65 protein-coding genes, 1 other RNA gene and 3 pseudogenes (1 of these 69 only partly in view) are annotated in these 54,516 nt (G+C 43.0%); 13 read left to right on the top strand and 56 right to left on the bottom strand.

The annotated features are described in order from the left end of the window. Positions 1 to 1,278: the 3' portion of an aspartate kinase gene (locus tag ACMZ6Z_RS01490; protein ID WP_416130890.1), read on the top strand. 69 nt of this gene lie to the left of the window's left edge; 1,278 of the gene's 1,347 nt are visible here — the last part of the coding sequence; its start codon lies off the left edge, out of view; the stop codon is at positions 1,276 to 1,278. Positions 1,279 to 1,496: 218 nt separating this feature from the next. On the opposite strand, the gene ACMZ6Z_RS01485 is transcribed toward ACMZ6Z_RS01490, so the two are convergent. The 14 genes and pseudogenes from ACMZ6Z_RS01485 to ACMZ6Z_RS01420 form a co-directional block, all read right to left on the bottom strand. Beyond that, positions 1,497 to 1,787 (bottom strand): ATP-binding cassette domain-containing protein, encoded by a 291-nt coding sequence (locus tag ACMZ6Z_RS01485; RefSeq protein ID WP_416130889.1) that lies wholly within the window; start codon positions 1,785 to 1,787, stop codon positions 1,497 to 1,499. 213 nt (positions 1,788 to 2,000) lie between these two features. Next, positions 2,001 to 2,207 (bottom strand): annotated as a pseudogene (gene yidD / locus ACMZ6Z_RS01480) (membrane protein insertion efficiency factor YidD); the annotation flags it as partial. Continuing rightward, complete coding sequence (locus tag ACMZ6Z_RS01475; RefSeq protein ID WP_416130888.1) at positions 2,204 to 2,929, bottom strand: pseudouridine synthase; 726 nt, start codon at positions 2,927 to 2,929, stop codon at positions 2,204 to 2,206. The pseudogene yidD and the gene ACMZ6Z_RS01475, both read right to left, overlap by 4 nt. Before the next feature lie 9 nt (positions 2,930 to 2,938). After that, complete coding sequence (gene scpB / locus ACMZ6Z_RS01470) at positions 2,939 to 3,502, bottom strand: SMC-Scp complex subunit ScpB (RefSeq protein WP_416130887.1); 564 nt, start codon at positions 3,500 to 3,502, stop codon at positions 2,939 to 2,941. Continuing rightward, a complete protein-coding gene (locus ACMZ6Z_RS01465) occupies positions 3,499 to 4,206 on the bottom strand; it encodes a segregation/condensation protein A (protein ID WP_416130886.1) in 708 nt (235 codons plus the stop codon). Before ACMZ6Z_RS01465 ends, scpB begins: the two co-directional genes overlap by 4 nt. Then, positions 4,206 to 4,967: a site-specific tyrosine recombinase XerD gene (gene xerD / locus ACMZ6Z_RS01460; protein ID WP_416130885.1), complete on the bottom strand. Its 762-nt coding sequence runs from the start codon at positions 4,965 to 4,967 to the stop codon at positions 4,206 to 4,208. The genes ACMZ6Z_RS01465 and xerD overlap by 1 nt, the downstream gene beginning before the upstream one ends. Continuing rightward, complete coding sequence (gene cbpB / locus ACMZ6Z_RS01455; RefSeq protein ID WP_416130884.1) at positions 4,933 to 5,409, bottom strand: cyclic-di-AMP-binding protein CbpB; 477 nt, start codon at positions 5,407 to 5,409, stop codon at positions 4,933 to 4,935. The genes xerD and cbpB overlap by 35 nt, the downstream gene beginning before the upstream one ends. Further along, on the bottom strand, positions 5,406 to 5,927 hold the full coding sequence (locus ACMZ6Z_RS01450; RefSeq protein ID WP_416130883.1) for a metallophosphoesterase: 522 nt from the start codon (positions 5,925 to 5,927) through the stop codon (positions 5,406 to 5,408). The genes cbpB and ACMZ6Z_RS01450 overlap by 4 nt, the downstream gene beginning before the upstream one ends. After that, complete coding sequence (locus ACMZ6Z_RS01445) at positions 5,909 to 6,880, bottom strand: nucleoside-triphosphate diphosphatase (protein ID WP_416130882.1); 972 nt, start codon at positions 6,878 to 6,880, stop codon at positions 5,909 to 5,911. The genes ACMZ6Z_RS01450 and ACMZ6Z_RS01445 overlap by 19 nt, the downstream gene beginning before the upstream one ends. Then, positions 6,861 to 7,685, bottom strand: a complete 825-nt coding sequence (gene racE, locus ACMZ6Z_RS01440) for a glutamate racemase (RefSeq protein ID WP_416130881.1) — start codon at positions 7,683 to 7,685, stop codon at positions 6,861 to 6,863. Before racE ends, ACMZ6Z_RS01445 begins: the two co-directional genes overlap by 20 nt. 53 nt (positions 7,686 to 7,738) lie before the next feature. Then, positions 7,739 to 7,981 (bottom strand): YneF family protein, encoded by a 243-nt coding sequence (locus ACMZ6Z_RS01435; RefSeq protein ID WP_416130880.1) that lies wholly within the window; start codon positions 7,979 to 7,981, stop codon positions 7,739 to 7,741. A 420-nt stretch (positions 7,982 to 8,401) separates the two neighbouring features. After that, a complete protein-coding gene (srtB, locus tag ACMZ6Z_RS01430; protein WP_416130879.1) occupies positions 8,402 to 9,214 on the bottom strand; it encodes a class B sortase, LPKTxAVK-specific in 813 nt (270 codons plus the stop codon). A 62-nt stretch (positions 9,215 to 9,276) separates the two neighbouring features. Then, positions 9,277 to 9,726 carry a hypothetical protein gene (locus ACMZ6Z_RS01425; RefSeq protein WP_416130878.1) on the bottom strand — a complete coding sequence of 150 codons (450 nt, stop codon included), beginning with the start codon at positions 9,724 to 9,726 and terminating at the stop codon, positions 9,277 to 9,279. Between the two features lie 226 nt (positions 9,727 to 9,952). Continuing rightward, positions 9,953 to 10,348 (bottom strand): single-stranded DNA-binding protein, encoded by a 396-nt coding sequence (locus ACMZ6Z_RS01420; RefSeq protein ID WP_416130877.1) that lies wholly within the window; start codon positions 10,346 to 10,348, stop codon positions 9,953 to 9,955. A gap of 60 nt (positions 10,349 to 10,408) precedes the next feature. Here ACMZ6Z_RS01420 and ACMZ6Z_RS01415 point away from each other — a divergent pair, with 60 nt between their 5' ends. Continuing rightward, on the top strand, positions 10,409 to 11,122 hold the full coding sequence (locus ACMZ6Z_RS01415; RefSeq protein ID WP_416130927.1) for a class I SAM-dependent methyltransferase: 714 nt from the start codon (positions 10,409 to 10,411) through the stop codon (positions 11,120 to 11,122). A 273-nt stretch (positions 11,123 to 11,395) separates the two neighbouring features. Here ACMZ6Z_RS01415 and ytpR read toward each other — a convergent pair whose 3' ends face one another. From ytpR to ACMZ6Z_RS01400, 3 genes are read right to left on the bottom strand one after another with little or no spacing between them, the layout of a single operon-like run. Then, on the bottom strand, positions 11,396 to 12,022 hold the full coding sequence (ytpR, locus tag ACMZ6Z_RS01410; RefSeq protein WP_416130876.1) for a YtpR family tRNA-binding protein: 627 nt from the start codon (positions 12,020 to 12,022) through the stop codon (positions 11,396 to 11,398). Positions 12,023 to 12,026: 4 nt separating this feature from the next. Then, positions 12,027 to 12,341: a thioredoxin family protein gene (locus tag ACMZ6Z_RS01405; protein ID WP_416130875.1), complete on the bottom strand. Its 315-nt coding sequence runs from the start codon at positions 12,339 to 12,341 to the stop codon at positions 12,027 to 12,029. Beyond that, entirely contained in the window at positions 12,338 to 12,619 is a 282-nt protein-coding gene (locus ACMZ6Z_RS01400; RefSeq protein ID WP_416130874.1) for a DUF4651 domain-containing protein, read from the bottom strand. The genes ACMZ6Z_RS01405 and ACMZ6Z_RS01400 overlap by 4 nt, the downstream gene beginning before the upstream one ends. A gap of 194 nt (positions 12,620 to 12,813) precedes the next feature. Between ACMZ6Z_RS01400 and ACMZ6Z_RS01395 the strand changes: the two genes are divergently transcribed. From ACMZ6Z_RS01395 to proC, 3 genes are all read left to right on the top strand, one after another. Further along, positions 12,814 to 13,014: a cold-shock protein gene (locus tag ACMZ6Z_RS01395; RefSeq protein WP_416130873.1), complete on the top strand. Its 201-nt coding sequence runs from the start codon at positions 12,814 to 12,816 to the stop codon at positions 13,012 to 13,014. A gap of 142 nt (positions 13,015 to 13,156) precedes the next feature. Continuing rightward, positions 13,157 to 14,221: a glutamyl aminopeptidase gene (pepA, locus tag ACMZ6Z_RS01390; RefSeq protein ID WP_416130872.1), complete on the top strand. Its 1,065-nt coding sequence runs from the start codon at positions 13,157 to 13,159 to the stop codon at positions 14,219 to 14,221. A gap of 39 nt (positions 14,222 to 14,260) precedes the next feature. After that, entirely contained in the window at positions 14,261 to 15,043 is a 783-nt protein-coding gene (gene proC / locus ACMZ6Z_RS01385) for a pyrroline-5-carboxylate reductase (protein ID WP_416130871.1), read from the top strand. Between the two features lie 115 nt (positions 15,044 to 15,158). Here proC and ACMZ6Z_RS01380 read toward each other — a convergent pair whose 3' ends face one another. The 22 genes from ACMZ6Z_RS01380 to ACMZ6Z_RS01275 form a co-directional block, all read right to left on the bottom strand. After that, positions 15,159 to 15,839: a lysostaphin resistance A-like protein gene (locus ACMZ6Z_RS01380; RefSeq protein WP_416130870.1), complete on the bottom strand. Its 681-nt coding sequence runs from the start codon at positions 15,837 to 15,839 to the stop codon at positions 15,159 to 15,161. 117 nt (positions 15,840 to 15,956) lie between these two features. After that, entirely contained in the window at positions 15,957 to 17,147 is a 1,191-nt protein-coding gene (locus ACMZ6Z_RS01375) for an acetate kinase (protein WP_416130869.1), read from the bottom strand. 63 nt (positions 17,148 to 17,210) lie between these two features. Beyond that, positions 17,211 to 18,164, bottom strand: coding sequence for a class I SAM-dependent methyltransferase (locus ACMZ6Z_RS01370; RefSeq protein ID WP_416130868.1), 954 nt, complete (start codon positions 18,162 to 18,164; stop codon positions 17,211 to 17,213). A 62-nt stretch (positions 18,165 to 18,226) separates the two neighbouring features. Continuing rightward, positions 18,227 to 18,592, bottom strand: coding sequence for a competence type IV pilus minor pilin ComGG (gene comGG / locus ACMZ6Z_RS01365; RefSeq protein WP_416130867.1), 366 nt, complete (start codon positions 18,590 to 18,592; stop codon positions 18,227 to 18,229). Continuing rightward, on the bottom strand, positions 18,576 to 19,031 hold the full coding sequence (gene comGF / locus ACMZ6Z_RS01360) for a competence type IV pilus minor pilin ComGF (protein ID WP_416130866.1): 456 nt from the start codon (positions 19,029 to 19,031) through the stop codon (positions 18,576 to 18,578). Before comGF ends, comGG begins: the two co-directional genes overlap by 17 nt. Continuing rightward, positions 18,991 to 19,236, bottom strand: a complete 246-nt coding sequence (gene comGE, locus ACMZ6Z_RS01355; RefSeq protein ID WP_416130865.1) for a competence type IV pilus minor pilin ComGE — start codon at positions 19,234 to 19,236, stop codon at positions 18,991 to 18,993. The genes comGF and comGE overlap by 41 nt, the downstream gene beginning before the upstream one ends. A gap of 25 nt (positions 19,237 to 19,261) precedes the next feature. Then, positions 19,262 to 19,678: a competence type IV pilus minor pilin ComGD gene (gene comGD / locus ACMZ6Z_RS01350; RefSeq protein WP_416130864.1), complete on the bottom strand. Its 417-nt coding sequence runs from the start codon at positions 19,676 to 19,678 to the stop codon at positions 19,262 to 19,264. Further along, on the bottom strand, positions 19,659 to 19,952 hold the full coding sequence (comGC, locus tag ACMZ6Z_RS01345; RefSeq protein ID WP_416130863.1) for a competence type IV pilus major pilin ComGC: 294 nt from the start codon (positions 19,950 to 19,952) through the stop codon (positions 19,659 to 19,661). Before comGC ends, comGD begins: the two co-directional genes overlap by 20 nt. Continuing rightward, on the bottom strand, positions 19,953 to 20,993 hold the full coding sequence (gene comGB, locus ACMZ6Z_RS01340) for a competence type IV pilus assembly protein ComGB (RefSeq protein ID WP_416130926.1): 1,041 nt from the start codon (positions 20,991 to 20,993) through the stop codon (positions 19,953 to 19,955). Beyond that, positions 20,905 to 21,858: a competence type IV pilus ATPase ComGA gene (comGA, locus tag ACMZ6Z_RS01335; protein ID WP_416130862.1), complete on the bottom strand. Its 954-nt coding sequence runs from the start codon at positions 21,856 to 21,858 to the stop codon at positions 20,905 to 20,907. The genes comGB and comGA overlap by 89 nt, the downstream gene beginning before the upstream one ends. A 250-nt stretch (positions 21,859 to 22,108) precedes the next feature. After that, on the bottom strand, positions 22,109 to 22,498 hold the full coding sequence (locus tag ACMZ6Z_RS01330; protein ID WP_416130861.1) for a DUF1033 family protein: 390 nt from the start codon (positions 22,496 to 22,498) through the stop codon (positions 22,109 to 22,111). Between the two features lie 362 nt (positions 22,499 to 22,860). Next, positions 22,861 to 24,270, bottom strand: a complete 1,410-nt coding sequence (gene sufB, locus ACMZ6Z_RS01325) for a Fe-S cluster assembly protein SufB (protein WP_416130860.1) — start codon at positions 24,268 to 24,270, stop codon at positions 22,861 to 22,863. 66 nt (positions 24,271 to 24,336) lie between these two features. Further along, the gene (gene sufU / locus ACMZ6Z_RS01320; protein ID WP_416130859.1) at positions 24,337 to 24,774 is read right to left on the bottom strand and encodes a Fe-S cluster assembly sulfur transfer protein SufU; all 438 of its coding nucleotides are present in this window, start codon (positions 24,772 to 24,774) and stop codon (positions 24,337 to 24,339) included. Then, positions 24,761 to 25,987: a cysteine desulfurase gene (locus tag ACMZ6Z_RS01315; protein WP_416130858.1), complete on the bottom strand. Its 1,227-nt coding sequence runs from the start codon at positions 25,985 to 25,987 to the stop codon at positions 24,761 to 24,763. Before ACMZ6Z_RS01315 ends, sufU begins: the two co-directional genes overlap by 14 nt. An 18-nt stretch (positions 25,988 to 26,005) precedes the next feature. Further along, a complete protein-coding gene (sufD, locus tag ACMZ6Z_RS01310; RefSeq protein ID WP_416130857.1) occupies positions 26,006 to 27,271 on the bottom strand; it encodes a Fe-S cluster assembly protein SufD in 1,266 nt (421 codons plus the stop codon). 3 nt (positions 27,272 to 27,274) lie between these two features. Beyond that, positions 27,275 to 27,589 (bottom strand): GNAT family N-acetyltransferase, encoded by a 315-nt coding sequence (locus ACMZ6Z_RS01305; protein ID WP_416130856.1) that lies wholly within the window; start codon positions 27,587 to 27,589, stop codon positions 27,275 to 27,277. Further along, on the bottom strand, positions 27,562 to 27,789 hold the full coding sequence (locus ACMZ6Z_RS01300) for a GNAT family acetyltransferase (RefSeq protein ID WP_416130855.1): 228 nt from the start codon (positions 27,787 to 27,789) through the stop codon (positions 27,562 to 27,564). Before ACMZ6Z_RS01300 ends, ACMZ6Z_RS01305 begins: the two co-directional genes overlap by 28 nt. Before the next feature lie 12 nt (positions 27,790 to 27,801). Continuing rightward, the gene (gene sufC / locus ACMZ6Z_RS01295) at positions 27,802 to 28,572 is read right to left on the bottom strand and encodes a Fe-S cluster assembly ATPase SufC (RefSeq protein ID WP_416130854.1); all 771 of its coding nucleotides are present in this window, start codon (positions 28,570 to 28,572) and stop codon (positions 27,802 to 27,804) included. 106 nt (positions 28,573 to 28,678) lie between these two features. Next, the gene (locus ACMZ6Z_RS01290; protein WP_416130853.1) at positions 28,679 to 29,836 is read right to left on the bottom strand and encodes a glycosyltransferase family 4 protein; all 1,158 of its coding nucleotides are present in this window, start codon (positions 29,834 to 29,836) and stop codon (positions 28,679 to 28,681) included. Continuing rightward, positions 29,837 to 30,604: an adaptor protein MecA gene (gene mecA, locus ACMZ6Z_RS01285; RefSeq protein ID WP_416130852.1), complete on the bottom strand. Its 768-nt coding sequence runs from the start codon at positions 30,602 to 30,604 to the stop codon at positions 29,837 to 29,839. It abuts the gene before it with no gap. Between the two features lie 85 nt (positions 30,605 to 30,689). Beyond that, positions 30,690 to 31,184 (bottom strand): phosphatase PAP2 family protein, encoded by a 495-nt coding sequence (locus ACMZ6Z_RS01280; protein WP_416130851.1) that lies wholly within the window; start codon positions 31,182 to 31,184, stop codon positions 30,690 to 30,692. Between the two features lie 178 nt (positions 31,185 to 31,362). Continuing rightward, positions 31,363 to 32,679: an FAD-containing oxidoreductase gene (locus ACMZ6Z_RS01275; RefSeq protein WP_416130850.1), complete on the bottom strand. Its 1,317-nt coding sequence runs from the start codon at positions 32,677 to 32,679 to the stop codon at positions 31,363 to 31,365. A 232-nt stretch (positions 32,680 to 32,911) separates the two neighbouring features. Between ACMZ6Z_RS01275 and ACMZ6Z_RS01270 the strand changes: the two genes are divergently transcribed. Further along, positions 32,912 to 34,396, top strand: coding sequence for a DUF1846 domain-containing protein (locus ACMZ6Z_RS01270; protein WP_416130849.1), 1,485 nt, complete (start codon positions 32,912 to 32,914; stop codon positions 34,394 to 34,396). A 241-nt stretch (positions 34,397 to 34,637) separates the two neighbouring features. Here ACMZ6Z_RS01270 and ACMZ6Z_RS01265 read toward each other — a convergent pair whose 3' ends face one another. Next, positions 34,638 to 36,974: an endonuclease MutS2 gene (locus ACMZ6Z_RS01265; RefSeq protein ID WP_416130848.1), complete on the bottom strand. Its 2,337-nt coding sequence runs from the start codon at positions 36,972 to 36,974 to the stop codon at positions 34,638 to 34,640. Between the two features lie 99 nt (positions 36,975 to 37,073). On the opposite strand from ACMZ6Z_RS01265, the gene zapA reads away from it, so the two are divergent. The 4 genes from zapA to galU all read left to right on the top strand — a co-directional run bounded on the left by zapA (position 37,074) and on the right by galU (position 40,132). Further along, entirely contained in the window at positions 37,074 to 37,379 is a 306-nt protein-coding gene (gene zapA / locus ACMZ6Z_RS01260) for a cell division protein ZapA (protein WP_416130847.1), read from the top strand. Then, positions 37,379 to 37,927 (top strand): CvpA family protein, encoded by a 549-nt coding sequence (locus ACMZ6Z_RS01255; protein WP_416130846.1) that lies wholly within the window; start codon positions 37,379 to 37,381, stop codon positions 37,925 to 37,927. Before zapA ends, ACMZ6Z_RS01255 begins: the two co-directional genes overlap by 1 nt. Before the next feature lie 250 nt (positions 37,928 to 38,177). Beyond that, the gene (locus ACMZ6Z_RS01250; RefSeq protein ID WP_416130845.1) at positions 38,178 to 39,197 is read left to right on the top strand and encodes an NAD(P)H-dependent glycerol-3-phosphate dehydrogenase; all 1,020 of its coding nucleotides are present in this window, start codon (positions 38,178 to 38,180) and stop codon (positions 39,195 to 39,197) included. A gap of 20 nt (positions 39,198 to 39,217) precedes the next feature. Continuing rightward, complete coding sequence (gene galU / locus ACMZ6Z_RS01245; protein WP_416130844.1) at positions 39,218 to 40,132, top strand: UTP--glucose-1-phosphate uridylyltransferase GalU; 915 nt, start codon at positions 39,218 to 39,220, stop codon at positions 40,130 to 40,132. 77 nt (positions 40,133 to 40,209) lie between these two features. Here galU and ffs read toward each other — a convergent pair. The 15 genes and pseudogenes from ffs to ACMZ6Z_RS01170 form a co-directional block, all read right to left on the bottom strand. Continuing rightward, positions 40,210 to 40,307, bottom strand: an RNA gene (gene ffs, locus ACMZ6Z_RS01240) — signal recognition particle sRNA small type. A gap of 16 nt (positions 40,308 to 40,323) precedes the next feature. Next, a complete protein-coding gene (gene tadA, locus ACMZ6Z_RS01235) occupies positions 40,324 to 40,848 on the bottom strand; it encodes a tRNA adenosine(34) deaminase TadA (protein WP_416130925.1) in 525 nt (174 codons plus the stop codon). Continuing rightward, positions 40,848 to 41,624 (bottom strand): MBL fold metallo-hydrolase, encoded by a 777-nt coding sequence (locus ACMZ6Z_RS01230; protein WP_416130843.1) that lies wholly within the window; start codon positions 41,622 to 41,624, stop codon positions 40,848 to 40,850. The genes tadA and ACMZ6Z_RS01230 overlap by 1 nt, the downstream gene beginning before the upstream one ends. 13 nt (positions 41,625 to 41,637) lie before the next feature. Then, positions 41,638 to 41,898: a hypothetical protein gene (locus tag ACMZ6Z_RS01225; RefSeq protein ID WP_416130842.1), complete on the bottom strand. Its 261-nt coding sequence runs from the start codon at positions 41,896 to 41,898 to the stop codon at positions 41,638 to 41,640. Between the two features lie 13 nt (positions 41,899 to 41,911). Next, a complete protein-coding gene (locus ACMZ6Z_RS01220) occupies positions 41,912 to 42,472 on the bottom strand; it encodes a nucleotidyltransferase family protein (RefSeq protein ID WP_416130841.1) in 561 nt (186 codons plus the stop codon). A 51-nt stretch (positions 42,473 to 42,523) separates the two neighbouring features. Then, positions 42,524 to 44,380 carry a proline--tRNA ligase gene (locus tag ACMZ6Z_RS01215; protein ID WP_416130840.1) on the bottom strand — a complete coding sequence of 619 codons (1,857 nt, stop codon included), beginning with the start codon at positions 44,378 to 44,380 and terminating at the stop codon, positions 42,524 to 42,526. 160 nt (positions 44,381 to 44,540) lie between these two features. Continuing rightward, on the bottom strand, positions 44,541 to 45,803 hold the full coding sequence (gene rseP, locus ACMZ6Z_RS01210; RefSeq protein WP_416130839.1) for an RIP metalloprotease RseP: 1,263 nt from the start codon (positions 45,801 to 45,803) through the stop codon (positions 44,541 to 44,543). 18 nt (positions 45,804 to 45,821) lie between these two features. Next, the gene (locus ACMZ6Z_RS01205) at positions 45,822 to 46,616 is read right to left on the bottom strand and encodes a phosphatidate cytidylyltransferase (RefSeq protein ID WP_416130838.1); all 795 of its coding nucleotides are present in this window, start codon (positions 46,614 to 46,616) and stop codon (positions 45,822 to 45,824) included. A 17-nt stretch (positions 46,617 to 46,633) separates the two neighbouring features. Continuing rightward, on the bottom strand, positions 46,634 to 47,383 hold the full coding sequence (locus ACMZ6Z_RS01200) for an isoprenyl transferase (RefSeq protein ID WP_416130837.1): 750 nt from the start codon (positions 47,381 to 47,383) through the stop codon (positions 46,634 to 46,636). Between the two features lie 357 nt (positions 47,384 to 47,740). Next, on the bottom strand, positions 47,741 to 48,076 hold the full coding sequence (gene yajC / locus ACMZ6Z_RS01195; protein ID WP_416130836.1) for a preprotein translocase subunit YajC: 336 nt from the start codon (positions 48,074 to 48,076) through the stop codon (positions 47,741 to 47,743). Positions 48,077 to 48,168: 92 nt separating this feature from the next. Further along, positions 48,169 to 48,504 (bottom strand): conjugal transfer protein TraF, encoded by a 336-nt coding sequence (gene traF, locus ACMZ6Z_RS01190; RefSeq protein WP_416130835.1) that lies wholly within the window; start codon positions 48,502 to 48,504, stop codon positions 48,169 to 48,171. Positions 48,505 to 48,643: 139 nt separating this feature from the next. Then, positions 48,644 to 49,639 (bottom strand): UDP-glucose 4-epimerase GalE, encoded by a 996-nt coding sequence (galE, locus tag ACMZ6Z_RS01185; RefSeq protein ID WP_416130834.1) that lies wholly within the window; start codon positions 49,637 to 49,639, stop codon positions 48,644 to 48,646. Between the two features lie 258 nt (positions 49,640 to 49,897). Further along, positions 49,898 to 51,508, bottom strand: coding sequence for an alpha-glucosidase (locus tag ACMZ6Z_RS01180; protein ID WP_416130833.1), 1,611 nt, complete (start codon positions 51,506 to 51,508; stop codon positions 49,898 to 49,900). Between the two features lie 83 nt (positions 51,509 to 51,591). Continuing rightward, positions 51,592 to 52,725, bottom strand: a complete 1,134-nt coding sequence (locus ACMZ6Z_RS01175; RefSeq protein ID WP_416130832.1) for an ABC transporter ATP-binding protein — start codon at positions 52,723 to 52,725, stop codon at positions 51,592 to 51,594. Positions 52,726 to 52,909: 184 nt separating this feature from the next. Next, positions 52,910 to 53,495: pseudogene (locus tag ACMZ6Z_RS01170) on the bottom strand (transposase); the annotation flags it as partial. On the opposite strand from ACMZ6Z_RS01170, the gene ACMZ6Z_RS01165 reads away from it, so the two are divergent. From ACMZ6Z_RS01165 to ACMZ6Z_RS01155, 3 genes and pseudogenes are all read left to right on the top strand, one after another. Next, the gene (locus tag ACMZ6Z_RS01165) at positions 53,492 to 53,704 is read left to right on the top strand and encodes a hypothetical protein (protein WP_416130831.1); all 213 of its coding nucleotides are present in this window, start codon (positions 53,492 to 53,494) and stop codon (positions 53,702 to 53,704) included. The pseudogene ACMZ6Z_RS01170 and the gene ACMZ6Z_RS01165 overlap by 4 nt on opposite strands. Positions 53,705 to 53,716: 12 nt before the next feature. Continuing rightward, a pseudogene (locus ACMZ6Z_RS01160) lies at positions 53,717 to 53,863 on the top strand (hypothetical protein); the annotation flags it as partial. A 39-nt stretch (positions 53,864 to 53,902) separates the two neighbouring features. Then, the gene (locus ACMZ6Z_RS01155; RefSeq protein ID WP_416130830.1) at positions 53,903 to 54,061 is read left to right on the top strand and encodes a transposase domain-containing protein; all 159 of its coding nucleotides are present in this window, start codon (positions 53,903 to 53,905) and stop codon (positions 54,059 to 54,061) included. Positions 54,062 to 54,319: 258 nt separating this feature from the next. Here ACMZ6Z_RS01155 and ACMZ6Z_RS01150 read toward each other — a convergent pair. Beyond that, positions 54,320 to 54,516, bottom strand: a 197-nt coding sequence (locus ACMZ6Z_RS01150) for an LPXTG cell wall anchor domain-containing protein (protein WP_416130829.1), incomplete at its 5' end; no start/stop codon positions are given.

Genomic DNA, 54,516 nt, shown 5'->3' with positions numbered 1-54,516 from the left:
GTCAAAAGCGACCCAGAACGACGTTTTATCGTCGTCTCTGCACCGGGTAAGCGATACCCTGACGATACCAAGGTAACCGATGCTCTCATCACCTACTACAAGCATTATCAAAACCAAGAAGATACTCGTCTGGACAAAGAATGGATTGTCAACAGGTATCGAGACATGGCTATCGCGCTAAAGATGGACTTAGCCATCATCGAAAGCATAAAAGCATCCATCGACCAGTTAGAGCAGTTACCGATCGCAAATAATCCCTATCTCTACGACGCTTTTCTAGCAGCTGGAGAGGATAATAACGCCAAACTCATCGCTGCCTTCTTTAGAGAGAATGGGCTAGACGCTAGCTATCTCCACCCTAGCCAAGCTGGGCTCTTGGTGTCAAGCGAGCCTCAAAATGCAAGACTTTTGCCAGGAAGTTACGAACGCATTCAAAATATCTCTAACAGTGAGTCTATCCTGATTATCCCAGGTTTTTTTGGGGTAACTAGAGATAACAACATCTGCACCTTCTCCAGAGGCGGCTCAGATATTACTGGCTCTCTGATTGCTGCTGGAATCCAGGCAGACTTATATGAAAACTTTACCGATGTGGATGGGATTTTTGCCGCTCATCCCGGTGTTGTACCTGAAGCACAGCCCATTAGCGCCCTAACCTATAAGGAGATGAGGGAATTGGCCTATGCAGGCTTTTCAGTGCTTCACGACGAGGCCCTAATTCCAGTCTATCATTCTAAAATTCCATTGGTGATTAAAAACACCAATAACCCTGACCATCCCGGTACAGCCGTTACCCTAAACTCAGAGAATCGCCAGCAACCTGTTGTCGGTATATCTGGTGACGATCACTTTGTCTGTATTAACATCGCCAAATATCTGATGAATAGAGAAATTGGTTTTGGTCGTAAAGTCTTACAAATGCTTGAAGAGTTAGCGATTAGCTGGGAGCATCTGCCAACCGGTATTGATGACATGTCTATCGTGCTTCGAGAGCGTGAATTAACGCCTGAAAAAGAGCAGCGCATCATTGATTATCTGCACAATAAGCTCCAGGTTGATAGCCTAACAATCGAAAAAGAATTATCAATCATCATGATTGTTGGGGAAAATATGAAAAATCATATTGGTATCACTGCCTCTGCTACAAAAGCACTCTCGAAAAAGAACATCAACCTCGTCATGATTTCACAAGGCTCTAGCGAAGTTTCCATCATGTTTGTCATCAAATCCAAGCATGAAAAAGCAGCCATACAAGCCCTTTATTCAGCCTTTTTCTAAATCAGCTGTATCATGCTTATACATCTCCAAAACATACCAAAAATGAGTAGTGACCAATAGGGGGTCACTACTCATTTTTGCTCTATTGTTACACTTATGCTATCTTTCGATTAGGGTCAGTTTGATCTTAGGAATCACCAGCGTCGTGACAAGTAAGGCCAGGCAGGTCGATAGCATCATCACAAAAAGCCCTTTACCAGCAAGGTTGAGTCCTAGCATCACATTGTCCCAAACCTTGTGTAATAGTCAATGACCGAGGTTTGAGGGGTAAATCCAAGGGAAGAAAAGAGGTGTTTTTGATCTCGAAAGGCTTTAGTATTGTATAATACCTTTCCTGATGTCGATTCTTGAAAACCAACAATGGTATTGATTAGCGTTGATTTGCCAGCTCCATTTGAACCTAACAAGCCGATAAAATCTCCCTTTTTGATGTCGAGAGAAATGGTTTTCAGAGCCTCATGATTGCTATAAGACACTGAAATAGCATCTATCTTTAGGATATTGGTCATCAACTGACCTCGCTTTCTAACAGCAATGGCTTAAAAGGGGCGTCTTCAGTAAGATAGAGATGTCTAAAACTGTAAAGCCTCAATCATCATTGACATCAACGTCAATAGGTTGATAAATGTCCTATCGCTAGTCCAATAAGTCAAAAATACCGCTTGGTCAGGAACGAGGCCATTTAAGGCTTTCTGGTTGTCGGGGGGGGGGGGGGCTATTTTTTCAGGGACAGGGTCTATTCCTCCTTTAGACAGGGGATGACATCTTGATAATCTCACAAGCCCCAGCAAAACTCCTTTTAAACCATGGCTATCAATCGCTTCAAGCATATACTGTGAGCAGGTGGGGCGAAAGCGACAAGAGCCAGGCCACAAGGGGGATAAATACCTTTGATACCAGCGAACAAGGGCTATCAAAATGCTTGTCATTTGAGCTTATTGACAGCCATATTATGAAGCTGACTCACTTCTTTTTTATTGAGGCGACGTGATTCTCCTGGGCGAAGACCTGTCAAGTCCAAAGTTCCAAATCGGGTGCGTGATAATTTATCCACCAGTAAACCAACCGCCTCAAACATCTTTTTAACTTGGTGATGACGACCTTCATGGATGACCAATTCAACGACTGAGCGATTTTTATCAGCCTCAACCTTGATGATATGATAGCGTGCTGGCTTGGTCTTCTTGCCATCAATAACAAGACCACGCGTCAAGGGACGAAGATTATCCTTCGTCGCAATCCCTTTAACACGCGCCACATAGACCTTGTCAATCTCATTTCGTGGGTGAATCATCTTGTCTGTAAAATCACCATCATTGGTTAATAATAATAAGCCAGATGTGTCCCAATCCAAGCGCCCAACAGGATAAATACGCTCCTTAACTTTGGGCAGTAAGTCTACAACGGTCTGACGGCCTTTTTCATCTGAAACACTTGAGATGACGCCACGAGGCTTGTTTAGAAGGTAATAGACCTTTTCTTCATTATAGATGGGGCTGCCTTCAACCTCGACCACATCACCTGACTTTACCGTAGTGGCCAACTCCGTAACCGTTTGACCATTGATGGTCACCAAGCCTTTTTTGATTAAATCCTCTGCCTTACGGCGACTAGCCACACCTGCGTGGGCGATATATTTGTTAATTCTCATCTTATTTCCTTATTCTTCTAAAGAGGTAACTTCCTCAAACAAGGCGACCTCTTCTTCTTTGATGTCAATGTCTGACACATCAACCAACTCGTCCAAACGATTGATCCCCATATAGTCTAAAAAGTAATCCGTTGTTGCATAGAGGTTGGGACGACCAAGAACCTCTTTTTTACCCACTTCATGAACCAAACCAAAGGCCTGAAGTTTCCCGATAGCCCCACTAGAATTAACCCCACGAATAGCATCTACTTCAATTCGAGTAATGGGTTGCTTGTAGGCAATAATCGACAAGGTTTCCAGACTCGCACGAGATAGGCTTTGATTGATTGGGGTGTGGGCGTAGGATTTTAAAAGCTCTGCATAGGCCTCTTTTGTCACTAATTTATAGGTATTGGCCGACTCTAAAATCCTTAGAGCCGAATCCTCATCCGCCTGGTACTTGTCTATCAGCTTATCCATAGACTGCTGCAAGCCTGACGGGGGCAACTCTAATAATGCTGCCAACTGACGGATGGATAAGCCCTCTTCCCCAGCAACAAAGAGCAGGGCTTCCATTTGTGATAGTATTGTCATGTCGCCTCCCTCCTTAGAGTGACCTCTGAAAAATGACTCTCTTGCTCAACACGCAAGGTCTGACGTTTGACCAACTCTAAAATCGCCAAAAAAATCGTAATCATCTGCTCCTTATTGTCAGCCTCTTGAAAGAGTTGACTCATTACTTGGGATTCTCCCACTTTAATCTTGTCCTCAACAAAAACCATCATGTCCTCAATGCGGTAATGATCCGCTACAATAGTGGCATGTTCTTTTCGAAAAGTAACCTGCTTTTGTGCCATCATTTTTGAAAAAGCAAGATAGAGATCAATCGTGGTTTTGTCCTCTTTTAGCGTCACATCGTCAGCCACAATCTCAGTTTTTGACTTGGAAAATAACTTAGCCCGGTCTAAATGCTGCTGGTTCAAGGCTTGCGAAATGATCTTGAAGCGTTTGTATTCTTCAATTTGTGACAACAGCTCCATCTCAAGGTCTTCTTCAAGCGGTTCTTCTTCCACAACCTTTGGTAAAAGCTTGCGGCTCTTAATCAGCATCAACTGGCTTGCCATAAGCATGTATTCACCTGCCACCTCAAGCCTCATGCCTTGAAGAGTGGCTAAATAAGCCAAGTATTGCTCAATGACCTCAACCAAGGGGACATCATAAATATCCACCTCATATTTGGAAACCAAGTGTAGCAACAAGTCAAGAGGGCCTTCAAAATCTTTTAATTTAATATCCATTAGTTGAAATATTTCTCAAGGGTTTGCGTGGACTTGAGTCCAAGTTGTTTGGCAAGGGCAAAAGCCGATTGGCCATCTGCTATCTGATGCAGTATAAACTGCTGGCGTAAGGCCTGGGCCGTCAGCTGAGCCAAGCCCTGACTGTCTAAGTAAGCTTTTAACTGCAAGAAAAACCATTGGCGCGAGTAGGGCTTTTGTCCACCAAAAAGATAGGCTTCCTTAGCAAGCTGAGGGAGTTGTTGCAAGATCAGCTCTGGCAAGGGCAAAATCCGAACATGACCATTTCTACTGACTTTAAGAATCTTAAAATCACTATCTATAGCCCCTCCTGTCAACTCAGACATTTCCTTGAGGGTTAAGCCCATCAAGCCTAAAAAAGAAGCCACCAAACGACCCTCCCTATGAGGGCTATCTGCTGTCAAAAAGTCCAAGTCAAGCACCTCATAAGACTTTGCCACAGGCATGGTCTCCCTAACCGCCTTCAGGCGATAATACCGCTCCAAATCACCTGTTTCGTAGAGGTAGAGCAAAAACTGATTGACCGCCGAGTGTTTGCGCTTTTGAGCACTGACTGTTAAGGATGTTAAAAAAGCTTGATAATACAGAAGACTGGTGTCATTGATCCGACCCTCTACCAAGCTCATAAACTGCTCCAAATCATAGGCATAGGACTGCTTAGAGGCTTGTGAAATGGGTTTGCTGGCTAAAAAATCCTGAATCACGGCTCTAGTCATCATGGTGGTTTTTGGGGGTAATGTCATAATCGTTTGTAAAATCATGAAGTAAGGCATTGACAGCCTTCAAGATGGACTTACGTGTGATAATGCCTAAAAAATGATTTTGATCATCCAGCACAGGCAAAAAAGGATTGTTTACCAGCTTGTGCATAATCTCAGTCAATGAAGCATCTGCCAAAATGGTTTCCACCTTGTTATTGACAGCTACTGCTATATCCATCTGTGCTAATGCTCGCTCGTCCAAATCCGTCTCAGCCTGATAGTGCATAATATCAGCTATCGAAACCGTACCACAATAGTGCTTATCCTTGGTAATGACAGGAATCCTGGAATAACCATTACTGGTCAGTAAAAGCACAACGTGATCAATATTATGAGTATCAACGACAATGGCTAAATCTTTGGATGGAATACGGTAGTGCTCTGTATAATTGCGTAAAAAGTCTTCAAATGGTTTTGCGATCATCTGGTAAATTCCTGTGATAAATCTGGAAAAATCTGGTGGTTAAGGTCAAGAAAATCAACGGTGATGCTATAATCAGTCACCACAACCTTGGCGTAGAGCTTTTTAGTGACCTCTCCACGAGGCTCCAAGACAGACCCTGGATTGATAAAAACGACACCTTCTTCTTGCCAGGCGGCCGCTCGGTGTAAATGCCCATATAGGCAAATAGCCGCCTCCGCCTCTTTGGCAAAGGAAACTAAATAACGCCACATAAAGTTAATATGATAGCAATGCCCATGGGTTTGGGCAATGGTAAGCCCTGCTAAGTTGACCACATTATCCTGCTGATAGCCATCATCATAGTCACAGTTGCCTTTAACCACATGAATCCCTTGCCAAATCGGGTCTGTTGAAGGAAGTTCTGAATCCCCGTTATGAAAAATAGCATCAACGTTGCCCTCATAATGGGCTTTGATATCCTCAACCACGGCTCTATCGCCGTGAGAATCACTGAGTACAATTAAAGTTTGTTCTGCCATGCTGAAAATGCCTCCATTAGTTTTGCCATGGCTAGGCCACGGTGAGATAGCTTATTTTTTTCTTCTGGACTAAGTTGTGCTGCGGTTTTGCCTGTTTCACCCACCAAGAAGAGAGGATCATAGCCAAAGCCATCCTCGCCTTTCTCCTCATAGGCGATATAGCCCGGCCAGTCAGCTGCCACAACAAGACTTTCCTTTCCAGGCGCTGCAACCACAAGGGTAGAGTGAAATTGCGCACTACGATCTTTTTGATCAAAGACCATGGCTAATTCGTGTAACAATTTGGCATTGTTCTTAGCGTCCGTTGGATCAGGTGCTGAAAATCGCGCTGACCATACGCCCGGAAGACCACCAAGAGCATCAACCCTCAAGCCTGAGTCGTCTGCTAAAACCATACGTCCAGTCAATTTTGAAATGGTCTCAGCTTTTAGACGGGCATTTTCTTCGAAAGTCATGCCGGTCTCTTCGACTTCAGGAAGATCAGGATAGTCATTAAGACTCTCCACAGCAATACCGAGTGAGGCAAACATCTGACGAAACTCCCTGACCTTGCCCTCATTATGCGTGGCAATGAGTAACTTATCACCAAAGTCTGAAAGGTCTGTTCCAAAAAAGTGGTTCACTTCAATACCATTCTCAGGGAGATGAACAGCCAAGAGTTGGTCTTTTTCGATAATGAGAACAGCACCTTTATGACGCTTTAGGTGTAAATCGCGCTGCATTTCTTGATTAATCACATCAACTAAAAAAGCAATCAAGTGAAAATCAGAAGTCAACTGAACAATATGAACTTGCAGACGCTCAACACCTAGTCTTTTTAAAAGACTATGAAAAATATCTTGATTCTTTTCATAATCAGTGTCATTTCCAAAGCAAGTCACGTCATTAAAGTCTGACCATTTACCAATAAACCAATTTTGGTCATCTTTATATTCATAAATCTGATGACTCATGTAAAACCTCCTCAAGGTTAATTTGTTCCACACAAATGGCTTTTCCTAGCCAGCTTTCAGCCATTTCTTGAAAACTCGTGACACCAGCTGTGGTGTAAAAATAATCGTTTTTAGCCTTAGCCTCTCGGCTACGATTGATTTCAAAATAATTAAGCAAGACCGAAATATCACGAACCGTCTCAGCGCCACTATCAATCAGGGCGACCTCTGGCCCCATAACATTTTGAATAATGGGACGCAACAAGGGATAGTGAGTACACCCCAAAATCAGAGTGTCTACTTTTCCAACTAAGGGTGCCAAGGTTTCATAAACCACTTTCTTGGCAATGCTTGACTGGGTCTGATTGGACTCCACCAAAGGCACAAACTTGGGACAAGCCATCGAGATCACCTCCACTTGAGGGTCTAGCAACTGTACCTTTTGCCGGTATATATCCGATGAGATAGTCATCGGCGTTGCAATAACGCCAAGTTTTTTGCCTTGAGTGACCTTTATAGCAGCACTTGAGCCAGGTAGGATGACTCCTAAAACGGGGATATCGAGTGCAGCCTTGATCTCCTCCCAAGCGACCGCTGTCGCTGTATTGCAGGCAAAAACAATCATCTTGACATTTTTGGTCAAGAGGAATTTGACTAATTGCCAGGTATACTCTCGAATTTGATCAGCTGGTCTAGGACCATAAGGAGCTCTTGCGGAATCGCCAATATAAACAATCTCCTCATGCGGCAGTTGGCGTATCAGCTCTTTGACCACCGTTAAACCACCAACGCCTGAATCTAAAAAACCAATGGGACGATTATCCATAGCCTCTTCTTTCTAAAAAGGGCTAGAAGCCTTGCTCCCACCCCCTCTTAATCTTATTTTTTCTTTTTAGCAGCGGCTGCTTTTGATTGTTTAACGATATTGCGGTAAGTCTGCTGGACTTTAGCTTCATTTGGCTTTTGCCCCATCTGGCTCATCATTTCACGAATGGCATCTGGTGTCAAACGTGGGTATTGACCGATTTCTTTCTCGATTTGTTTACGAGCGATGAACATCCCACCAAATAAACCTGCAATAACTGCTAATACAAGGATTAAAATCCATAATGCTGTTGACATGTTTTGAGTTCTCCTAGTCTTATTTACCGTTTTATTATACCATAATCCCTCCAAAATGTAACCAAAAATCGTTAGCAGCAACCCTTTCAAAACAAAAAACGAACGCCCCCCTTAACTTTGTCTGAATGAGGTCAAAAAGAGGCTGGGACAAAAGTCCTAGCCTCTCAATTATTTTTTGAATTGTCAATCGAGACGCAGTGGTTGAGTGGGCTCTAATACGCTGATTTCATCAGCTTTTACAGTCCTACTCAACTGTGCGGAGGTGGGAGTGAAACGGTCTGGGGATAGACCGTTTCAGCCCTAACCTAGACATAAAAGAGTGAGGGAAATCGCATTCTGACGAATGACCGATTTTTGTCCCACTCTCAGTCAATCTATTGGCTAACAAATGAGTACTGATAAAGCTATTGTTGAACGGTATTAGCGTGTCGGAGCGTAGCTGAGTTGGTCACTCTTTTCTTTGAGGAAAGTGGTCAACTCTGAATCAGGAATTTGTCGCAAGTATAAGTTCGCTCGAATGGTCTCGTCATCCTCACGGCAAGTCGACAAAACAAGGTAGCGATCAGTATCTTTAATGGTTATCTTGTCATTTTTAGTAACGGCATCTTTAGACACAGCTGTCAACTGATCCTTAAATTCAGCCTTGCTTTCAAAGGCTGTTTTGTAAAAGGCTGTTGTCTCAGGAACAATAATCATAAAGGCAGCCTCGTAGTAGTATTTACGCTCAGGCGTTTCAATCACTACATACTGATGCTGGTCAAAATAATCTTGGCTGTCATAGTAGTTAACGTCGTTAAACATACGATGATCTGACACTTGAGACCCACGAGCATGACCGAACAACCAAGTCAGTTGATGGTCAAAATGCTTAGAATTTTCATAATCCATAAAGACTGTTCCTAGGTAAGGCTCATGATTGCCTTCAAAGGTTTTATCTAGGTAGGTCGCATTGTCCGTTGTCTGTACGACAGGCTCATCTAGCTTGGTCCCTGGAGCATAAACGTAAGCAATCGTGTCTGGATTGGTTGCCAGCAAAGGATCAAAACGTTCTTTAAGGTAGTCTTTTTCTGCTTGACTAACCTTGTAGATGCTACTGGTCTTGGCTGATGGCTGTGATGAAGCGGTCTCTTTGGGTACCTGAGCTGTTTTACCACAAGCAATGAGAGAGACAATCGCCATGAGGCTAGCAATGACAAGGGAAAGGCGTTTTAAAATTGGTAGATGTGACATCATAAACTCCTCTAACGTCAAAAAGGCTGGAATCCAGCCTCCTTGAACCTTAATCTTATGTAAGATTATTTAGCAGCACTTGTTTTTGGAAGTGCTTTTGAACCTTTTGCTGTAGCTGCTGCTGCAACTGATTTAGCTGCTTGTTTAGCTGCAACTTTTTTGTCATCAGCTTTTGCTTCTGGTGCTACTGCGCCTGCTGGAGTTGTTACTTCTTTTCCGTTAACAAGTTTTGTTTCTGTTCCAACAACCACGTTAGGACGTTTAGCGTAAACTGGAGTTGTTACTTCTTTTCCATTAACAAGTTTTGTTTCTGTTCCAACAACCACGTTAGTTGGAATTTCTTTGTTCTCAACGTCTTCTACGAAAGTAGATTCTACTTTAGCAGGTGTTGCTGGCGCTACTGGCGCTACTGCAGGCTTGTTAGTGTCAACCCAAGTACTACCGTTTTCTGCTAAAACAGGTGCTGCTGCAAACAAAGTTGCTGCTGCCATAAGTGTTACAATTGATTTTTTCATGACAAAAAATCTCCCTTTTTCTTAAAAAAATTTCCAAATATACCAAATATATTGGATAACTTAATTATAACCCCCCCCCCCCCCCATTTGTCAAGTATTTTACTTGATTTTTAACACTTTTTTACCTTTTTTTATTGTCATTGCCAAAGCCCAGAGAGCATCCTCATTTCCAAAACAGCTCTCAATAACGCCTGACTTTGGGCATCATCTTCGGGTTTTGAATGACTTAAAAGGGTAAGGCTTCTTCTTCAAGAACCAGATCAGCAAGATCTGCTGCGACATTATTTTCACGCATAGCACGCTGGGCACGGCTCTCCAAGAGTTGGAAGGATTGTCCAAGAACTTCTGTCATGTAATGCTTTTGCCCGTCTTTCTCATAGGTACGCGTGCGTAATTCACCGTCCAAAGACACCAAGCTTCCCTTAGTCCCATAAGAGGCTAGCGTCTCAGCTAAGCGCCCCCAAAACACAACCGTCACAAAGTCTGCTTCACGCTCACCGTCCTTGCTCTTGAAACGACGATTGACCGCAAGCGTCACACGCGTCACAGACTTGTTATTGGGGGTCTTGACCATCTCAGGTGTCGCGACCAAGCGTCCAATTAACATGATTTTACTATACATATCATTTCCTCCTAACTATTTATTCGAGAAAGATATGCTAAAATAAAGCAAAAGGAGAAAATAATGATAGATCTGCCATCTTATAAAGACACATTGTCCAAACCTTGGGGGAAAATACAATACGAATTGACTTTTGCACAGTTAGCACACTTAGAAAACAAAGACATTTTAGATTTTGGTGCTGGGGTTGGATTGGTTAGTCAATTTCTAGCTCAAAAGAATCGACTAACAGCTATTGAGCCAAAGGCTGATATGCTTTTTGCGGATGATTCCCAGACCTTTACTAAAATCCAAGGCTCTTTAGAAGCTCTAGAAGCATTATCAGACCAGTCTTTTGACATCATCTGCTGCCACAATGTCATGGAATATATTGAACCGAGTCAGCGTGCAGCTTATTTCGACCAGTTTCGTCGACTTCTAAAAAACAATGGCAAACTGTCTATTATCAAGCATAATCAAGTGGGAAAAATTTTCCAAGGCGTGGTCTTTGCTAATCAACCAGAACAAGCATTAGACTCATTACAAGGCAAAGATTTTGAAAGTCAATCATTCGCTAACGGTAGCACCTATTCCAGGGAAGACCTAGTCGAATATAGTCAGATGTCTATCGAAGATTACCATGGTTTGCGCACCTTTTATAGTCTACAACCCAATGCCTTCAAGATGGAAGCAGATTGGTTAGAAAAGATGGTTCAGATTGAACTAGCCGTTTCAAACTTAGCCCCCTATAAAGATGTGAGTTTTCTACAACATTTTTGGTTGGTAAAGAAATAGTCGCTATTTTCATGGCGAAACACAAACAAAACATGATTGACATTTCAGCTTAAGAAAGGAAAAATGGCTCAACAAGATCTGCTTATTTGGCTTTCCAAGACCAATTTCCCAGATACGAAAGCAAAGGACTATTTGAGCTGGATTAACTATCAGAATTTCCTAATGACTATTTATTTGGATTTGAATCAAGGTCACATTCTCGAACAAAACTTAAAAGACAAAATTCAAAAAATCTGTTCATTATAGGCAAAAAAAGACGAAAAACCGTCTTTTTTACTTCTTCCAATGCTTCTCAATATCAAGCGCTTCACCGACCACAGCACTGTCATCTAGTTCAATGATACCACGGACTTGAGGAGCATTTGGCAGAGCCAACTCACGAGGGCTACACATCATGCCAAAGCTATCTTCGCCACGCAATTTACCAGAGAAAATAAGACTACCACTCGGCATCATAGCACCCGGAAGAGCGACAATGGTTTTCAGACCAACCGCCGCATTTGGCGCACCAGCTACGATTTGCACCGTCTTATCATCGCCAACTTGAACCTGACAGATATTTAAGTGGTCACTATCAGGATGAGCGACCATCTCAAGGATTTGCCCAACCACAAACTTAGGCGCATTGTCTGCGACAAGTTTTTCTGAAAATCCTTCCTTAGCCAGCTCAGCGTTTAACACAGCCACCTGCTCCTCAGTCAAAAAGACCTGACCGCGTTCATCAAGGTCAACCAAGCTAGAGGCTTCAAAAATGTTCCAAGCGACCGTCTCACCTGATGCCTCTAAGTAAACACGCGCAACCTTGCCATGACGCTCAACAGCTACCTTTTGCCCCCTATCTTCCTTAACAATAACCATGAGCACGTCACCAACGTGTTCTTTATTATACGAATAAATCATTTTTTTACAATCCTTTCAAAAATGCATTAATCTCTTCCTTGGTTTTACGATTCTTATCCACAAACCGACCAATTTCTTGACCGTTTTCAAACACAACGAAACTTGGAATCCCAAAAATATCCCATTTTTGCGCTAAATCCATAAAGTCATCACGGTCAACCTGCCTAAAACTATAGTCCGTATTTTCCGCCTCAATAGCTGGTAACAGCGGATAAAGATATTGACAATCCCCACACCAATCAGCTGTAAAGAGAAAAACAGTCTTTTGACCAGAATCAATCTGTTCAGCTATTTGCTCATAAGATAATACCTTAATCATGCCACAACCTCTCTAGCGATCATCTCATCCTTATCATAAGAAAACGTAAAGGTACGGCCATCAGCTAAAACGGCGCCACCGGTCATGCCAGACCCTTTCTCAAAGGCATTGACATAGATAAGGTCAATCTCGCCGTATTGACTAAAATAAGCTCTAACAGCTGCCATACAGCGCTCCTCATTGGTCTCAATCATTCTCTGAGCTAGCCTAGCAGCTAGGGCTGTCAGCCCCAGACCAAGCAAAACGCCACCTAACATATTACTCTTTTTATTCTTCATAACTACTATTTTACCACAAGAAAGACCTATCAAGATACTTTTAAAAACATCTTTTTTGCATTTAAAACATTTTTGGGTTGACTTTGTTTATGATAAAAGGTATACTTAACGAGTAATTAATTGTCAGAGTTATCATGTTTCACATTGTCATCTCCTTTTATTTACGCATCATAAAAGGAAGGAAGTAACTCATTATGGCACAAGGTACTGTAAAATGGTTTAATGCTGAAAAAGGTTTTGGTTTTATCTCAACTGAAGAAGGTCAAGACGTTTTCGCACATTTTTCACAAATCCAATCCGATGGTTTTAAATCACTTGAAGATGGACAAAAAGTTTCATTTGATGTTGAAGATGGTCAACGTGGCCCTCAAGCAACCAATATCGTTAAACTTTAATTAAACGATAAGAGTCTGAGATCAACGATCTCAGACTCTTTTTGTCTCACAAACACTCAAGATTGGATGCAAGAGCCTTTTTCATTTCTGACCAAACGTGGTAAAATACTAAATAAGACATAAACAGCATAAGGAGATTGATATGACCGATTTATTTGATAAGATCAAAGAAGTAACTGAACTCAAAGGAACATCAGGTTTTGAACAACCTGTCCGCGACTACTTCCGCAACAAAATCACCCCGCTTGTTGATGAAGTCCAAACTGACGGACTTGGTGGGATTTTCGGAATCCGCCATCACGACAATAGCAATGCCCCACGGATTATGGTCACGGGTCACATGGATGAAGTAGGCTTTATGATCAAAGCCATCAAAGATGATGGTACTTTCCGTGTTTTAGAGCTGGGTGGCTGGAATCCATTAGTGATCAGCTCACAGCGTTTTAGCCTACACACTCCTGATGGGCGGGTCTATCCTGTTATTTCAGGCTCTGTCCCCCCGCACTTCCTTAAAGGAAACAGTGGCTCTTCCCTACCAAAGACAGAAGACTTTATTTTTGATGCAGGCTTTGACAGCAAAAAAGAAGCTGAAAGCTTTGGGGTCTATCCTGGCTCAGTTATTGTTCCCGAGTCAGAAACCATCCTCACAGCCAACCAGAAACACGTCATCAGCAAGGCCTGGGATAACCGCTATAGCATTCTCATGATTCCTGAACTGCTAGAAGCCGTCAAAGACGAGACCCTCGGACACACCCTCATCGCTGGCGCAAATGTTCAAGAAGAGGTTGGCCTTCGTGGCGCTCACGTCTCAACAACTAAATTTGATCCAGAACTCTTCTTCGCTGTTGACTGTTCTCCTGCTGGAGATATTTATGGTAATCCTGGAAAGCTTGGGGACGGTACCTTGATTCGTTTCTACGATCCAGGTCACATCATGTTACCAAACATGCGTGATTTCCTATTGACTACCGCTGAAGAATCGGGCATCAAATACCAATACTACCCATCCGCAGGTGGTACTGATGCTGGCGCTGCTCACCTTAAAAACGAAGGTATTCCTTCAACAACTATCGGCGTTTGCGCCCGTTACATTCACTCCCATCAAACACTCTATGCGATGGATGACTTTATCGAAGCCCAAAACTTCCTACAAGCTATCGTGAAACGTCTTGATCGCTCAACCGTTGATGTGATCAAGAAATACTAGAAAGGACTGAGCTAAAACGAAAGCTCAGTAACATAAAGGATGACAATTGGTTTTATCGGCGTTGGCAAAATGGCTAGCGCTATCATCAAAGGAATTCAAAAAACAGGACATGACATCATCATTTCAGGTTCTTCACTCGATCGCTCAGAAGCAATCGCCAGGGAGTTAGGAGTCACCGCTGCTAAGTCGCATCAAGCCTTGATTGATGAGGCTGATATCATTATTTTAGGGATTAAACCTCAGATGTTTGAGAAAGTTTTGTCGGGCTTAACCATCACCAAGCCCATCCTATCCATGGCTGCGGGGATTACCTTACAACAACTGGCTGACTTGACCGACCCTTCACTGGCGCTTATCCGTATCATGCCCAATATGAATGCCAAGATAGGGCAAAGCACGACTGGGATCTGCTTCAATTCTCAAGTCAGTGAGGCTTTAAAGGCGCTTGCTTATCAGATAACCGACAGTTTTGGTAGCACCTTTGAGCTGGCTGAGAAGGACTTTGATGCTTTCACAGCTATAGCTGGCTCAAGTCCTGCTTATATTGCACTCTTTATAGAAGCCTTAGCCCAAGCAGGTGTCAAGAACGGTCTTACCAAAGCGCAGGCGCTTGAAATGGTCAACCAAACCGTTTTAGCCACAGCCAATAATCTCTTAAATACCAAAGAAAGTCCTCATGACTTGATTGATCAGGTGTGTAGCCCTGGAGGCACTACCATCGCTGGTCTTACGGATCTAGAAAAGACTGGCTTAACGCATAGCGTCATCTCAGCGATTGATACAACTATCGATAAAGCACAGAGCATGACAAAAAGAGGCTAGGATTCCCAGCCTCTTAAAACGCGTCTCTCACAAGCGATTGCCGCAGTGATTGATTGCTCTGTTTTGATGAGATCGACTCCCAAAGCTGATTTCATCAATTCATCACTCCTATATCCTATTTTGGTAACATTGGAAATAGGAGCATGGCTATAAATGCGACTAAATTATTGAAAGCGTGCAGAGCAATGCTATATTTGAGGTCTTTTGTCCGCCAATAAACAAAGGCTAGAGCTGCTGACATGAAGCCATAGGCAATCAGACTTCCCACGTTTGTCGGTCTATGAACCAAGGCAAACAAGAGCGAGCCTACCACCACTCCGAGCCATTCTTTTTGTGGGAAAAAGTATTTGGCAGCCAATCCTCTAAAAATAATTTCTTCGGTGACTGGTGCTACGACAACCGCCATAATAAAGAAAAGAGGCAAGGGGAGCATCTGCATCAACTCATTTAATTCGGATTGATTAACGGTGTTTATCTCTCCTTGTAACTCCAGTAACCAGGAGGATAAACCATTACCAAGCATGATGATCGCATAAGCAATGATAATGGTCAGCAAAATAAAGCTAGTCTTTTTCCCAGGAAGTGCCTTAAAGAGATGCTGTTTCTGAGCTATTTCCACAATCACAGCCCCTATCAATAAATACAGAAACGTCAAGACTGCTAGTTGAACAAGGCTAAAATGCTCTTTGTCTAAAACCTGATTATAGGCTAAGACCCCGCCAATGACGACTGACGGTAACTGTGATAAAAAGAAAAGCCCAACCATCAAAACGACGGTTCTAACAAACTGTTTCATGACAACTCCTTGAGATAGATTAAGACCTATTTTATCATAAAAAGGACTTGAGAACGACTCTTATGATGATAAAACAACAAAACTCAGTGAAGAGCATCACTGAGTTTTTGAGGTTACTTATTTTTTCAAGCGTTCCACATCACGTGCAATCACCAGTTCTTCATCCGTTGGAATAACAAGGACTTTGACTTTTGAGTCTGCTGTTGAGATGTCACCAGCATAACCAAAAACATTCTTTTCTGGATCAAGTGTCATCCCAAACCATGACAGGCCTTCAACCACACGGCGACGTGTTTCGGTATCATTTTCACCCACACCTGCTGTGAAAATAAGGGCGTCAGCGCCATTAAGGACAGCAAAGTATTGTCCGATGAATTTTTTAAGGCGGTCAACATAGATGTCGTGAGCTAGGATGCTATTTTTATCACCTGCTGCAATACCATCCTCAACATCACGCATATCACTAGATTTTTCGGTAATACCAACCACACCTGACTCTTTGTTAAGGACATTGATAACATCTGCTGCTGAGTTTAAGCCTTCAACTTTTTCCACTAAGTATGGGATAATCGCTGGATCAATATCACCTGAACGTGTTCCCATCATTGGGCCTGCAAGAGGGGTGAAGCCCATTGAGGTATCAACAGATTTACCGCCATCAACGGCTGAAATAGACACACCATTACCGATGTGAGCAGTGATTAATTTCAGCTCTTCGATTGGTTTTCCAAGCAGTTTAGCTGCTTCTCTCGACACATAATAATGGCTGGTCCCATGAGCACCGTATTTACGCACCTGATAATCAGTGTAAAAACGGTTTGGAATTGGGTAACGGTAAGCAACAGCTGGCATCGTTGAGTGGAAGGCTGTGTCAAAAACAGCTACAGAGATGATATCTGGTAAAATCTCTTTAAAGGCACGAATACCTGCTGCATTAGCTGGGTTATGAAGCGGTGCTAGAGATGATAAGTCCTCGATTTGTGCTAAAACCTCATCATCAATCAAAGTAGACTCTTTGAAGATTTCACCACCAGCAACAACACGATGGCCAACGCCTGAAATCTCATCGTAAGAACTAATGATACCAAAGCTCGTTAGGTTATCCAAAAGAATCTTAACAGCCTCGATATGGTCAGCTATATCACGGACAGCCGTTTCTTTTTTACCGTCATATTTGACAGTAACGATTGAATCTTTCAAACCAATTCGCTCAAAAATACCTGCTGCAAGAACCTCTTCTTCTGGCATTTTGTAAAGTTGCCATTTAAGACTCGAGCTACCAGCGTTGATTGCAATTGTTTTAGACATAGGTCACCTCTTTTGAAATTTTCCTCTTTTACAAGACATTATCTATTATAGCAAAAAATTGCCTCAAATAACATTATCAACTTTCCAGTTTGTCAGATTTTCCATAAAATCTTCTAACATCTCTGGGTTTTGAAGATTAGATAAATGATAAACAAAGGTTTCTACTGTGGTTCTTGCTTTTTTTTGCAGGACAAATAGGGACTTTGCATTGGCAGGATTGCCAAATAAAGTCTCTGGCAAAGTAATCACTGCTAGGATGGCGGCATGGTCGATCAGCCAGTCTTTTAAGAGATGGCTTTGATCACTGGTTAAGAGATTAGTAGGGGCTAAAAAGATAGCCAAGCCCTTATCTTTCAAATACCGCAAGGACTGCTCCATCAAAAGATGATGAGCATAAGTATGCTCATTTGTTGCTGCCACCTGATAACGCTTGGCAATCTCATCATTAGGATAATAGCCAACTGGTAAGTCACTCAGGATAATGTCACACGTTTTAAGTCTCTGAGGGCGAACCGCATCTTCTTGAACAAAACGCGCGCTTGAGCCAATTACCTCTGAAATGGACGCCGACAAATCAATCAGTAAATCGTCCAATTCCAAACCCAGATACTCTATGTCACGATGACTGTTGTTAAGTAGGGTCTGTGCGAGATTGCCAGTTCCACTACCAATCTCGATCATCGTCAAATGTTCTTGAGGCATCAATATTTCTATAAGGTAAATCATCAAAAAACCGATGGCATCTGGTGTAAACTGATGATTCGCCTGAAGCGGCTCGGTCTGACCCATCTTGATCAAAACAAACTGGTAAGCACGACGCCACTCCTCCTTGGTCAAATCCAAAGACCTTAAACGGTGGTGATTTTCAGCTACCTTACCAGATGCCTGATCAGCACCTAGATACAAGGCATTTTGCTCAATCAAAGCATCATAACTGTTAGTTTTAATCTCATTGTCGATGAGTTGGCTATTCTCTAAAATCAACTCATAAGCTGACTCTATCTTTTTAAAATTCATACATCCTCCAATACTTGACTATCATATCAAATTTTGGAGACATTATAAAGGCACAATCCTTCTTAGACACTTGACGAAGGGTTTTTGACCTTGCTGTCACTGTTTGTTTTTTCGGGTGTCACTGATGGCTCTTCCTTTAAAAAACGGTAATAAAAGGTTTTATGACCACTGGTCACTCGCATCTCTAAGACCTTTCCTTGATAGCGGTAGGCTACTTCTCCCTTATCAAAATGCAGCTGCCCCTCTAAGTGAATCGCCAAGGGTTTTGCCAACTCTGCCAAGACATAGGATTGACTAGATAGCAGCTGGGCTTTTTGAATCTGATAAGCTGCTTTTAGGCGATGCGTGTAAGCGGCTAAGATTAGTGAAAAAACAGACGTCATTAAGAGCGTATAAAGGAGAATCCCCGCTTTAAGATTCTTTGTCAAAAGCATACAGAAAATCACGCACCTTTCCGTCTTTAAAAACAACGGTAACCGTCACCGTCTCTTCATTCTGGCTAAAATAAGCTGATTTAAGACCATAGAGCATGGGCTGATAACCTCTACCATCGGCAGCTGTTTTTCTAAAATCATCTTTTCTAGACTTTCCAAAAGCCAGCTCTTTGTTGTCTTTTTGAATGACCAGCTGCCTTTCAGAGACCTTGACTAGGCTTGCTTCTGATAATTCTGCACGAAACTGCTGACAAAATAGTAGCCAGTCCCGATCTCTCGGTTGAGCTAGCTGATGAGTGTGGGCTGAGACCAAGTGAGTCATGGCTTGATACACCTGGATAGCACCTGATAAAACAAGCAGGGCCAACAAACACTCTATGAGCGTAAAAGCCCTAAGGCGATAAGACCGTAACACGCAACATTTCCTTTCCATTAGCCATGATGATGGTTTTGTGATCGGATTGTCTGATCACAATGTCTTGCCCGTTTTTTTGCAAATGCCTTTGTTTGGTTTGAATGGCCATAGTCGCCACAGACAAGGCTTGCGCTTCTTTTTCTAATAAAGCCAACTGTTTTTGGTGATGGGTAAGCTGTCCTAAAAAAAGACTGGCAAGACTAGCTAAGATAGCTGTTGCCAATAAACTTTCCCATAAAATATAAGCTTTAATCTGTTTTCTTTTGATATTGTCCACTTCCTAAATACAATTGATAGGTCACTCGTTTTTCGGATGTTTGAAAAACGACTTTAGCCAAAGACGAATTGCCACCGTATTGGTTAAACACAATATTAAGCGTTTTTTCTGGAGTAATGGTCTTTGGCAACGGATAGCGCCCCAAAGGATTTTCCACAAAATCAGAGCCAATGACCAAAGTAGTTTCTTCCTGCCGACTCGCACTCAAACGCTGGGTTTCACGATAAACCTGCTCAAACTCGAGGAAAAAGAGCTTGGTCTGTATCTGGCTGAAAATAGTCTTTATCGACCCACTGGTGGCTAAGGCTAAAAAAGTGACTACTGACAAGGTCAGTAAGGCTTCCATTAAGGTGAAGGCAGGTAGCCTTTTATGGTTTCGCTTTAGCATAGGTGTCTGCTTGCTTTTGGGTAATGTAACCTTCTGAAACCAACTGCTCAACACTTGGTTTGCTGTCTTTATTAAGCTCATAAAGCTCCATTTGACTTTCTACGACCTTGACAACAGCAGCCTGTCCTTTTTCATCAACGGCCGCTTTTTGCTTGCTTAAATTAGGCACAAATAAGAGCATGAGCACACTGATGATTAAAAGGACCATTAACATTTCCACTAAAGTAAAAGCTTTTACTTGTTTTTGGCTTAAGCGTTTGATGATTGTTTTCATTTACATAACCTCCATAGATTGATACATTGGTAATAACATGGCTGCATAAATCATGACTATCATGATGGCAACAAAGAGAAACATTAAGGGTTGAATCAGCTGAGTGGCTTTGGTCAAGCGGCTAAAAAATTGCTCCCAGAGTTCTTCTGAAAAGACCTCAAGTTCTTGACCAAGATGCCCCTTGGCATCGCCATACTCGATGATAAGGCTCAACTCTTTCAAAAAGAAGGGATAGTCCAAAATCTTGTCATGAAAGGAGCGACCAGCTAGGAGATCTTTCTCCATATCACGACCAATACTTCTAAAAAGTCGTGATTCCTGCTCCTGCATCAGCGTCACAATCCTTGTCATCTCAATCCCTTGCCCCAAAAGATTGCCCCATTCACGAGCATAATAAGCCGTCAGATACAGCTTGACCAGATAACCGACAAGTGGCAACTCACTCAAGCCTTGATAGAGCTTGATGACTTCCGTTTTTTGAGCCATCTTAAAACCTAATACCGTCAAGCATAGCGTAAGGAGCAGACCTCCTAAAAAGAATTGTGGAAAATACTGTAGCACAACCGTGGCTAAATTTCCCTCTTCTAGTTGTGGCAAAAGGTAGTGCTTTAGTCCTAGCACTATCAAGACCAAAAATGCCAACAAGAGAATCGGATAAGTGCCTACTTCGATCAATTTTTTCTTAATGACACGAACCTGCCTCAAGTAACTCTCTATCTTAGCTAAACTTTTTTGACCGTTACCATGAACCTCAGCCAGGGCCAGCTGGGTCACTACTCTATCTGAAAAACCTAGATTTTTCATCAAAACAGGCAGGCCACAACCGCTAAGAAGAGTGTGATTCATAATCTGAATCTCTTTTTCTGCCACCAGTTGACTGCGTTTTAAGAAATCCACCGTCTCAGAGAGGGTAAAACCTGAGCTTAGTAGATTGCTAAACAGTTGAATGATTTTAACTTGCTTTTGAGTCGATAATACTTTCGGTTTGAACTTGCTCTTTAGTGAGATGTCCTGCCTTAAAAAGTGCTTCAAGCTGTTGATTCCATTTTTTTGAGACGTGTTGCTTGAAGTTATCTTTTGCCACATCAATCAATCCACCTCCTCCTATCAAGCGTTGGTAACAAATCCCAGCTAGACTCGTCTGTAACTCAGTTTCAGAGACGCCCAGCTCCAACAGACGGCTATAGACTCCTGAGATGCTCTTGGCGTGAATGGTCGAGAAAACAGTCGCTCCTGTTAAGCTAGCTCGAATCGCTGCTCTCGCTGTTTGGCTATCTCGAATCTCACCGATGACCAATACGTCAGGACGATGACGCAAGGACAGCTTGATTAAACTCTCATAGGTCATGTCGATCTCTTTATTTAATTGTAATTGTAAGATAGTGTCGTCCTTGATTTCGACAGGATCTTCAATCGAAATCACCTGCTTGTCTTTAAACTTTTCCTTAATCAGCTGATACATGAGAGTCGTCTTGCCACTCCCAGTTGGCCCCGAAAAAAGATAAAGCCCTCTAGATCCAATAGCTTCTCTGATATGGCGCATGCCATTGAACCAATAGTGCAAGTCATAACGCCCATCATGAAGGAGACGGATAACCAAACTCTCATGCCCACGATAGTCACCAACCGTTGACAACCTGAGCGAGACCAAGGTCTCACCTCCAAAATCATAGTCACAAGACCCTAGTTGACTACGCCGTTTTTCTCCAACCGTCATCCCTGCCACAAATTTAAAGTGACTGATGAGACTGGTCATTTGCTTAAAGTCGTAGGTCTGTATAAACCTCCTATCATCCCCTATCCTCATAAAGACATCATAGTCATCCTTTCGAGGAATAATGTAAATATCTTGTGCCTTGTCTTCAACTGCCTGAGCGATCAAGCTTTTTGCTAATCCTTGAATCATAAAACCTCCTTACCTATCTATTCGTCAAAAAGAAGTCAAAAGCAAGAAGAAAAATAAAAAATGGCTAACTCAAGGCATCTTTTGATCTTTAAAAAGACTCTACACTAAGCCTCCTTCACTCTAACTACGTCTTTAAGTAGATAACGCAAAAAGAAAAAGCCAGGACTTTTTTGTCCTAGCTTTCTTTAATTGATTTGATTTAGAATGATCTCTCTTAGACAAACACTCAGGCATCCAAAATAACTGCTCATTAACCTTTTTTATCCCAACTACCATACTGCTTGAGTGAGCAAGATGGTTGCATGGCATTGGCATTGTGGCGTTCAAAATCCAAGACTTGTAAAGGCTTAGGCAGTTCTTGCCAGTTCTCTAAGAGTAAGAGTGAGTGAAACTGTTGCATCTCTTCGTCGCACTCTGCACACCAACGTCTTTCATCTAAGGTCCAAAATGCTGCCATCATGTTTGCCTTGCTATTGACCTTTGGGAATGCTGCCTTTAAGTGTTGCCATTTTTTTTGATAATAAGCTAAAGCAGACTCATAGGATTGAAACTCCTTGACTGCTAAAATATCATTCTGCCAACCGTCCAAGAACCACCATGGCTCAAAATCGCCATGCATTGTTATTACTTGATAAGCCATACTATCCATTAGGCATCATGCTCCTTAAAAAAGTCATCTCATACTCTTTAAAAATCAATCCAGTCGAAGCTAGCTGTTGGTTTTTAAAAGAGTATAAGGCTTAGCATGCCCTTTTCCTTCCCATTTGATGGGCATCAATAAACTTGTCTTGATGCACATCACCTGATCTTCTACTTACCTTTATTATATTAAATTCCCACTTAATCTAACAGTCATTTGCTTGTGGAATCCTACACAAAAAACGAACACTCTGAAACTTGTAAGTTGAGGAACATGGCCAATCGCTACGTCAAACGGTATTGTCCTCATTTTAAAAGGCTGAACCTATTGTCCAGCCTCTAAAACCTAATTTTTTTAACCATCTAGCCTACAGAGCCTTCCATTTCATAGGCGATTAGCCTGTTAAGCTCGACAGCGTATTCCATAGGAAGTTCTTTGGTGAAGGGTTCGACAAATCCCATCACAATCATCTCAGTTGCTTCAGACTCTGACAAGCCTCGGCTCATGAGATAGTAGAGCTGTTCTTCTGAGATTTTTGACACCTTGGCCTCATGTTCTAAGGCGACTTGGGAATTATGGATTTCATTAAAAGGGATGGTGTCTGACTTTGATCTATCGTCCATTAAAATCGTGTCACATTCGATATGACTGACTGATTTTTTAGACTTTCTATTAAAAGTGACTTGACCGCGATAGTTAACCGCTCCCCCATCTTTGGCAATGGATTTGGAGACTATAGACGATGAGGTATGAGGAGCGTTATGAATCATCTTGGCGCCTGTGTCTTGGTGTTGGCCTTTATTAGCAAAGGCAATGGACAACATGGTGCCACGCGCACCCTCTCCCTCCAAGTAAACAGATGGGTATTTCATGGTTGTCTTAGCACCAAGGTTGCCATCAATCCACTCGACGGTTGCATTTTTAAGAGCCTTAGCACGCTTGGTGACTAGATTATAGACATTATCCGACCAGTTTTGAATCGTCGTGTAACGCATGTAAGCCCCTTCTAGGGAGAAGATTTCAACAATCGCCGCATGAAGGCTGTTTGACGAATAAGTCGGGGCTGTGCAGCCTTCGACGTAATGCACACTGGCACCTTCATCCACGATAATTAAGGTGCGCTCAAACTGTCCTGTATTTTCGTTGTTGATCCTAAAGTAAGTTTGAAGTGGGATGTCACACTTAACCCCTTTAGGGACGTAGATAAAAGTTCCACCTGACCATACCGCTGAATTGAGAGCAGCCAACTTATTATCCGTCGGAGGCACTAGCTTGGCAAAGTATTTCTTGAAGAGGTCTGGATACTCCTTGAGGGCTGAGTCGGTATCAGTAAAGATAATGCCTAACTTCTCAAACTCTTCTTTCATATTGTGGTAAACCACTTCTGACTCGTACTGGGCAGATGCCCCTGCAAGGTAGGCACGCTCTGCCTCTGGAATCCCGATACGCTCAAAGGTTTCTTTGATTTTCTCAGGAACATCATCCCAAGAGCGGGCTGGCTTGTCAGAGGGCTTCTGGTAGTAAATGATGTCATCAAAATGGATGTCAGATAAGTCTGGTCCCCAGTCCTGCATTGGCATATTATGAAAGGTTGCTAGTGATTTGAGACGGAAATCCAACATCCACTCTGGCTCATCCTTAGCAGCAGACAGTTGACGGACAACCGCTTCGCTCAATCCCTTTCCTGTCGAATAAATCGGCTCCACATCATCGTGAAAACCAAACTGATAATCACCTAAGTCAATAGGTTTTGGTTCTATTTTTTCAGACATGATTTGTCCTTTCTTTTTTGATACAAATGACTGATGTCTTGATTGCGATTAGCCCTGATTGAAAGATCATGACTTCTCTTCTTGCTCAATGGCTTTTTTAAGCGCATGCCAAGCTAGAGTAGCGCATTTGATGCGCTGGGGAAATTGGGCGACCCCTGCCATAAGGGCAGCATCTCCAAGGTCTTTTTGCCGATCGTTTTTTTGCCCACTAACCATGTCAGAAAAAAGAGTCGCTAAGGCTAGAGCCTCATCTGTTGTTTTCCCAAGCAAGATGTCAGTCATCATGCTTGCTGACGCAATGGATATCGCACAACCATGACCACAAAAAGCAATGTCTTCAATCTTTTTCTCTTTGATCTCTAGGCTCAAAGAAATCACATCGCCACAGGTTGGGTTGTTGAGCTGGACAGCCTCTTGCCCCTCTAGTTGCCCAAAATGGTGTGGGCTTTTAGCATGTTCCCTGACCAAGGTCATGTAAAGATGATGTAATCTAGAAAGTCCCATTAAAAAACTCCTTGGTTTTGATGATCGCCTCCAAAAAGCGATCGCACTCTTCAAAGGTATTATAAGCATAAAAGCTGACCCTAAGAGCAGACGAAATACCTAGTGCAGCCATCAGAGGCTGAGCACAGTGATGACCGGCGCGAACCGCCACGCCTTGGTAATCCAAAGCAGTCGCCACATCATGTGGGTGAATCCCCTCCAAGTTAAAGGAAATGAGCCCAATATGATGACTAGGGTCTTTAGCACCGTAAATAACAATACCGTCCATGCTCTGAAGTTTGGCTAGAGTATAGGTCACTAAGGAGGCAACATGCGCATGGAGTACATCCATCCCCAAAGCATTCAGGTAATCAATAGCCGCTCCAAGTCCGATAGCTCCAACAGTATTGGGAGTGCCTGCCTCAAACTTCCAAGGTGAGGGCTTCCAAGTTGCGCTTTCTTGACTAACCAGTTCAATCATTTGCCCACCAAATTCAAGAGGAGGCATCTGATTAAGGATATCTTCCTTACCATAAAGGATGCCCACGCCAGTAGGCCCCATCATCTTGTGGGCAGAAAAAGCGTAGAAATCGCAGTCCAAATCAAGGACATCGACTGGTAGGTGAGGCACTGCTTGAGCACCATCTACCACCATGTAAGCACCCACTTGATGGGCTAGCCGGGTCAACTCTTTAATAGGATTAAGACAGCCCAAAACATTAGAGACATGAGTGAGGCTGACAAATTTGGTTTTGGCTGATAATTTCTGCTGGAAATCCACTGTATCCAAAAGCCCCTCTTTAAGAGAGACGTAGACCAACTCAGCACCTGTTTCTCGGCACACTTCCTGCCAAGACACTAAGTTAGCATGATGCTCCATCAGGGAAATCAAGACGTGATCTCCTGGTTTTAAGATGGATTTCGCAAACTGTGATACCCAATTCAGACCCGTTGTTGTCCCTCTGGTAAAGATAATGTCTGCTGCTGATCTGGCATTGATAAAGGTTGCGACCTTCTGCCGGCTACCTTCGTAGCTCTGAGTAGCCCTTTCTGCCAGAGTATGAACCCCACGATGGACATTGGCATGCTCTTCACGGTAATAAGCCATCATACCATCCAAAACTTGGTTGGGGATTTGGCTAGTTGCGGCATTGTCCAAATAAACCAAGGGGGCATCATTAACCGTCTGATTTAAAATGGGGAAATCCTGACGAATCTTATAAGGGTCAAACACCTCATCACCTCTTTGCACTTATGAGCCTTTCTCTAGTTTTTGATCAAGAACCGTTATCAACTCTTGACGGACTCGCTTACTTGGGATTTCTGTCATAACAGCCCCTAAGAAGCCTCGAATAACCAAGCGTTCTGCGGTCTTTTGATCAATACCACGGCTCATGAGGTAGTACATGTCCTCTGGATCAACTTGACCGATAGATGCTGCATGTCCTGCTGTCACTTCATTTTCTTCAATTAGCAAAATCGGGTTGGCGTCACTACGAGCCTGGTCGCTAAGCATAAGAACCCGGCTCTCCTGTTGAGCATCCGCTCCCTTAGCCCCCTTGTGAATGTGCCCAATCCCATTAAAGGTCAGCGTTCCACGCTCTAAGATAACCCCATGTTGCAAGATATGCCCGATCGAGTGAGAGCCATAGTTGGTGACACGGGTATCAATGCCTTGGATTTGACGACCAGATGAGACGGCAACAACTTTAAGGTTAGCATGACTCCCCTTACCAATAAGATCCGAGTTAAAGTCACCGATGACATGACCTTCATTCATGACACCCATAGCCCAGTCTACAGAACTATCATTAGCATGTTTGGCACGGCGATTGATATAGGCAGTTACATTGTCACCAAGTCTATCAATTGCTGAATAAGAAATCTGACTCCCACTGCCTGCAATGATTTCGACCGAAATATTGGCGCTGGTTTTCTTTGCTTGATTGCCAATGCTTTCAAAGCGTTCAATATAGCTAAACTTAGTATTTTTCCCAGCAATAATCAATATGTGCTTATTAAAAGGCACATCACTATCACTGTCTTGCAAGAAAATGCCTTCAAGAGGTGTCTTGATTTCCATGTTGTCTGGAACGTAGAGGACCACAACACTGTTAATGTAAGCGTAGTGATAAGCCGCTAGCTTGTCCTCATCATAGGGGCGCGCTGTCCCAAAATGAGCTTCAACAACTTGGGGGATTTCCTCCAAAGCAGACGGCAAATCGGTGAAAACCAAACCTTGTTGCAGTAATTCTGCTGGCAACTGCTCTAGGAGCGTTTGTGTACCTACTTGAACCAGTTTTGGGTTGTCACCTAAAGCCGTAAAATCAGGGACATTGGCTGTCAAATCATTTTCAGCGATTGCCCCATCTCCCAAGTTCCAGCGATGAAATTTCACACGCTCAATCGTTGGCAAGGGGAGGGACTCTATCTTATCAAAGGCAGCTAAACGATGCTCTTGTAGCCAAATAGGCTCTGCTTTTTCTTGTGAAAAAGCTAAAATCGTTTCTTTCATCATTCGTTATTTATCCTTTTTCAAATACTCTGCGAGAATAATAGTATATTGTTTTTCCTGTGATGTTTCTCCTGTTGGAACAAAGCCTTGCTTTTCCCAAAAAGCTTTAGCAGGACTATTGGTTGCTACATAACCCAGTCTAATGACCTTAAATTGCCGCGTGATATGCTCCAACAATGCTACTATCAACTGGCTACCAAGTCCTTTTCCTTGATAAGCTTTATCTAACATAAAGAGACCAATAAAAGCTTTCTCCTCACTAGGATAGCCCTCAACCAAATCTAGTACAGCAATCAGTTTATCTTTATCAAAATAACCCACAAGTGTTTATCTTCCCTTCTTTTTCCCGGAGGCAAACTTGTCATGTCATCCAAAACAGAAGCCTCCGTCGGTGGGGGAGGACAATGTTCAAAATAATAGGGATTGCTCTCATAAAGCTTCAAAATCGCTGGTATATCAAATTCAGTCAAGGAACGCACAGCAAAACTGTTGGAAAAATCATGACTTTTGAGTAACACCATTGTTATGAACTCCTATACTTCTTCTGAGTAATCGTAGCCAAGTTCTTCCGCAATTTTGGCGTAACCCTCTTTTTCCAAGCGTTCTGCCAAATCAGGACCTCCGGATAGCACCACACGACCTTCCATCATCACATGAACCACATCTGGTGTGATGTAGTTAAGAAGCCGTTGGTAATGGGTGATAATCATGGCACCAAAGCCTTCACCACGCATTTCGTTAACCCCTTTTGACACGACTTTAAGGGCATCAATGTCTAAACCAGAGTCAATTTCATCAAGAAGGGCAAACTTAGGTTCAAGCATGAGCAATTGTAAAATTTCATTGCGCTTTTTCTCTCCACCTGAGAAACCTTCATTGAGGTAACGCTCTGCCATTTCTTCTTTCATGCCAAGAAGTTCCATCTTTTGATCCAACTTAGTGATAAAATCTCGGACAGAGATTTTGTCCTCATCTGCTTTTCCAGCGTTCATGGCTGCACGAATAAACTCTGCATTAGTAATACCTGGAATTTCAGATGGGTATTGCATAGCTAAGAAAAGACCAAGTTGTGCACGTTCATCCACTTCAAGTTCCAAGATATTCTCCCCATCAAAGAGAATTTCGCCTTCAGTTACTTCATAGTTGGGATTTCCCATGATGGCAGCAGAAAGCGTTGATTTTCCTGTTCCATTAGGTCCCATGATGGCAGCAATTTCTCCTGTTTTAAGGGTTAAATTGACGCCTTTTAAGATTTCTTTATCTTCGATAGAGACATGAAGATTCTTTATTTCAAGTACAGACATGATGACTCCTTCTCCTATTTCTAAGGTTCTCAACGTTTATGGTTAAGGTATTTTTTATCATCATTAATTGTAACAAAAAAAGCCATTAAAGGGCTTTTAAAATGATTTATTTTTTGCGATCATGCCAATGTTTCAAACAAGCTTGGCGATAATCACTGTTACCAATAAACTTTAAGCTATTAAAGAGTGGGGTCCGATTATCACCCCAAATTCCCAAGCCTTCAATAAGGACTTCTAGGGCAAAAAAGACCCCAACCATGAGCAAGACACCGCCTAAACGGCTGGAGATGTTAAGCAATAATGCGATCAATGAAAACAAAATCGCAATGCCATAGACCACCAATACTGCGCCACGATGCGTAAAGCCCATGGCTAAAAGGCGATGGTGTAGGTGCATCTTATCAGCCTCTGAAATCTTGCGGCCTGATAACTTACGACGAACAATGGCCACTGCTGTATCAACAACAGGAACGCCCAAGATCAGCACTGGCGTCACCACAGCGACAGCCGTTGCGTTTTTGAGCCCCTGCAAAGACAGAACCCCTATCATAAACCCTATGAAAAGCGCTCCCGTATCCCCTCCATAAATAATGGCAGGATGATAGTTATAAGGAAAAAAGCCCATAATAGCTGCAATCAATATAAAAATAGTGATGGTTAAAAACAAATCGACTTGAGGTAAAAAGAAATAAGATACAATCCCCATAGTCACCAAAGAAATCACTGAAACTCCAGCCACTAACCCATCTAAGCCATCAATCAAGTTAATCGCATTCGTAATGGACACGATCCAAATGATGGTCAAGAAAAAAGTAAGTATGGGACCAAAAGAAAGCATGGGGCCGCCAAAAGGAATCTTAAAACTATCGAATCGAAAGTCCGTAAAACCCCAAATAATCACCGCAGCAAGAAAAATGCCCAGCATTTTTTTCTTGGCTGAAATTTCTAAAATATCATCCAAATAACCCGTAAACGTCACAATAGCTGCCCCAACTAAAACAGGTAAAATGTAAGTCAAATAAGGGCGTGGGGCTTCAATATGCCCCGTGATTTTGGGTAATACCATAGTGGTAACTATTAAAAAAGATAGAAAAACCGCTAAACCGCCAGCACTGGGCATGGGTAGGGTATTGATGCGACGAGCGTTTGGCTGATCAACTGCCCCGACTCGTAAGGACAAAAAGCGAACCAAGGGCGTCAAGATCAAAGACAAGAGCCAGGTTGCAATCATGGCCAATATAAAAATCAATTCAAATGACAACATTTAGCTCACCTTTACAGCCTGCAACTCCGTCACTGCAAAGCCATCCAAGAGGCAAATCCCATGTTCCTGGATATAGGCGCGTGTTTTTTGAGCACTGAGACTGTACTCTAACAAGCGGGCGTGAATCAAATCAGCATAATAGGCTGGCTTGTCTTCTAACCCAATTAAAATGGTCATGTAATAGTGACCCGCTAACTTATAGAGTTCTGACGCCTCAACCTCAAAGTCAATCGCCTTGGCACAGTTGATCGCATCTGTTAGGGTTGAAAACTTGAGGACATAGTGAGTATAATCTTCTACCTCAGGCTCTTCATCATCTTCTTGATCTTCTTGGCTGATGGCTTCTGATTTGGATGACAACTCAGACAGGGTATCCTCTAGCATCTCTTCCATCTGCTTCAACTTTTGGTGAGCCTCGGTATCTCCCTTTGCCAGCATGGTTTTTTCCAAGGTTTTAAAAAACTCCTCTGGAGACATTTTAGACACATCACCAAGCTCTGCCAAGTCTTCCAAGTTAAGGTCTTTATCAATCTCAGATTTGGTTACAAAAACATCTAGTCGATCTTTCTTTGGGGTCACCCGAAAACTTAACATGCCACTGTTTTTGAAATGATCTGGCAGGTCAAGTTCATCCATGACGGTATAGAAAAACTCCTCTGTTTTTTCCTGGGGGATCAAAAAGTCTTTTAACTCCATCCCTCTTTCTTCTAAGTCTTCCATACTAATCGTAATCTTGAGCGTTGTCTCGCTAATTTGTTTCATTTCCATCTAGTTCTTACCTCATACGCGAATTACTCCCTATTATACTAGAATAACAAAGTATTTTCAATTTTCCATCGTCGCTTTCTATCGTTTAGAGAAATAAGAGCATGCCAAAAAGAAGTCCCAAAGCATATCCTGCCAAGACATCCTTGGGGTAGTGAACACCTGCTACCACCCGACAAACCGCTAAACCTAGCGAAAGCAACAACAAACACAAACCAAGGCTGGGGGATTGCCATAGCCAGCACATGCTAATCAGAGTCGCTGAAAAAACATGGCGGCTAGGAAAAGACTCCCCCTTGCCTTTTCGTGCTATAAGCGGAGTTATAGCCCAGCTTTCATAAGGACGAGGCTGGTTAAGCCATTTTCGATAGAGAGAGACCAAAAGAAAGGACAAACCTGATACCAGTAAAGTCCTAAACAAGGCATGATAACTCACTAAAAAGAGATAAGCTAAAAGCACCGCATAAAGGGTATACATCATTGTCGTGACCAAGCCATTATAGCCCACGATAATGGGCTTTAAAAGCGGGTATTTCTCCACAATCACCCTTATTTTTCGATAAAACTCAGTATATCTTGTCATTAAAAGTCCAACCTTTCTCCCTACCATGACTGATGTCCCATGAACGATCAAAACCAAACGAAAAAATAAGGTTTTTCTAGATGTCGAATGCCCAAGCCTAGCTTTAGCTTATCATACTCGCCTTGATAGGGCAAAAACTCACCCAGATGAGCTGTGTGAGTTTTTTGAGATGTTTTAGTTAAATCTGGAAAACATCATTCAAGTTTTCTGCCATGGTTGGGTGTGTGAACACTTGGTTTTGAAGGTAGGTGTATGGCACCTTGTTATCCATGGCTAGTTTGATGATATTAATGATTTCTTCGGCATTGGTACTAAAGAGGGTAGCACCGAGGATTTCTTTCGTGGCTGTGTTGACCACAACTTTGTATAGGCCGCGCAGGTCATTATTGACATGAGCGCGAGGCATACCAGCAACTGGTAAACTCTTGGTCTTATACGGTAAGCCTGCCTCTTTGGCTTGATGCTCTGTCATACCAACTTGAGCTAAGGCTGGTTTGATAAATAGGGTACTTGGCACATTGACACGATCACTACGCTTGTAGTTGGAAGTGCCCGTCAAGTGACCAAAAACAATCCGAAAATCATCTAGCGACGTGTAGGTGAATTGCAAGCCACCATTGACATCACCAACAGCATAAACACCAGGGACGCTTGTTTCTAAGTTATCGTCGACTTCAACGGCACCACGCTCTGTTAGTGTGATATCCGTGTTTTCAAGACCAAGATTTTCAGTTGCAGGTTTGCGACCAAGAGCATATAAGACAACATCATAGCTATCACTTTGCCCATCTGCTGTGATAACAACTGCTTCACCATCATTAGCCAAGGTTTCTACAGAAGCACCAAGCCGGAATGATATGCCATCTTCTTCCATGTACTCTTGAGCTAGCTTGGCCGCTTCTGGTTCATAGCGTCCTAGAATCTTAGAAGCATTTTCATAAACCACTACTTGACTTCCTAGACGAGCATAGAGGCTAGCAAACTCAAGGCCGATGTTGCCGCCACCGATAACAGCCATTTTCTCTGGTGTTTTCTCAAGATTTTGGATACCTGTACTGTCAAAGACATTCTTACTTTCTAGTAACCCTTTGATAGGAAAGGTGTTTGAGACAGCACCAGTATTGATGATAATGATTTCTGCTTCTAGGGTTGCCTCATCATCTCCGAGAGTGATTTGGATGGTTTTATTGCCCGTAAAATAAGCCTGTGCGGTATAGAGATCAACACCCGCCCCCTCCAAAACAGTCTTATTTTTATCCTTTAGGCGATTCACCACTGTTTCTTTGAGAGACATGGCTTCTTGGAAGGAAAGACCTTCCTCAGTGGCATGAATTAGGGTCTTGGTAGGGATACAGCCGATATTGATGCAGGTCCCGCCATACATCTGGCTGTCTCGCTCAATCAAGGCTACTTTTTTACCCAGATTAGCCATTTTAGCAGCTAAGGTCTTGCCAGCCTTCCCAAATCCAATCACAATCATGTCATAAGTTAACATTTTTAATCTCCTCTTCATTAAGAATAACAATATCATAACACTTTCCTAAAAAACTGTCAGAAATCCGCTACCAAATGCTTAAAGTCTAAAAAAAGTAACAAAATATCAGACGTTAGAGCTTAATGCTTCATCTCACACCCAAATCGTTACTCTTATTTTATAACCTTTTCTCTCCTCCTTCGCTGGATTTTTTGATATAATGTATTTTTTAAAAAAGAAAGGTCAGGGACACATGAAACAACAAGCTTTTGATTCTGAAAAATACCTTAATTTGCAACGTGATCATATTATTGAGCGTATCAATCAGTTTGACGGCAAACTTTATTTAGAATTTGGTGGTAAGATGCTGGAAGATTTCCACGCTGCTCGCGTGCTTCCAGGTTATGAGCCAGACAATAAAATGAAGCTCCTGCAAGAACTGAAAGAGCAGGTCGAGATTGTCATCGCCATCAATGCCAACAACATCGAACACTCCAAGGCACGTGGTGATCTAGGTATCTCTTACGATCAAGAAGTCTTTCGTCTGATTGATAAGTTTAAAGACCTCAACATCTACGTTGGTTCTGTCGTGGTGACCCAGTACACAGGACAAGCTGCTGCCGATACCTTTCGTAAAGAGCTCAAAAAGCATGGCATCACCTCCTACCTGCACTACCCAATCAAGGGTTACCCTACCGATATGGACCATATCATCTCACCAGAGGGTATGGGCAAAAACGACTACATCAAAACCAGTCGTAACCTAGTCGTTGTCACTGCACCTGGACCAGGTTCTGGTAAGCTGGCAACCTGCATGTCCAACCTCTACCATGACCAAGTTAACGGTGTCACCTCAGGCTATGCCAAGTTTGAGACCTTCCCTGTATGGAACCTCTCCCTGCATCACCCTGTCAACTTAGCCTACGAGGCAGCAACTGCTGACCTAGATGATGTCAACATGATTGACCCCTTCCACCTAGACACTTATGGCAAAACAACGGTCAACTACAACCGCGACATTGAGATTTTCCCCGTCCTAAAGCGCATGCTAGAGCGCATCCTTGGTGAATCTCCTTATGCCTCACCCACGGATATGGGCGTTAACATGGTGGGATTCTCGATCATCAACGAAGAGGCAGCGATTGAGGCGTCTAAGCAGGAAATCATCCGCCGTTATTATCAGACAGTTGTTGATGCTAAGGCCGAACGCGTCCCAGCGACAGCTGTGCAAAAGATTGAACTGCTCATGAATGACATCAATGTCACGCCAGCTGATCGTCAGGTTGTCCAAGCTGCCAAGGAAAAGGCTCGCCAGACCAAGGAGCCTGCTCTAGCCCTTGAGTTACCGACAGGTGAGATTGTCACTGGGAAAACATCTGAACTCTTTGGCCCATCAGCGGCTGTTATCATTAATGCTATCAAGACATTAGCAGGCATTGATAAGGCAACTCACCTCATTGATGCACACTATGTCAAGCCGATTCAAGACTTGAAGATTGACCATTTGGGCAGTAAAAATCCGCGTCTGCACTCTCATGAAATCCTCATGGCTCTTGCCATCACTGCCATGGAAAATCAAGATGCCAAGCATGCCATGGAGCAGCTTGGCAAACTCAAAGGCAGTGAAATTCACGCCACTGTGATCCTACCTGAAGAAGACAAAAACGTCTTTCGTAAGTTAGGCATCAATGTCACCTTTGACCCTGTCTACTCTCAAAACAAACTTTACCGTAAATAACCCTAGCACTAAAAAAGGCTTGATAGTTTCCTTCTCGAAAGGGACTAACAAGCCTTTTTATAGTCTTTTGAATTAACTTTGATACTCCCCGCTTTTTGATTGCTAGGCTCAGACCTCAAAACCTCATCACAAGGCTTTGAGCTTTCAACTTGCTGTATTCTTATCTTCAGCCACAAAAACACAAGGACATCCGAAATGACGCGTCTTTTTGAAATTTCAAGCCTTTTAGCCTGTCTAGTGATTAGCCCAGGGTTGCGATGGTACAGCCTGACCCACCAGCATTTTGTGGGGCGTAAGCAAAGGCCTTGACCTGCTTGTTTCTCCGCAGATACTTGGTCACCCCTTCTCGGATAACGCCTGTCCCAATACCATGCACAATATCCACTTGAGCCATATTATTCAAGAGGGCTTGATCAATAAAAGCATCCAACTCTTGCATAGCTTCTTCGTAGCGCTTTCCTCTTAGATCCAAACGAGCACGAGGGCCACCAGAGACTTGGGCTTTTTTGACCACTGAAACGGGCTTCCTCTTAGCTTTTGAGGGATCTTCTTGGCGCTTAGAAAGGTTAAATTCATCTTCTGTCAAAGTCATCTTGATCAAACCAACCTGTGCCTCCCATGTTTTGTCCTTGACCTGACGAATCAAGGTCCCCCGTTGCCCATAAGCTGTAACCACGATGTCGTCTCCGACACGAGGGGCTCTTTGTTTCTTGGCTTTTTTCAGAACCTTATTTTTAGATAAATCAACTGTGGGAGCCAATTGTTTTAGGTCTGCTTTGGCCTCAATGATTTGATGAGGTTTTAACTCAGCCTTGCTATGAAGGTTTTTTAAGATCTTGTCACTCTCTGCAAGTGCTAAATCAACAATATCACGCGCTTCTTGATGGGCTTTTGCCAGTTCTCGGTCACGCTCATGAGAAAAATCATTATAGAGCTTTTTAAGCGCACGGTTAAATTTAAGATTTTCTTGTTCAACATCCTTAATACGATTGAGACGTTTTCGGATGTCAAGTGTTTGCTTCTCTAATTCTTCGATGATGCGATTGACATCACCATCAGTAGCTGTCATGCTTTGAGCATCCGACACAATGACCTCTGATAAGCCCAGTCTACGGGAGATTTCAAAGGCGTTGGATCTCCCAGGAACACCTTGCATAAACCGATAGGTTGGACTGAGTGTTTTGGTATCAAAGGCCATACTAGCATTCTCAACAAAAGGAGTCTCTATCCCGTAGGCTTTTAACTCAGGATAGTGAGTGGTCGCCATTGTCTTAATCTGGCTGAGACGCAAATGCTCTAAAATCGCCATGGCAAGACTAGCCCCCTCTTGGGGATCTGTACCAGCCCCCAGCTCATCAAAAAGAAGGAGCGACTCTTGATCTGCGGCCTCTAAAATAGCAATGATATGGGTCATGTGACTAGAGAAGGTTGACAAACTCTGCTCAATGGACTGTTCGTCCCCAATATCTGCGAAAATTTGCGTAAAAACCGTGACTTTAGACCCCTTATCAGCCAGAATAGGCAAACCAGATTGAGCCATGATTTGCGTAAGGCCAAGCGTTTTAAGCATGATGGTCTTACCACCCGTATTAGGACCTGTGATCACAATCGCTGTCAAATCATTTGAAAAGCGAAGGTCATTGGCAACAGGATCTTTAAGCAGCGGGTGACAGACATTGATCAGATTGATACTCTTATCCCTTGAAATCTCAGGAACACATGCCTTTTTGGCACGCATAAAGAGATACTTGGCACGCACAAAGTCCAAATGCCCTAAAATCCAAGCATTATTTCGGATAATATCAGCATGAGGACGTAGCATCTTAGAGAGTTCGTGGAGAATCCTAGCCACCTCATGACGCTCTGCTGCTTCTAGCTGGGTGATGTCTTCATTTAGAGTTACCACAGCGCGTGGCTCGATGTAGACCGTATTGCCAGAGCTTGAGATGTCGTGAACCACTCCTGAGATTCGGTGACGATGCGTGTTTTTGACAGGCAAGACACTGCGTCCATGACGGCTAGCAATGAGCGTCTCAGAGAGATAGTCTGCTTGTTTTTTTAGCACATCCTGTAAGACCTGACGCACCTGAGCCTGACTAGCGGCTATCTGGCGACGGATTTTTGCCAACTCTGGACTGGCAAAGGGTTCTAAAAAGCCACCATCATTAACCGACTGCAAACTCCCTTGTAAGGATGGCAGACCAACCAGATTCTCAAACAAACGTTTGAGAGCCAGAAGGTGGACATTTTCTAACTCTTGGTAGAAACGTCCCATATCAGCAGTGAGTGTCAAAACTTTTTTGATGGCAAGGAGTTCGTTGATATTAAGATCGGCATCTAACTCCAAACGGCGCACGCTCTCTGAAACACTCCTCAAGCTACCTAAGGAAAAACTACTGTTCTCCACAAAAAGAGCTGCCATTTCCTCAATCTCAATAAATTGTTCTTTAATCTTATCTGCCTTGGTCAAAGGCATCAAATCTTCTAACTCTGCCAGACCTTGCTCTGTTTGTAAGTAGGGAACAAATAAGTCTTTTACCTTTTCAAAGGCTAACTGTTCTAAAATTCTAGTATTCATAGGCATATTATAGCATAATTCTAAGGCCTCATGAGCCTAAAAATCGCTAAGGGTATCTCTGATAATTTCTTTATGCTATAATAGTCAAGAGGTATTTTCATGACAAAAAAGAATCGCTATAAATTTGTTTTTGGGGATCGTCCCCTAACCTTAACTACCGATAAAGACAATCTTTTCATGGAAGAGGTTGAACGTTTGGCCAGAGAGAAATACGAGGCTATCCGTGAGAAAGTCCCTGAGGCTGACAATGAGACCTTAGCCATTTTATTGGCCATCAATGCTCTGTCAACCCAGCTAAGCCGAGAAATCGCTATTGAAGGCATGGAGCAGGAGTTAGCCGATCTCAAAGCACGTTTTTTGGATGAGCAAACCGATCATAAACCCAATGAAACCGAGGATCAATAATGATAACACTGTTACTATTGATAAGTTTAGCTTGGAGTTTCTATATTGGGTTTTCAAGAGGTATTTTACGACAAGGCTTTTATAGTCTAGGAAGCCTTCTTGCTTTGGCTCTTGCCCAAAACTACTATAAACCCTTAGCCAAACTGCTCTATATCTGGATTCCATACGCCAACCCGACAGAGGGCTCTCAGATCTTTTTTTTCAGAGACGTTGATCTTTTCTCCCATGATATGATTTTCTATGCCGGCGTTGCTTTTTTAAGCCTTTATTCCCTTTTTTATGCGATGATTCGCCTGTTGGGAATTCTTTTGCATCTGCTACCGCTAAATCGCTACAATGCCACAAAACATCATCTCATCGCGGGCTGTCTCTCTTGCCTGGTGCTTTGTCTTACCCTTAGTATGGTAGCTACGATTCTAGCAACCATCCCTTTTGATACTATCCAGCAAACACTGGCAGGCAATCCCCTCACTCGTTTTTTAATCGAGAGTTTCCCATTTTTCTCAAACTATCTAAAGCACCTCTGGGTAACTCAAATGCTTCCTTAGGATAAAATCTTTTTTTAAGCATTAACAAACAAAAGATGTTTTTAGACTAATTAACCAAATACGAGGCTGGGAAAAACCTAACCTCGTTTCTTCATACTTTTCAAGGGAAATCAATATAGGCAGAACTACAGTTTTTCCAAGATGGTTTCACTAGGCGACTAAGCTCTATTTTATGATATAATAGAAAAAACAAGCTACCTCTCTTAGGGTGGCTATACTCTCTTTTCAAACAAGACGTCAAGGAGTGATTATGACTAAACAAACAATTGCTGTCTTAGGCCCTGGTTCTTGGGGGACTGCATTAGCACAAGTGCTAAACGACAATGGCCATGAGGTTCGCATCTGGGGAAACATCAGTGAGCAAATCGATGAGTTAAACCAAAAACACACTAACACGCGCTACTTCAAAGACATTACCCTAGATGAGCAGATTACGGGTTATCATGACCTAGCAGAAGCTCTTGCTGGAGTTGATGCTGTTCTTTTTGTCGTTCCTACTAAGGTAACCCGTCTGGTTGCCAAACAAGTCGCCAAAGCCCTAGACCACAAGGTGACTATTATGCACGCGTCTAAAGGCTTAGAGCCTGGCACACACCAGCGCTTATCAACCATCCTCGAAGACGAAATCCCAGCCACCGTACGTTCTGAAATCGTTGTCGTCTCAGGACCTAGTCATGCCGAGGAGACTATTGTTCGCGACATCACACTGATTACTGCCGCCTCTAAAGACCTTGCAGCCGCCAAGTATGCTCAAGAGCTCTTTAGCAATCATTACTTTAGGCTCTATACTAATACAGACGTTATCGGTGTCGAAACCGCAGGGGCTTTAAAAAACATCATTGCTGTTGGAGCGGGAGCATTACATGGTCTTGGGTATGGTGACAACGCTAAGGCAGCTATTATCACACGAGGTTTGGCTGAAATTACGCGTCTAGGCGTCGCTATGGGCGCAAGCCCACTGACATACAGTGGCTTATCTGGAGTGGGTGATTTGATTGTGACAGGAACGTCTATCCACTCTCGCAACTGGCGAGCAGGAGATGCTCTAGGACGTGGAGAAAAACTGGAAAACATTGAAAAAAACATGGGCATGGTTATCGAAGGCATTTCAACAACCAAGGTTGCCTATGAGTTAGCTCAAGAATTAGAGGTTTACATGCCAATCACAAGTGCTATTTATCGCACCATCTATCAAGAAGCTGATATCAAAGAATCTATTCTTAGCATCATGTCAAACGAATTCCGCTCAGAAAATGAGTGGGCTGATTAATAAAGGTAAAGAGGAAAATCATGAATACAAACGTTAGAAAAGCCATCATACCTGCTGCCGGCTTGGGCACACGCTTCTTACCTGCAACCAAGGCACTGGCTAAGGAAATGTTACCTATCGTTGACAAGCCAACCATTCAATTCATTGTTGAAGAAGCCTTAAAGTCAGGTATCGAAGACATTCTCATCGTCACAGGAAAGTCAAAACGCTCCATTGAAGACCACTTTGATTCTAACTTTGAACTCGAGTATAACCTTGAGCAAAAAGGCAAAAATGATCTTCTAAAACTCGTTAATGATACCACCGCCATCAACTTACACTTTATCCGTCAAAGTCATCCTCGTGGATTGGGAGATGCTGTTTTACAAGCAAAAGCCTTTGTTGGTAACGAACCTTTTGTTGTCATGCTCGGAGATGATCTCATGGATATTACAAATGACAAGGCTGTTCCTTTAACCAAACAACTCATCAATGACTTCGAAGAGACACACGCGTCTACCATCGCTGTTATGCCTGTTCCTCATGAAGAAGTTTCCGCTTACGGTGTTATCGCACCTCATAAGGAGGTACGTAAAGGCCTTTATAGCGTTGATACTTTTGTGGAGAAACCTGCACCAGAAGACGCCCCAAGTGATTTAGCTATTATCGGACGCTATCTGCTGACACCAGAGATTTTCTCTATTTTAGAAAATCAAGCACCCGGTGCTGGAAATGAAGTTCAATTAACAGATGCCATTGATACCCTTAACAAGACACAACGTGTCTTTGCACATGAATTCACTGGCAATCGTTACGATGTTGGTGATAAATTTGGCTTTATGAAAACATCTATTGACTATGCACTAAAACACCCACAAGTCAAAGACGACTTGAAACAGTATATCATTGACTTAGGAAAAGAATTGGATGGTAAAAAAGAAAAAGCTGAAAAGTAAGATAAAACTCTGTTTTGCCCCTATTTGCTAAACTTTTGACAGAAAAACCCCTCTGAAATCTTGATTTCAAAGGGTTTTTAGATTACAAAAAAAGAGCACACGCCTGACATCGCTTAGGGCTGCTGGATTCCTCCCCTGACCCACTTCACGCACAAGTGTTGCTCCACTTACTAGTATATCATATTTTTGAGTTATTGCAAATTGCTTTTTTCGTCAGCTTCCCGCGCTAAGCGCCTAGCTGCCTTCTTTTTTTCTCTTCCTAGACGGAAAAAGGTCTGCATGATGGCGGCACAATCTTCTTGTAAAACACCTTTTTCGACCTGCACACGATGGTTCAATCTCTCATCTGTCAAGATGTCATAAAGGCTACCTGCAGCGCCAAATTTCTGATTGGGTGCCCCATAGATAACCTGTGGAATCCGAGCTAATCCAATAGCACCGCTACACATGACACAAGGTTCAATAGTCACAAACAAGGTTGCCTCAAGCAAACGCCAATTCCCGACTGTCTGATTAGCTTCTTGAATGGCCATAATCTCTGCGTGCATGATGGCTTGCCCAAGCGCCTCACGCGCATTGTGCCCACGGCCAATAATCTGACCGTCTTTGACAATGACACAGCCGATAGGGATTTCTTCCTTAGCCAAGGATTTCTCCGCTTCTTTTAAGGCCTCCTGCATAAAGTAGGCTTTTTCTGTTTCTGTCAATTCTGGCATCAGAGTTGTCCCAAATCCCATGATTGGTGTGGCTCAGCTAGCTCGACTGGAATATCACCAGCATATTGCTGCGCTTCTTGACGAAGGATTTCTAAATGATTATCTGGATCAACTCCTTCTGGAGCTACTGGTGGCATGTGGGTTAGAACTAACTTTTTGACACCAGCTTGGACAGCAATTTCACCTGCTTCTTTAGTGGTCAAATGGGCAGGATGATTCTCATTACCTTCATAAAGGTAGACATCTGCCAAGAAGAGATCTGCTCCTTTGACAAAGTCTGCTAAACCTTCAAAATAGCCTGTGTCAGCAGTAAAGAGAAGGATTTGACCCGTTTCACGTTCCACAATGCGAAAGGCATAACAGATAACAGGATGGACTGTCTTGATAAAGGTGATGTCAAAAGGACCGATACTTTGCGTCCCATCAACATCATAGGCAATCCCTTTTGAAACCTCAGGGATGGTCAACTTGTCAAACTCAGGGCTATCTTCATCATGAGCATAAATAGGAAGCACTTTTGATTCCCACAAGTGTTTGGGATAAAGTTGGCGGTAATGACGCAGAACCCCTAAATCTGCCACATGATCAGGATGATAGTGTGAAATCAAGACAGCATCCAAATCCAAAGGGCTAATTTCCTTCTCCAGTTCATTTAAAGACCTAGAACCTGCATCCATGAGCAGTTGAAAACCATCGTGTCCTGTTAACAAATAAGAGGTCGTTCCACCATCTTTATAGGGATAACCTCCCCAGCAGCCAAGCGTTGTTAGTTTCATAAAAAAGCTCCTTCTAAAAAAGATAGGTCAGTAAGGTAAAAGCCGCCAGTAGTAAACAAACGTATCGCATAATGCCCAGGTATTTGGGCCGATCAACCAGAGCCACCTCCTCAGGTACTTTAGGATAAATAGCAAAGGTAAGATAGCTAATGAGCTGGGACAACATCACTAGCCAGTCCTGCTTGAGCCAATGAGACATCAAGTACAATATCACACTCAAAAAAAATAAACGATTAAACTGCTGCCAAAAGGTCCAATTTTTGATAGGTTGCATGATGTCCTCCTATTTAGTCTTGGTAAATCCTGATTTGCGGCCATTTTTTGACCCAGTCTTTTTTAGACAAGCGTTGCCGATAAACTGCCATACGCTTAGATGAGACTTTAAAATGAGGAGTGGGGTGGATTTCAAAGCGACTAATGACTTCTAAACCATAGGGAGCAAAGAGTTCTAGCTGGTTATCAACCAGTCTCAGGGCTACTGCTGTCGCTGTTTCTGGGTATTTACTGATGGCGTCTCTTGCTGAAGCATAGCCCGTGGTTTCAGGGCTATGGCGATACATAGCCACCTGATTTTTGAGTTCCCAAGCATAGGTTGGGTAGGCTTGCTGCAAGCTTTCTTGGATAGCAAGTGTTTCTTCGTAAGGCATTTCTGGATTATAGAAAACCACATCCAAGTCAGTCTCCGTATCAAAACCAGATGCCCCAGATAAGACATTCCAGATATAGTTACGAACAGCCCCAGGTGCTAGCCAAGCGTCCTTCAACCCTAAATAATCAGTAATAGCTGTTAAGATTAGCATCATTTGCTGATCCTCTTGAATCAACTGTAAAAACGCTTTTTCGTTCATAAGACTATTATAACAAAAATCTTTGGCAAGGTGCCAAAGATTGTCGTCAACTTAGTTGTCTTTCGTCAAAATGTCCAAGGTTTCAATCAGGTTATCTTGGTGAACCTCAATACTATCACCAGTCGCTTTGATAGTGACCTCGACGATGCCATCCGCTGCTTTTTTACCAACAGTCACGCGAATAGGAAGGCCTATCAAATCGCTATCAGAGAATTTAGAACCCACACGCTCGTTACGGTCATCAGTTAGAACCTCGTAGCCTTTAGCCATTAAAGTGGTTTCAATACTTTGCGTCAATTCATTGGCAACTTGGTCTTTCGTATTGACCGTAATCAAATGCACATCAAACGGTGCCAATTCTTTAGGGAAGTTAATGCCCCAAGCAAAACGGTAGTCCCCTTTTGGGGTTTTATTGGCAAAGAGACGGGCATGTTGTTCAATAACCGCTGATAAGATCCGGCTAACCCCGATACCGTAGCATCCCATCACCATCGGCACCGAACGGCCATTTTCATCAAGAATATGAGCCCCCATGCTATCTGAGTAACGAGTTCCTAGTTTAAAGATATGCCCAATCTCGATACCACGAGCAAATTGCAGAGTGCCTTTGCCATCTGGCGACAGTTCGCCTTCTTTAACCTCACGAATATCGACATATTCTGCTTGGAAGTCGCGACCCGCATTGACACCCGTCAAGTGATAACCGTCTTGATTAGCGCCAACAACAAGGTTGGCTGTATTTTGCACTTTGCGATCGGCAATGATACGCACATTATCTGGAAGATTAACAGGACCAAGAGAGCCAAAGCCTGCTCCAAATACTGAACGAACATCCTCTTCACTAGCTGCTTCAAGGAAATCAGCACCAAGATGATTTTTTAACTTGACATCATTAACCTGATCATTGCCCACAAGAAGGGCTGCCACGAGCTCACCATCAGCCTTAAAAACAAGGGTTTTAAGCGTCTCTTCTTCAGGAACATTAAGAAAAGCTGCCACATCATCAATCGTTTTACAATTTGGTGTCTCAACCTGAGTCAAAGGATTTTGTGAGACAACTTTTGAGTTTGCCACAAAAGCATCCGTCGCCATCTCAAGGTTGGCAGCATAGGTTGACTCTGTCGAATAAGCAATGGTATCCTCACCAGATACCAACCATGAGGCTAACTCGTCCTTGATTTGTTCTAAGACATCTTCTGGAATGTCTGTTATAGATGGGATTGACTTGTCCAAGACCAACCAACGCTCTAAGTCAGTACGGTCAGGCGTTACAGCCATGAACTCTTGAGAATCCTTGCCTCCCATAGCTCCGCCATCACCGATAATAGCTTTAAAATCAAGTTTTGAACGTGTGAAAATAGCCTCGTAGGCGTTACGGTAAGCCTCATAGACGGCATCAAGGTCGTCATAGTCTTTGTGGAAACTATAACCATCTTTCATGATAAACTCACGTGTGCGCAACAATCCATTACGTGGACGTTTTTCATCTCGGTATTTGGACTGGATTTGATAAAGATTGAGTGGTAATTGCTTGTAGGATTTGACAGCATCACGAACGAGGTAGGTTAGGGTTTCTTCATGAGTCGGTCCTAGGATGAAGTCTGACTTATCCCGATTTTTTAGCTTGTAGAGGTCCTCACCATAAGTATCGTAACGACCTGATTCACGCCAGAGATCCGCCGTCAAAAGGGCTGGTGCCAGCATCTCCACTGCTCCGATCTTGTCAAATTCTTGACGCATGATGGTCTTGAATTTTTCAATCACACGGGTAGCCAGAGGCAAATAAGCATAGATCCCAGCTGAGACCTGACGCACGTAACCAGCACGAACCATTAAGGCATGACTAATCACTTGAGCATCACTAGGCATCTCACGAAGGGTAGGAATAAGCATATTAGATTGTTTCATAATTAAGATAAAAGCCCGTAACGATTCTATCAAAGATGCTGATGTCGTTTTGTCATAAACTGAATCACCAATCTTTTAGATCTGCATTTCGGGCGTGTTCGCTTTTTAATCAAAAGGAACACATTTCCTTTCTGTTTAAAGTTAATCACATTTTAAGGCCTTAGAAGAAGACACGCATGATGTCATTCCAAGTCACTGCTACCATCAAGGCAACCATAATACCGACCCCAGCTAAGGTAATATAGGTCTCAACTTCTTGGCTAAGCGGTTTGCGACGGATGCCTTCAATAATATTGATCAAAATTTTACCACCATCAAGGGCTGGGATGGGGACGAGGTTGACAATCCCTAAGTTGATGGATAGCATTGCCATGAGGTAGAGGAGGTCTGAAAGGCCACTTTTTGCCGCTTGGTTTGACATTTGGTACATGGCAACAGGGCCACCCAGCTGGTTTAAGTTAAAGTTGGTGATAAGATTTTTCAAGGTACGGATAATAAGGGTCGCTCCTTTTAAGGATTCCTTCACACCGCCCACGATCTTATCCGTAAAGCCTGTTTTGAGACCTGGCATCACTCCGATGATGTAGGCCCCGTTAGCTTGTTTTGGGGTCACCTGTAATTGGCGCTCTTGACCATCTTTCTTTTTTACCAAGATGGTCAAATGACCATTTGTTTTCAGAGAGCGACTTTCCTGCTGAATAGCCTTGGTCAACTCTTGCCAGTTGTTGATATGATGGGATCCAATTTGTAAAATACGATCACCATTTTCAACACCTGCTAGCTGCATGGCACCACCATCTGAGACCCGAACTTGGTTACTATCAGGATTTGGTGCCCCACCTTGGATGAACATCAAGGCAATAAAGACTAAGATACCCAAAATAAAGTTATTCATTGGTCCTGCAAAGTTGGTCATCATACGGCCTAGGACAGGGGCATTTTGATATTGGACATCTAAGGGAGCAATGCGCACTTCCGTCCCGTCTTCTTCGATGATGGTAGCGTCATGATGGACTGGATAAGTCTTAGTGTCATCAAGAGCCAATCCTGTAATCGTAAGCTTATCTTCTAAATCATAGGCGGTCACATTCATGGGAAGGCTAGTCTGATCAAGCTGTTTTTGTGACAGATTGATCTTTTTGACCATACCATCTTCCGTCAGGGTTAGGGTAACAGGCGTACCTGTCTTAATCTCGGTCTTGTCATCACCCCAGCCAGCCATTCTAACATAGCCTCCTAACGGTAAGGCTCTGATCGTATAAACCGTGCCATCTTGACCAGTGTAGCTAAATAGCTTAGGACCCATCCCAATAGCGAATTCACGCACTAAAATACCCGATTTTCTCGCAAAGTAGAAATGTCCAAACTCATGAACCACAACCAAGATACCAAAAATAAGAATAAAGGCTAATAATCCCTGCATAAAGCACTCCTTTTCAGTCTAAAACAAGCCAAACAAATGCATGATTGGAAACACAAAAATCATACTATCAAAACGATCCAAAATGCCCCCATGCCCTGGAATCAGCTTCCCTGAGTCTTTCCTGGCAAAGCGGCGTTTAATCGCACTTTGTACCAAATCACCAAATTGAGCAAAAACACTAAAAAGGGCAACCAAGATTAGCATCACTAAAAAATGGTGCGGGGCATAGACATCTCTGTCAAACAGCATAAAAACAAAGGAAACCACAACAGCTGATACAATCCCTCCTAAACTCCCTTCAATGGTTTTATTGGGTGAGACTGTAGGAAGGAGTTTTCGCCTACCCATGCGACGACCAATCACATAAGCACCTGTATCTGTCGCCCAAACAATAAAGAGAGCAAGGGAAACTTTGTCTAAGCCAGCCATTCGAGCATTGACAAGGTTTTGAAAGCCAATCCCAACATACAAACTTGATAAGATAGGAAAGGCAGCGTCATCAAAGACATAGGTGTCGCTTGAAAATACCGTTCCCGCCAAAATGAAAAACATGATCAAGCCAAAAATCGAAAAACTACCGTCCACGGGTAAAAAGGTGAGGTAATGCTGCAAAGGAACAACTAAAGAGAAGGTAGCTAACATCGTCAAGATGCCTTCAAAAGACAAGACTTCTAAACGTCGCATTCGAAGCAGCTCTGACACAGCTAGCATGGCTAAAACACCGATCAGCAGTTGAAAAGGCAAGTCACCTATTAACAAAAAGGGAACAAATAGTGCTAGAGCGATAGCTCCCCCAATCATACGTTTTTTCATAACAATTCCTTTCTGGCTTACACACCACCGAATCGACGATGGCGACGATTATAGTCTGAAATAGCTTCTTTGAGCGCATCGCCATCAAAATCAGGCCATAGCGTATCTGTAAAATAAAGTTCACTATAGGCCATTTGCCAAGGCAGGAAATTACTGGTACGTAATTCGCCACTAGTCCTAATCACTAAATCAGGATCACGATAAAGATAGGGCAGGCGACTGGTCATCAAGTGTCCTGAAATCAAGTCCTCGGTGATATCGCCTGGGTTGAGGCGGGCATCCAAAACGTCTTGCGCCAAATCACGCACTGTCTCGACAATCTCCGCCCTACCTCCATAATTCAGGGCAAAGTTCAAGACAAGACCAGAATTGTGCCTAGTCTTCTCCAAAGCCTTGTCCATAGCTGCTAAAGTCTCCTTGGGCAGACCTTGGCGACTACCCATCATTTGAACACGAACATTGTGCTGATCCAGCTCTGGGACATACTTGTCAAAAAAGGTTACCGGAAGGGTCATGATAAAGGATACTTCGTCTTCTGGACGCGACCAATTTTCTGTTGAGAAGGCATAGACTGTCAGTACCTTTACCCCTAATTGAGATGCCACTATGGTGACTTTTTGCAGGGCATCCATACCTGCCTTGTGTCCCATAACCCTTGGTTGCAGACGTTTTTTGGCCCAACGGCCATTACCATCCATGATAATCCCGATATGCTTTGGGATTTTGTCAAGAATCAATCCTGTTTTTTGTCGTTTTAATCCAAACATTCACTTTCCTCGTTCAAGCCTAATTATCTTATTTTACCATATTTTAAGGGTTTTTCACCATGATTTAGACTAATAACCTGCATTCACCGTTTAATATTTCTATCTAAGAGGCTGGGACAAAAGTCCTTACCTCTCATTTTTTTGATTTGTTGAGCAAAACGCAGTGGTTGAACGGGCTTTAGTACACTGATTTTAGCAGCTTTTACAGCCCTAATCAACCCCAACCTAGACATAAAAGAGTGAGGGAAAGCGAATTCTGACGAATGACCAATTTCTGTCCCACTCTCATCCCTAGTTTGATCTCCAGCTTTGCTCTTGTTAATCAAAAAAGAGCCCTAGGACTCTTTTCATGTGACATTAAGATTCGATGATTGGGTCTTGGCTCATATCTGCTTGAACAGCTGACTCATCTGTAAGACCACTCTCTCCTGGGATATGACCATATTTTGTGACCACGCGCTTAATCGCTGATAGTTCAAAGGTGAGATAAACCCCATCAATATCAAGAACAATCTTTTGTTCAGCTTGATTGACCTCATCCACCTGACCGTACAAGCCTCCGATAGTGATGACTTCATCACCTTTAGTCAAGGAACTGATCTGATCTTGACGCTCTTTCGCAGCTTTTCGTTGCTGACGGTTTGTAAAATACATCATCCCAGCCATCACCAGGATCATTATAAGTATTGGCATTCTTATCCCTCCAAAAATAGGTTACTTACCATTATAGTAAAAACAAAGCCAAGAAACAAGCCTGACTCTGTCGGTTTTTGTCGCATCAAACACTAGCTGATAAAGTCTAAAATCGCCGCCTCAGATAGGGAGGAGTCGCAAATCACTCTCACTTGAGCGTTTTCAGCCACTAGGAGACCTGGAACGGTCTTGATACCATACTGCTCTCTGAGGCTTTGAATAGCCTGCAAATCTGAATAGTTCTCAGAATTGAGGTAACAAATTGCTAGCTGATTGGTTTTTGCGACATGGGTTAATTTGGGTTCAAAACGTTGACAGTAAGGACAGGAAGGGCGACCAACAAAGAGAATAAACTTCTCGTCCTTATCAATAGCTACCTTGGCTTGGGCTGCAGTAATGGGTTTGAATGTTGCTGCAAATGATGACATGAAAATACCTCACAAATGTTTTCTTTTATTGTACACTGAAATGAAACGCAACTCAATCATTTAAAACCAGAATCTACCAAATTGACTGGTCTGTTAAACAGATCATAAACTAAAGACTAATGCTCTAGCAAGTCCCTCATCACTCCGCATAGCCATTTGGATGGCTCGAGTGCCAAGCCCAAGCAGTCTCGATAATCTTATCAATATAATCAAATTGAGGCTGCCAATCTAGAACTTCACGGGCTTTAGCGGATTCTGCAATCAAGCTATCTGGATCTCCTGGTCGACGATCTGCTATCTCAAGCGGAATGTCTTTTCCTGTCACACGCCTAGCTGCCTCAACTATTTCAAGATTTGAAAAGCCTGTTGAAGAGCCCAAATTAAAGGCTGTCGAGTCATTGCCCTGACGCAGATACTCTACCGCTAGGAGATGAGCCTGTGCCAGATCAAATGGGTGAACATAGTCACGAACGTTAGTGCCGTCTTTGGTGTCGTAGTCATTGCCAAAAATCGCAATCTTCTCTCGCTGACCAAGCGCTACTTGCAGAACAATCGGTAAGAGGTGGGTCTCTGGCCTATGATCCTCACCAATGGAGCCATCTGGCTTATCACCAGCAACATTAAAATAGCGAAGTGGTACAAACTTAATGCCATAGGCTTGGTCTGCCCATTTCATGATGGTTTCCATCATCAGCTTGCTTTCACCGTAAGGATTGATAGGACGCTGTGGTGTTGTTTCTTTGATTGGCAACTCTTCTGGAATCCCATAAGTGGCGGCCGTAGATGAAAACACAATCTTCTTGACCCCTACTTCATTCATGACCTCAAGTAACTTAACCATGCCAACAGTATTGTTGTCAAAGTATTTTAGAGGGTCTCGCATGGATTCTGCAACCAAGGAATAAGCAGCAAAATGAATCACAGCATCGACTTCAGGATTCTCCTTAAAAACCCGACGCATAAAGACCTGATCCGCTAAATCTCCCTCATAAAAACGAGCTGCTGGATGAACGGCTTTACGGTGTCCTGTCACCAAATTATCCACCACAATGACCGTCTCATCGGTATTGTTAATCAAAAAGTCAACCATGTGAGAGCCGATATAGCCCGCTCCGCCTAACACTAAAATCCCCATAAAACTCCAATCTTCTTAGAACCTGTAGTCACAAGTAAAGCGCTTTGATCTAAGAGATTATTTTTCGCTAATCAAAGCCGTTTATCAGCATACGGACGGTATGTTGACAAAAACTAGCCTTAGATGAAAGCACCAAACGGTGACTACAGACTCTTACTTCTTTGTCACCCATTATACGTTTTGATGGCTTATTTTTCAACCACTAACCGTCACAGGTAGATGCTTTTGAAGAACCAGCTAGCGAGTTGCCTTGACTGCCTAGACCACTCTGATGCAAAAGGCATCCCAAGCTCCTAGGGTTTGAGTCGCGATCACCTGATCCAAGTCGGTATTGGCAATCACCACTTCCTTGACTGGGCAGGTTAATTTGACCTCTTGCATCTGATCGGATAAGTTCACCACCACCAAATAAGACGCACTCTTAGTAGAGCGTCTATAGGCAAAGACTTTCTCCTCACTATCGATTAACTCAAAGTCTGCGTCTACCAGCCATCCTGACTCCTGACGTAGAGCGACTAATCGCTGGTAAGTATAGAAAATAGAGTTTTGATCTTCTAAGGCAGCCGCTACATTGATGTCTGTATAGTTGGGATTGACGGGTAGCCATGTATGATCGGAGTTTGAAAAGCCTGCTTGCTTTCCAGCTGTCCACTGCATTGGCGTTCTGGCATTATCACGACCTACTGCACCAATACTGTCCATGATACCATCCATGTCTTCCCCATTTGCCAAGGCTTCTTTGGCGTAATTAAGGGACTCAATATCCTCTAACTGCTCAAGGCTCTCAAATGGGTAATTGGTCATGCCGATTTCCTCTCCTTGATAGATATAAGGCGTTCCCCGCATCAGATGTAGAAGAATGGCTAAAGCTTTGGCAGATTTTTCACGGTAAGACCCTGTATCACCCCAAATGGACAAAACGCGAGGCAGGTCATGGTTATTCCAAAAGAGCGAATTCCACCCTTCCCCTAAAGGCAACTGTGTCTGCCATTTGTTAAAAATACGCTTGAGGGCAGGGACATCTAAGCCATCAGCATAATCCCACTTTGGTCGATTAGGCTTGTGTTGCAAACCGATATGCTCAAACTGAAAAACCATGGACAACTCCTGATGGTCGGGGTTAGAGTACTGCTGGGCAATCTCAGGCGTCGCTCCCCAAGTCTCACCAACGGTTAACAAATCATGCTGACCAAAGCTGGCTTGGTTCATTTCTTTTAGGTAGTCGTGAAGTTTTGGTCCGTTTTCACGAATCTTCTGATCAGGCAGTTTCCCTAAGAGGTCAATGACGTCCATCCGAAAGCCACCGATTCCCTTATCAATCCAGAAATTCATCATGTCATAGATTTTATGACGGAGTTCTTCATTTTCCCAGTTGAGGTCGGGTTGTTTCTTGCCAAAAAAGTGCAAGTAGTATTCCCCTACCTGATCATCATATTCCCAAGCAGAGCCTGAAAAAGTAGATAGCATGTCATTAGGCTGATCACGCCAGATATAATAATCTCTCTCGGCACTAGCTGCGTTTTGTCGCGCTTCAATAAACCAAGCATGCTCGTCTGACGTATGATTGACCACCAAATCCATAATGATCTTAATCCCACGTTGGCTGGCTTGAGCGAGAAGTTCCTCCATATCGGTCATGTCGCCAAAAATATCGGCAATAGCCTGATAGTCTGAAATGTCATAACCATTGTCATCCATAGGGCTTTGATAGACAGGGGATAGCCAGATGGCTGAAATGCCCAGTTTTTGTAGGTAATCCAGCTTAGCGATAATCCCTTGCAGGTCACCAATCCCGTCGCCATTTGAATCCATAAAGGATTTGGGGTAAATTTGATAAATTGTAGCGGTGTGCCACCAGTGTTTTTTCATAAGACTTCCTATCTTTGTCATCGTGTTAGATGGCAAAATCCCCAGTGATTGGTACTGAAGATTTTGTTTATTAGGGATTTACCTTAGCGAATGGCTTTTTCGGTATCTTTATCAAAGAAATGCCCCTTAGCCACATTGAACGTTAGAACAATGTTCTCACCTGGGCTGTGGAAATCTCTGGCATCAACACGAGAAGCAAACTCCGTCTCCCCATGTTTGACATAGAGCATGGTTTCTGCACCAAGAAGCTCTGACACAAGGACTGTCGCTGTCACATTAGCATTTGGATAAGCCTCATGCACCAACTGCTTACTTGAAATATCCTCTGGTCGAATCCCAAAAATCACTTCTTTACCTAGGTAACCCTTGTCTTTTAAAATCTTAGCCTGACCTTCTGGAAGGGCAATATCAAGACCATCATCATTGACCAAGCGGTCTTCATGCACCACTACAGTAAAGAAATTCATGGCTGGGCTTCCGATAAAACCTGCAACAAGCTTGTTGGCAGGAGCGTTATAGAGAGCTTGAGGAGTTCCAACCTGCTCAATTTTACCAATCGTTCCATTGCCTTGAGGATTTTTGGTCGCACTCATGATGACGATACGATCAGCAAGCGTCATGGCTTCGGTTTGGTCATGGGTAACATAGATGGTCGTAGAGCCAATACGTTGATGAATTTTAGCAATTTCAGCACGCATGGATACTCGCAATTTAGCATCCAAGTTGGACAAGGGCTCATCCATAAGGAAAACCTTTGCATCACGAACAATTGCACGCCCCATAGCCACACGCTGACGTTGACCTCCCGAAAGATCAGCTGGTTTACGATCCAAAAACTCGCTCAACCCTAAGATCTGTGCAGCTTCTTTAACACGTGTGTCAATCTCAGCTTTCTTATATTTACGTAATTTTAAGCCAAAAGCCATGTTGTCGTAAACGCTCATGTGAGGATAGAGAGCATAGTTTTGGAAAACCATGGCAATGTCACGGTCTTTAGGCGACTTGTCATTGACCACCTCACCGTCAATCAGCAATTCCCCTTCTGAAATATCCTCCAAACCTGCAATCATACGAAGCGTCGTGGACTTCCCACAACCTGAAGGCCCAACGAAAACAATAAACTCCTTATCCTTGATGTCTAGATTAAAATCTTCAACAGCATAATGCTCTGTGTTGGGGTATTTTTTGTGGATGTGATTTAACTGTAATTCAACCATTTTTTCTCCTTTATGACAATCCTAAACTCTTGTTTGAGTTTTGTCTTTTGATATCTCTAGTATAACAAAAATAGCGCTTTCATCAAATGGTCATACCTTCCAAAACCCCTGTGCACAATAGCCAAAAAAACAGAGGTAGCGTTTTATTTTTCCATTGGTAAATTTTTTATACTCCCAATAAAAATCAAAAATAGCTATTTGTCATCCATTGCCTATGAAGAATCGCCTTCAATACAGACCAATGCAAGTCTTGAATGACTTCTTGTAACTTATCAATAACATCTTCCAAGGTCTTAAAAGCCTTGTTTTTAAAGCCACGTTTCTGGATTTCTGCCCAGAGTGGCTCTGGCTCAATTAGGTTCATCTCTGGAGGATAAGGCGGAATGAAAGCAAATGCTATATTTGTAGAAATCTCTAAGGCTTTAGACTTATGCCAGATTGCATTATCCATCACTAAAATAAGATAGTCATCAGGATAAACCTCAGACAGTTGCCTTCAAAACGCAGTCATCTATGCGATGTGCAGTATGGGCATCTACAGACCCATAACAATAGCGATACTCTCTGATATGATGACTGGGCACCGTTAGACGATCCTCCTTTGGTGCCTAGCATTTACCTATTTTACTGATCCGTCCAAATCCAGCTTCATCTTGATACATCAGTCTCGCCTTGTTGTAACGGTGTTTATCTTTAAAGCGCTTTCTAGTCCCCTTAAATAAGAATTGTATGTTTAGACGCCACAATCCTTTAAGCGTCGATTTTCTTGGGAGTTGCTTCAAAGAAGGCAGACAAGACGTCTCTAGGAGCCAAGGGATTAAGGTATTGTGACCTCATGTTTACCTTGGAGAAGAATTGGGCTAGCTTGCCTACTGAGGAACGACTGCACAAACGCCAAACAGAGTTATACCCCTTGATGGATGACTTCTTTGACTGGTGTCGAGACCAAGTTGTTTTGCCTGGTTCAAAACTAGGCTGAGCCTTTACCTACAGTCTCAAGTATGAATCAACATTACGAACGGTTTTGGAAGACGGTAGACTCGTTTTATCTAACAATCTCGCTGAACGAACCGTTAAATCTTTGGTTATGGGACTCTTTCAGTCTGATCCTAAAAATAAAAAGGCGAGAATGCTCTAGTCTCAACGTTTTGAAGGCGCCAAAGTAACTGCCATCATCATGAGTTTACTAGGAACAGCCAAGCGACATGGATTGCGTCCAGAGAAATACATGAGTTATCTTCTAGAAAACTTACCGAACGAGGAAATCCTCGCAAATAAGGACGTGCTAGAGGCTTATTTACCATGGGCAAAAACGATTCAAAACAACTGTAAATAGAAAATATTTCAGAGTCAAATCAGACTTTGGAATGTTCTTCAATATACCTGGTTATTGGGCGCTTACGGCACTTACAGTGTTAGCTTTTCATCAACTCACTACAGTTGACAAACATACTAAATCAAACGCAACAAAACCCATTCCTGTTTGATTAGGAATGGGTCTTATTCTCAATATGGAAAGCTAGAGTTTAGCTGACATCTTAGAGTATTTGAGTGTTGATCTAAGGATAGCTAAAGTAGCTAACTTAATGAGGGGTTAGGCTTCGTCGTCACGACGTTTTTTACGAGCTACTAGTCCAAGACCAGCTATCAGTCCAAGTGCACCATAAGCAGCAAGTAGGCTGCTATTGGTTTCACCAGTTGATGGTAGCGTCACCTCTTTGGCTTTGTGCTTGATACTTAGCGTGTCTACTGGCGCATAGTTAACCACTGGTTGGTATGACGTTGGCGTCA

This window comes from Streptococcus pluranimalium, assembly GCF_047785705.1.
In the GTDB taxonomy this organism is placed as follows: domain Bacteria; phylum Bacillota; class Bacilli; order Lactobacillales; family Streptococcaceae; genus Streptococcus; species Streptococcus pluranimalium_A.
Note: the sequence above shows the minus strand (reverse complement) of the source record. Positions and strands in the feature narration are given on the sequence as shown.

Bases quoted from the DNA above. Each gene is read 5' to 3' on its own strand.
- ACMZ6Z_RS01485 (WP_416130889.1), bottom strand. From the start codon at position 1,787: ATGACCAATATCCTAAAGATAGATGCTATTTCAGTGTCTTATAGCAAT.
- ACMZ6Z_RS01475 (WP_416130888.1), bottom strand. From the start codon at position 2,929: ATGAGAATTAACAAATATATCGCCCACGCAGGTGTGGCTAGTCGCCGT.
- scpB (WP_416130887.1), bottom strand. From the start codon at position 3,502: ATGACAATACTATCACAAATGGAAGCCCTGCTCTTTGTTGCTGGGGAA.
- ACMZ6Z_RS01465 (WP_416130886.1), bottom strand. From the start codon at position 4,206: ATGGATATTAAATTAAAAGATTTTGAAGGCCCTCTTGACTTGTTGCTA.
- xerD (WP_416130885.1), bottom strand. From the start codon at position 4,967: ATGACATTACCCCCAAAAACCACCATGATGACTAGAGCCGTGATTCAG.
- cbpB (WP_416130884.1), bottom strand. From the start codon at position 5,409: ATGATCGCAAAACCATTTGAAGACTTTTTACGCAATTATACAGAGCAC.
- ACMZ6Z_RS01450 (WP_416130883.1), bottom strand. From the start codon at position 5,927: ATGGCAGAACAAACTTTAATTGTACTCAGTGATTCTCACGGCGATAGA.
- ACMZ6Z_RS01445 (WP_416130882.1), bottom strand. From the start codon at position 6,880: ATGAGTCATCAGATTTATGAATATAAAGATGACCAAAATTGGTTTATT.
- racE (WP_416130881.1), bottom strand. From the start codon at position 7,685: ATGGATAATCGTCCCATTGGTTTTTTAGATTCAGGCGTTGGTGGTTTA.
- ACMZ6Z_RS01435 (WP_416130880.1), bottom strand. From the start codon at position 7,981: ATGTCAACAGCATTATGGATTTTAATCCTTGTATTAGCAGTTATTGCA.
- srtB (WP_416130879.1), bottom strand. From the start codon at position 9,214: ATGATGTCACATCTACCAATTTTAAAACGCCTTTCCCTTGTCATTGCT.
- ACMZ6Z_RS01425 (WP_416130878.1), bottom strand. From the start codon at position 9,726: ATGAAAAAATCAATTGTAACACTTATGGCAGCAGCAACTTTGTTTGCA.
- ACMZ6Z_RS01420 (WP_416130877.1), bottom strand. From the start codon at position 10,348: ATGTATAGTAAAATCATGTTAATTGGACGCTTGGTCGCGACACCTGAG.
- ytpR (WP_416130876.1), bottom strand. From the start codon at position 12,022: ATGATTTATTCGTATAATAAAGAACACGTTGGTGACGTGCTCATGGTT.
- ACMZ6Z_RS01405 (WP_416130875.1), bottom strand. From the start codon at position 12,341: ATGATTAAGGTATTATCTTATGAGCAAATAGCTGAACAGATTGATTCT.
- ACMZ6Z_RS01400 (WP_416130874.1), bottom strand. From the start codon at position 12,619: ATGAAGAATAAAAAGAGTAATATGTTAGGTGGCGTTTTGCTTGGTCTG.
- ACMZ6Z_RS01395 (WP_416130873.1), top strand. From the start codon at position 12,814: ATGGCACAAGGTACTGTAAAATGGTTTAATGCTGAAAAAGGTTTTGGT.
- pepA (WP_416130872.1), top strand. From the start codon at position 13,157: ATGACCGATTTATTTGATAAGATCAAAGAAGTAACTGAACTCAAAGGA.
- proC (WP_416130871.1), top strand. From the start codon at position 14,261: ATGACAATTGGTTTTATCGGCGTTGGCAAAATGGCTAGCGCTATCATC.
- ACMZ6Z_RS01380 (WP_416130870.1), bottom strand. From the start codon at position 15,839: ATGAAACAGTTTGTTAGAACCGTCGTTTTGATGGTTGGGCTTTTCTTT.
- ACMZ6Z_RS01375 (WP_416130869.1), bottom strand. From the start codon at position 17,147: ATGTCTAAAACAATTGCAATCAACGCTGGTAGCTCGAGTCTTAAATGG.
- ACMZ6Z_RS01370 (WP_416130868.1), bottom strand. From the start codon at position 18,164: ATGAATTTTAAAAAGATAGAGTCAGCTTATGAGTTGATTTTAGAGAAT.
- comGF (WP_416130866.1), bottom strand. From the start codon at position 19,031: ATGGAAAGGAAATGTTGCGTGTTACGGTCTTATCGCCTTAGGGCTTTT.
- comGD (WP_416130864.1), bottom strand. From the start codon at position 19,678: ATGCTAAAGCGAAACCATAAAAGGCTACCTGCCTTCACCTTAATGGAA.
- comGC (WP_416130863.1), bottom strand. From the start codon at position 19,952: ATGAAAACAATCATCAAACGCTTAAGCCAAAAACAAGTAAAAGCTTTT.
- comGA (WP_416130862.1), bottom strand. From the start codon at position 21,858: ATGATTCAAGGATTAGCAAAAAGCTTGATCGCTCAGGCAGTTGAAGAC.
- ACMZ6Z_RS01330 (WP_416130861.1), bottom strand. From the start codon at position 22,498: ATGGCTTATCAAGTAATAACAATGCATGGCGATTTTGAGCCATGGTGG.
- sufB (WP_416130860.1), bottom strand. From the start codon at position 24,270: ATGTCTGAAAAAATAGAACCAAAACCTATTGACTTAGGTGATTATCAG.
- sufU (WP_416130859.1), bottom strand. From the start codon at position 24,774: ATGGGACTTTCTAGATTACATCATCTTTACATGACCTTGGTCAGGGAA.
- sufD (WP_416130857.1), bottom strand. From the start codon at position 27,271: ATGATGAAAGAAACGATTTTAGCTTTTTCACAAGAAAAAGCAGAGCCT.
- ACMZ6Z_RS01300 (WP_416130855.1), bottom strand. From the start codon at position 27,789: ATGGTGTTACTCAAAAGTCATGATTTTTCCAACAGTTTTGCTGTGCGT.
- sufC (WP_416130854.1), bottom strand. From the start codon at position 28,572: ATGTCTGTACTTGAAATAAAGAATCTTCATGTCTCTATCGAAGATAAA.
- ACMZ6Z_RS01290 (WP_416130853.1), bottom strand. From the start codon at position 29,836: ATGTTGTCATTTGAATTGATTTTTATATTGGCCATGATTGCAACCTGG.
- mecA (WP_416130852.1), bottom strand. From the start codon at position 30,604: ATGGAAATGAAACAAATTAGCGAGACAACGCTCAAGATTACGATTAGT.
- ACMZ6Z_RS01280 (WP_416130851.1), bottom strand. From the start codon at position 31,184: ATGACAAGATATACTGAGTTTTATCGAAAAATAAGGGTGATTGTGGAG.
- ACMZ6Z_RS01275 (WP_416130850.1), bottom strand. From the start codon at position 32,679: ATGTTAACTTATGACATGATTGTGATTGGATTTGGGAAGGCTGGCAAG.
- ACMZ6Z_RS01270 (WP_416130849.1), top strand. From the start codon at position 32,912: ATGAAACAACAAGCTTTTGATTCTGAAAAATACCTTAATTTGCAACGT.
- ACMZ6Z_RS01265 (WP_416130848.1), bottom strand. From the start codon at position 36,974: ATGAATACTAGAATTTTAGAACAGTTAGCCTTTGAAAAGGTAAAAGAC.
- zapA (WP_416130847.1), top strand. From the start codon at position 37,074: ATGACAAAAAAGAATCGCTATAAATTTGTTTTTGGGGATCGTCCCCTA.
- ACMZ6Z_RS01255 (WP_416130846.1), top strand. From the start codon at position 37,379: ATGATAACACTGTTACTATTGATAAGTTTAGCTTGGAGTTTCTATATT.
- ACMZ6Z_RS01250 (WP_416130845.1), top strand. From the start codon at position 38,178: ATGACTAAACAAACAATTGCTGTCTTAGGCCCTGGTTCTTGGGGGACT.
- galU (WP_416130844.1), top strand. From the start codon at position 39,218: ATGAATACAAACGTTAGAAAAGCCATCATACCTGCTGCCGGCTTGGGC.
- tadA (WP_416130925.1), bottom strand. From the start codon at position 40,848: ATGCCAGAATTGACAGAAACAGAAAAAGCCTACTTTATGCAGGAGGCC.
- ACMZ6Z_RS01230 (WP_416130843.1), bottom strand. From the start codon at position 41,624: ATGAAACTAACAACGCTTGGCTGCTGGGGAGGTTATCCCTATAAAGAT.
- ACMZ6Z_RS01225 (WP_416130842.1), bottom strand. From the start codon at position 41,898: ATGCAACCTATCAAAAATTGGACCTTTTGGCAGCAGTTTAATCGTTTA.
- ACMZ6Z_RS01220 (WP_416130841.1), bottom strand. From the start codon at position 42,472: ATGAACGAAAAAGCGTTTTTACAGTTGATTCAAGAGGATCAGCAAATG.
- ACMZ6Z_RS01215 (WP_416130840.1), bottom strand. From the start codon at position 44,380: ATGAAACAATCTAATATGCTTATTCCTACCCTTCGTGAGATGCCTAGT.
- rseP (WP_416130839.1), bottom strand. From the start codon at position 45,803: ATGCAGGGATTATTAGCCTTTATTCTTATTTTTGGTATCTTGGTTGTG.
- ACMZ6Z_RS01205 (WP_416130838.1), bottom strand. From the start codon at position 46,616: ATGAAAAAACGTATGATTGGGGGAGCTATCGCTCTAGCACTATTTGTT.
- ACMZ6Z_RS01200 (WP_416130837.1), bottom strand. From the start codon at position 47,383: ATGTTTGGATTAAAACGACAAAAAACAGGATTGATTCTTGACAAAATC.
- yajC (WP_416130836.1), bottom strand. From the start codon at position 48,076: ATGCCAATACTTATAATGATCCTGGTGATGGCTGGGATGATGTATTTT.
- traF (WP_416130835.1), bottom strand. From the start codon at position 48,504: ATGTCATCATTTGCAGCAACATTCAAACCCATTACTGCAGCCCAAGCC.
- galE (WP_416130834.1), bottom strand. From the start codon at position 49,639: ATGGGGATTTTAGTGTTAGGCGGAGCGGGCTATATCGGCTCTCACATG.
- ACMZ6Z_RS01180 (WP_416130833.1), bottom strand. From the start codon at position 51,508: ATGAAAAAACACTGGTGGCACACCGCTACAATTTATCAAATTTACCCC.
- ACMZ6Z_RS01175 (WP_416130832.1), bottom strand. From the start codon at position 52,725: ATGGTTGAATTACAGTTAAATCACATCCACAAAAAATACCCCAACACA.
- ACMZ6Z_RS01155 (WP_416130830.1), top strand. From the start codon at position 53,903: ATGAGTTTACTAGGAACAGCCAAGCGACATGGATTGCGTCCAGAGAAA.